The sequence below is a fragment of the Bacillus sp. FJAT-47783 genome, assembly GCF_022808615.1.
Lineage (GTDB): Bacteria > Bacillota > Bacilli > Bacillales > Aeribacillaceae > Bacillus_BZ.
This window is the reverse complement of record NZ_JAKZKS010000019.1, coordinates 1-57,671: the sequence shown is the minus strand read 5'-3', so window position 1 is coordinate 57,671 and position 57,671 is coordinate 1. Positions and strand designations below refer to the sequence as shown.

General features: G+C 37.4%; 57 protein-coding genes (1 of these 57 running past the window's edge). 23 read left to right on the top strand and 34 right to left on the bottom strand.

From position 1 onward, the window contains the following. From MLD65_RS13175 to phaZ, 3 genes are all read right to left on the bottom strand, one after another. On the bottom strand, window positions 1-887 hold the 5' portion of the coding sequence (locus tag MLD65_RS13175; RefSeq protein ID WP_243292337.1) for an ABC transporter substrate-binding protein. 343 nt of this gene lie to the left of the window's left edge; only the first 887 of its 1,230 coding nucleotides appear in the window; its start codon is at window positions 885-887; the stop codon falls past the left edge of the window. A 283-nt stretch (window positions 888-1,170) separates the two neighbouring features. Continuing rightward, entirely contained in the window at window positions 1,171-1,299 is a 129-nt protein-coding gene (locus MLD65_RS18150) for a hypothetical protein (RefSeq protein ID WP_279326078.1), read from the bottom strand. Window positions 1,300-1,483: 184 nt separating this feature from the next. Beyond that, a complete protein-coding gene (gene phaZ, locus MLD65_RS13170) occupies window positions 1,484-2,377 on the bottom strand; it encodes an intracellular short-chain-length polyhydroxyalkanoate depolymerase (RefSeq protein WP_243292336.1) in 894 nt (297 codons plus the stop codon). Window positions 2,378-2,668: 291 nt separating this feature from the next. Here phaZ and MLD65_RS13165 point away from each other — a divergent pair, with 291 nt between their 5' ends. The 3 genes from MLD65_RS13165 (at window position 2,669) to yjcZ (ending at window position 3,656) form a co-directional block, all read left to right on the top strand. Continuing rightward, on the top strand, window positions 2,669-2,773 hold the full coding sequence (locus tag MLD65_RS13165) for a YjcZ family sporulation protein (protein ID WP_243292335.1): 105 nt from the start codon (window positions 2,669-2,671) through the stop codon (window positions 2,771-2,773). Window positions 2,774-2,978: 205 nt separating this feature from the next. Further along, window positions 2,979-3,080 carry a YjcZ family sporulation protein gene (locus MLD65_RS13160; RefSeq protein ID WP_243292334.1) on the top strand — a complete coding sequence of 34 codons (102 nt, stop codon included), beginning with the start codon at window positions 2,979-2,981 and terminating at the stop codon, window positions 3,078-3,080. A gap of 435 nt (window positions 3,081-3,515) precedes the next feature. Beyond that, entirely contained in the window at window positions 3,516-3,656 is a 141-nt protein-coding gene (gene yjcZ, locus MLD65_RS13155; protein ID WP_243292333.1) for a sporulation protein YjcZ, read from the top strand. Window positions 3,657-3,878: 222 nt separating this feature from the next. Here yjcZ and MLD65_RS13150 read toward each other — a convergent pair whose 3' ends face one another. Then, window positions 3,879-4,364: a DinB family protein gene (locus MLD65_RS13150; RefSeq protein ID WP_243292332.1), complete on the bottom strand. Its 486-nt coding sequence runs from the start codon at window positions 4,362-4,364 to the stop codon at window positions 3,879-3,881. Window positions 4,365-4,512: 148 nt separating this feature from the next. On the opposite strand from MLD65_RS13150, the gene MLD65_RS13145 reads away from it, so the two are divergent. The 5 genes from MLD65_RS13145 to MLD65_RS13125 all read left to right on the top strand — a co-directional run bounded on the left by MLD65_RS13145 (window position 4,513) and on the right by MLD65_RS13125 (window position 8,731). Beyond that, the gene (locus MLD65_RS13145; protein WP_243292331.1) at window positions 4,513-5,313 is read left to right on the top strand and encodes a helix-turn-helix domain-containing protein; all 801 of its coding nucleotides are present in this window, start codon (window positions 4,513-4,515) and stop codon (window positions 5,311-5,313) included. A 106-nt stretch (window positions 5,314-5,419) separates the two neighbouring features. Continuing rightward, window positions 5,420-5,857, top strand: coding sequence for a GNAT family N-acetyltransferase (locus MLD65_RS13140; protein ID WP_243292330.1), 438 nt, complete (start codon window positions 5,420-5,422; stop codon window positions 5,855-5,857). Between the two features lie 167 nt (window positions 5,858-6,024). Continuing rightward, on the top strand, window positions 6,025-7,131 hold the full coding sequence (locus MLD65_RS13135; protein ID WP_243292329.1) for an MGDG synthase family glycosyltransferase: 1,107 nt from the start codon (window positions 6,025-6,027) through the stop codon (window positions 7,129-7,131). 92 nt (window positions 7,132-7,223) lie between these two features. Continuing rightward, on the top strand, window positions 7,224-7,778 hold the full coding sequence (locus MLD65_RS13130) for a YkoP family protein (protein ID WP_243292328.1): 555 nt from the start codon (window positions 7,224-7,226) through the stop codon (window positions 7,776-7,778). Between the two features lie 92 nt (window positions 7,779-7,870). After that, window positions 7,871-8,731 (top strand): metallophosphoesterase, encoded by an 861-nt coding sequence (locus tag MLD65_RS13125; RefSeq protein ID WP_243292327.1) that lies wholly within the window; start codon window positions 7,871-7,873, stop codon window positions 8,729-8,731. A 44-nt stretch (window positions 8,732-8,775) separates the two neighbouring features. Here MLD65_RS13125 and MLD65_RS13120 read toward each other — a convergent pair whose 3' ends face one another. From MLD65_RS13120 to MLD65_RS13110, 3 genes are all read right to left on the bottom strand, one after another. Continuing rightward, a complete protein-coding gene (locus MLD65_RS13120; protein WP_243292326.1) occupies window positions 8,776-9,063 on the bottom strand; it encodes a hypothetical protein in 288 nt (95 codons plus the stop codon). Window positions 9,064-9,157: 94 nt separating this feature from the next. Next, entirely contained in the window at window positions 9,158-10,609 is a 1,452-nt protein-coding gene (gene panF / locus MLD65_RS13115; protein ID WP_243292325.1) for a sodium/pantothenate symporter, read from the bottom strand. Beyond that, window positions 10,606-10,899 carry a YhdT family protein gene (locus MLD65_RS13110; protein WP_243292324.1) on the bottom strand — a complete coding sequence of 98 codons (294 nt, stop codon included), beginning with the start codon at window positions 10,897-10,899 and terminating at the stop codon, window positions 10,606-10,608. The genes panF and MLD65_RS13110 overlap by 4 nt, the downstream gene beginning before the upstream one ends. A 296-nt stretch (window positions 10,900-11,195) precedes the next feature. Here MLD65_RS13110 and mreBH point away from each other — a divergent pair, with 296 nt between their 5' ends. From mreBH to MLD65_RS13095, 3 genes are all read left to right on the top strand, one after another. Further along, entirely contained in the window at window positions 11,196-12,203 is a 1,008-nt protein-coding gene (gene mreBH, locus MLD65_RS13105) for a rod-share determining protein MreBH (RefSeq protein WP_243292323.1), read from the top strand. Between the two features lie 162 nt (window positions 12,204-12,365). Next, window positions 12,366-12,893 (top strand): DUF3267 domain-containing protein, encoded by a 528-nt coding sequence (locus tag MLD65_RS13100; protein WP_243292322.1) that lies wholly within the window; start codon window positions 12,366-12,368, stop codon window positions 12,891-12,893. Between the two features lie 70 nt (window positions 12,894-12,963). Further along, the gene (locus MLD65_RS13095; protein WP_243292321.1) at window positions 12,964-14,196 is read left to right on the top strand and encodes an aminopeptidase; all 1,233 of its coding nucleotides are present in this window, start codon (window positions 12,964-12,966) and stop codon (window positions 14,194-14,196) included. Window positions 14,197-14,247: 51 nt separating this feature from the next. Here the strand turns inward: MLD65_RS13095 and MLD65_RS13090 are convergent, their stop codons facing one another. Then, window positions 14,248-14,442 carry a hypothetical protein gene (locus MLD65_RS13090; RefSeq protein ID WP_243292320.1) on the bottom strand — a complete coding sequence of 65 codons (195 nt, stop codon included), beginning with the start codon at window positions 14,440-14,442 and terminating at the stop codon, window positions 14,248-14,250. A 153-nt stretch (window positions 14,443-14,595) separates the two neighbouring features. Between MLD65_RS13090 and MLD65_RS18445 the strand changes: the two genes are divergently transcribed. The 6 genes from MLD65_RS18445 (at window position 14,596) to MLD65_RS13070 (ending at window position 19,237) form a co-directional block, all read left to right on the top strand. Further along, the gene (locus MLD65_RS18445; protein ID WP_481748526.1) at window positions 14,596-14,898 is read left to right on the top strand and encodes a TIGR04104 family putative zinc finger protein; all 303 of its coding nucleotides are present in this window, start codon (window positions 14,596-14,598) and stop codon (window positions 14,896-14,898) included. A gap of 37 nt (window positions 14,899-14,935) precedes the next feature. After that, entirely contained in the window at window positions 14,936-15,565 is a 630-nt protein-coding gene (locus MLD65_RS13085; protein WP_243292319.1) for a LysE family translocator, read from the top strand. A gap of 56 nt (window positions 15,566-15,621) precedes the next feature. Beyond that, entirely contained in the window at window positions 15,622-15,756 is a 135-nt protein-coding gene (locus MLD65_RS18145; RefSeq protein WP_279326077.1) for a hypothetical protein, read from the top strand. 117 nt (window positions 15,757-15,873) lie between these two features. Further along, window positions 15,874-17,619 (top strand): sensor histidine kinase, encoded by a 1,746-nt coding sequence (locus tag MLD65_RS13080; protein WP_243292318.1) that lies wholly within the window; start codon window positions 15,874-15,876, stop codon window positions 17,617-17,619. After that, on the top strand, window positions 17,616-18,347 hold the full coding sequence (locus MLD65_RS13075) for a LytR/AlgR family response regulator transcription factor (protein WP_243292317.1): 732 nt from the start codon (window positions 17,616-17,618) through the stop codon (window positions 18,345-18,347). The genes MLD65_RS13080 and MLD65_RS13075 overlap by 4 nt, the downstream gene beginning before the upstream one ends. Window positions 18,348-18,361: 14 nt before the next feature. Continuing rightward, a complete protein-coding gene (locus tag MLD65_RS13070; RefSeq protein WP_243292316.1) occupies window positions 18,362-19,237 on the top strand; it encodes a hypothetical protein in 876 nt (291 codons plus the stop codon). A 70-nt stretch (window positions 19,238-19,307) separates the two neighbouring features. Here MLD65_RS13070 and MLD65_RS13065 read toward each other — a convergent pair whose 3' ends face one another. After that, the gene (locus MLD65_RS13065) at window positions 19,308-19,610 is read right to left on the bottom strand and encodes a 4a-hydroxytetrahydrobiopterin dehydratase (protein WP_243292315.1); all 303 of its coding nucleotides are present in this window, start codon (window positions 19,608-19,610) and stop codon (window positions 19,308-19,310) included. A gap of 364 nt (window positions 19,611-19,974) precedes the next feature. Here MLD65_RS13065 and MLD65_RS13060 point away from each other — a divergent pair, with 364 nt between their 5' ends. Then, window positions 19,975-21,417: a carbon starvation CstA family protein gene (locus tag MLD65_RS13060; protein ID WP_243292314.1), complete on the top strand. Its 1,443-nt coding sequence runs from the start codon at window positions 19,975-19,977 to the stop codon at window positions 21,415-21,417. A gap of 237 nt (window positions 21,418-21,654) precedes the next feature. Further along, a complete protein-coding gene (locus tag MLD65_RS18140) occupies window positions 21,655-21,783 on the top strand; it encodes a hypothetical protein (RefSeq protein WP_279326076.1) in 129 nt (42 codons plus the stop codon). Between the two features lie 56 nt (window positions 21,784-21,839). On the opposite strand, the gene MLD65_RS13055 is transcribed toward MLD65_RS18140, so the two are convergent. From MLD65_RS13055 to MLD65_RS13035, 5 genes are all read right to left on the bottom strand, one after another. Beyond that, complete coding sequence (locus MLD65_RS13055; RefSeq protein ID WP_243292313.1) at window positions 21,840-23,426, bottom strand: long-chain-fatty-acid--CoA ligase; 1,587 nt, start codon at window positions 23,424-23,426, stop codon at window positions 21,840-21,842. A 61-nt stretch (window positions 23,427-23,487) separates the two neighbouring features. Beyond that, complete coding sequence (locus MLD65_RS13050) at window positions 23,488-24,405, bottom strand: DUF4349 domain-containing protein (RefSeq protein ID WP_243292312.1); 918 nt, start codon at window positions 24,403-24,405, stop codon at window positions 23,488-23,490. A gap of 527 nt (window positions 24,406-24,932) precedes the next feature. Beyond that, window positions 24,933-26,810 (bottom strand): PTS fructose transporter subunit IIABC, encoded by a 1,878-nt coding sequence (locus tag MLD65_RS13045; protein ID WP_243292311.1) that lies wholly within the window; start codon window positions 26,808-26,810, stop codon window positions 24,933-24,935. An 11-nt stretch (window positions 26,811-26,821) separates the two neighbouring features. After that, complete coding sequence (gene pfkB / locus MLD65_RS13040) at window positions 26,822-27,736, bottom strand: 1-phosphofructokinase (protein ID WP_243292310.1); 915 nt, start codon at window positions 27,734-27,736, stop codon at window positions 26,822-26,824. Further along, window positions 27,733-28,488, bottom strand: a complete 756-nt coding sequence (locus MLD65_RS13035; RefSeq protein WP_243292309.1) for a DeoR/GlpR family DNA-binding transcription regulator — start codon at window positions 28,486-28,488, stop codon at window positions 27,733-27,735. Before MLD65_RS13035 ends, pfkB begins: the two co-directional genes overlap by 4 nt. Window positions 28,489-28,674: 186 nt before the next feature. On the opposite strand from MLD65_RS13035, the gene MLD65_RS13030 reads away from it, so the two are divergent. Continuing rightward, window positions 28,675-29,469, top strand: a complete 795-nt coding sequence (locus tag MLD65_RS13030) for an alpha/beta fold hydrolase (RefSeq protein ID WP_243292308.1) — start codon at window positions 28,675-28,677, stop codon at window positions 29,467-29,469. A 67-nt stretch (window positions 29,470-29,536) separates the two neighbouring features. On the opposite strand, the gene MLD65_RS13025 is transcribed toward MLD65_RS13030, so the two are convergent. Next, window positions 29,537-30,118 (bottom strand): isochorismatase family protein, encoded by a 582-nt coding sequence (locus MLD65_RS13025; protein ID WP_243292307.1) that lies wholly within the window; start codon window positions 30,116-30,118, stop codon window positions 29,537-29,539. 501 nt (window positions 30,119-30,619) lie between these two features. Here MLD65_RS13025 and rodA point away from each other — a divergent pair. Then, a complete protein-coding gene (gene rodA, locus MLD65_RS13020) occupies window positions 30,620-31,792 on the top strand; it encodes a rod shape-determining protein RodA (RefSeq protein ID WP_243292306.1) in 1,173 nt (390 codons plus the stop codon). Window positions 31,793-31,973: 181 nt separating this feature from the next. Here rodA and MLD65_RS13015 read toward each other — a convergent pair whose 3' ends face one another. The 16 genes from MLD65_RS13015 to MLD65_RS12945 all read right to left on the bottom strand — a co-directional run bounded on the left by MLD65_RS13015 (window position 31,974) and on the right by MLD65_RS12945 (window position 51,610). Next, window positions 31,974-33,110: an IS4 family transposase gene (locus MLD65_RS13015; protein WP_243292305.1), complete on the bottom strand. Its 1,137-nt coding sequence runs from the start codon at window positions 33,108-33,110 to the stop codon at window positions 31,974-31,976. 178 nt (window positions 33,111-33,288) lie between these two features. Next, window positions 33,289-33,663 carry a DUF2750 domain-containing protein gene (locus tag MLD65_RS13010; RefSeq protein WP_243292304.1) on the bottom strand — a complete coding sequence of 125 codons (375 nt, stop codon included), beginning with the start codon at window positions 33,661-33,663 and terminating at the stop codon, window positions 33,289-33,291. A gap of 6 nt (window positions 33,664-33,669) precedes the next feature. Then, complete coding sequence (locus MLD65_RS13005; RefSeq protein ID WP_243292303.1) at window positions 33,670-39,453, bottom strand: DNRLRE domain-containing protein; 5,784 nt, start codon at window positions 39,451-39,453, stop codon at window positions 33,670-33,672. Between the two features lie 439 nt (window positions 39,454-39,892). Next, entirely contained in the window at window positions 39,893-41,086 is a 1,194-nt protein-coding gene (locus MLD65_RS13000) for an ABC transporter permease (RefSeq protein WP_243292302.1), read from the bottom strand. Continuing rightward, complete coding sequence (locus MLD65_RS12995; RefSeq protein WP_243292301.1) at window positions 41,083-41,772, bottom strand: ABC transporter ATP-binding protein; 690 nt, start codon at window positions 41,770-41,772, stop codon at window positions 41,083-41,085. Before MLD65_RS12995 ends, MLD65_RS13000 begins: the two co-directional genes overlap by 4 nt. Then, entirely contained in the window at window positions 41,769-42,881 is a 1,113-nt protein-coding gene (locus tag MLD65_RS12990; protein WP_243292300.1) for an efflux RND transporter periplasmic adaptor subunit, read from the bottom strand. The genes MLD65_RS12995 and MLD65_RS12990 overlap by 4 nt, the downstream gene beginning before the upstream one ends. A gap of 1 nt (window position 42,882) precedes the next feature. Continuing rightward, window positions 42,883-43,578 carry a YknW family membrane protein gene (gene yknW / locus MLD65_RS12985; RefSeq protein WP_243292299.1) on the bottom strand — a complete coding sequence of 232 codons (696 nt, stop codon included), beginning with the start codon at window positions 43,576-43,578 and terminating at the stop codon, window positions 42,883-42,885. Between the two features lie 235 nt (window positions 43,579-43,813). Next, the gene (locus MLD65_RS12980; RefSeq protein ID WP_243292298.1) at window positions 43,814-44,992 is read right to left on the bottom strand and encodes a Ger(x)C family spore germination protein; all 1,179 of its coding nucleotides are present in this window, start codon (window positions 44,990-44,992) and stop codon (window positions 43,814-43,816) included. Further along, window positions 44,979-46,076: a GerAB/ArcD/ProY family transporter gene (locus tag MLD65_RS12975; protein ID WP_243292297.1), complete on the bottom strand. Its 1,098-nt coding sequence runs from the start codon at window positions 46,074-46,076 to the stop codon at window positions 44,979-44,981. Before MLD65_RS12975 ends, MLD65_RS12980 begins: the two co-directional genes overlap by 14 nt. Then, entirely contained in the window at window positions 46,073-47,185 is a 1,113-nt protein-coding gene (locus MLD65_RS12970; RefSeq protein WP_243292296.1) for a GerAB/ArcD/ProY family transporter, read from the bottom strand. The genes MLD65_RS12975 and MLD65_RS12970 overlap by 4 nt, the downstream gene beginning before the upstream one ends. A 16-nt stretch (window positions 47,186-47,201) precedes the next feature. Continuing rightward, window positions 47,202-48,779 (bottom strand): spore germination protein, encoded by a 1,578-nt coding sequence (locus tag MLD65_RS12965; protein WP_243292295.1) that lies wholly within the window; start codon window positions 48,777-48,779, stop codon window positions 47,202-47,204. Between the two features lie 65 nt (window positions 48,780-48,844). Next, complete coding sequence (locus tag MLD65_RS18135) at window positions 48,845-48,970, bottom strand: hypothetical protein (RefSeq protein WP_279326075.1); 126 nt, start codon at window positions 48,968-48,970, stop codon at window positions 48,845-48,847. Window positions 48,971-49,127: 157 nt separating this feature from the next. Next, window positions 49,128-49,361, bottom strand: coding sequence for a molybdopterin converting factor subunit 1 (gene moaD, locus MLD65_RS12960; protein ID WP_243292294.1), 234 nt, complete (start codon window positions 49,359-49,361; stop codon window positions 49,128-49,130). Further along, window positions 49,354-49,830, bottom strand: a complete 477-nt coding sequence (locus tag MLD65_RS12955; protein ID WP_243292293.1) for a molybdenum cofactor biosynthesis protein MoaE — start codon at window positions 49,828-49,830, stop codon at window positions 49,354-49,356. Before MLD65_RS12955 ends, moaD begins: the two co-directional genes overlap by 8 nt. Further along, a complete protein-coding gene (mobB, locus tag MLD65_RS12950; RefSeq protein ID WP_243292292.1) occupies window positions 49,830-50,351 on the bottom strand; it encodes a molybdopterin-guanine dinucleotide biosynthesis protein B in 522 nt (173 codons plus the stop codon). Before mobB ends, MLD65_RS12955 begins: the two co-directional genes overlap by 1 nt. Then, entirely contained in the window at window positions 50,330-51,610 is a 1,281-nt protein-coding gene (locus MLD65_RS12945) for a molybdopterin molybdotransferase MoeA (RefSeq protein WP_243292291.1), read from the bottom strand. The genes mobB and MLD65_RS12945 overlap by 22 nt, the downstream gene beginning before the upstream one ends. 227 nt (window positions 51,611-51,837) lie before the next feature. Here MLD65_RS12945 and MLD65_RS12940 point away from each other — a divergent pair, with 227 nt between their 5' ends. After that, window positions 51,838-52,488, top strand: coding sequence for a Crp/Fnr family transcriptional regulator (locus MLD65_RS12940; protein WP_481748528.1), 651 nt, complete (start codon window positions 51,838-51,840; stop codon window positions 52,486-52,488). An 88-nt stretch (window positions 52,489-52,576) separates the two neighbouring features. On the opposite strand, the gene MLD65_RS12935 is transcribed toward MLD65_RS12940, so the two are convergent. The 3 genes from MLD65_RS12935 to MLD65_RS12925 form a co-directional block, all read right to left on the bottom strand. Next, window positions 52,577-52,762 (bottom strand): hypothetical protein, encoded by a 186-nt coding sequence (locus MLD65_RS12935; RefSeq protein ID WP_243292289.1) that lies wholly within the window; start codon window positions 52,760-52,762, stop codon window positions 52,577-52,579. 477 nt (window positions 52,763-53,239) lie between these two features. Continuing rightward, window positions 53,240-54,778 carry an HAL/PAL/TAL family ammonia-lyase gene (locus MLD65_RS12930; protein WP_243292288.1) on the bottom strand — a complete coding sequence of 513 codons (1,539 nt, stop codon included), beginning with the start codon at window positions 54,776-54,778 and terminating at the stop codon, window positions 53,240-53,242. Window positions 54,779-54,805: 27 nt separating this feature from the next. Continuing rightward, window positions 54,806-56,386 (bottom strand): BCCT family transporter, encoded by a 1,581-nt coding sequence (locus tag MLD65_RS12925; RefSeq protein WP_243292287.1) that lies wholly within the window; start codon window positions 56,384-56,386, stop codon window positions 54,806-54,808. Window positions 56,387-56,920: 534 nt separating this feature from the next. Between MLD65_RS12925 and MLD65_RS12920 the strand changes: the two genes are divergently transcribed. Continuing rightward, window positions 56,921-57,523: a DnaA N-terminal domain-containing protein gene (locus tag MLD65_RS12920; RefSeq protein ID WP_243292286.1), complete on the top strand. Its 603-nt coding sequence runs from the start codon at window positions 56,921-56,923 to the stop codon at window positions 57,521-57,523. The last annotated feature ends 148 nt before the right edge of the window (window positions 57,524-57,671 follow it).

The window sequence follows — 57,671 nt, the reverse complement described above, 5'->3', positions numbered from 1 at the left end:
GTTTTCGGAAACACGCCTTCTTGAACCAAGCTTTCCGCTCTCGCTTCGTTATAACCCATTGTCATCCAAACCTCACCTCTACTGTATAGACGGTCAAGCTCTGTTAAATCTTTCGGATAGGTTTCCCCTTCTCTCCATAAAAAGGGTTTTAACTCATTTAAATAGGACCACATGTCACCTGCCTGTTTGTGAACATATTCTTCATTAAAACCGTGTTCAAGTAACGATTCTACCCCTACTGTGTTATAAAGAACATGACGTAAAAATGCATTTCCTGTAAAATCATCTGCTTCAGGGTACGTAAATTTCCCTGGATTTTGTTTCGCCCATTCTAATAATTCAGCAAATGAAGTTGGTGGAGTCGGTACTTTCTTTTCATCATATAAGAAGACAAATTGAACTTTTCCCCACGGGGCTTCATAGCCTTCTGTTTTCGTTCCAAAATCGTATTGAATATGTAAACTCTTTTCGTTAACAAATTCATTAAAATTCGGAAGCTTAGATGTAAAAGGACCGTATAATAAGTCATTCATTTTTGCGTTTTTAAAGTTTTCGCCATTGACCCATATAATATCCATCGTCCCTTCTTCTTTCCCGGCTTTTTTCTCGGTTAAAAGCTTTTGAAGAATATCTTTCGTATCCATTGGAACACGCTCAAATGTGATATCGTACTTCTCTTTTAAGGTTGTCGCAATAACTTCATCCATATAGCGGTTAATGCCTTCATCTCCACCCCACATAAACATTCTAACGGTCGAACCTTTTGCATCTGATACAATTTCTTCCCACGTAGCATTTGAATAATCTTTTCCTTCTTGTTTTTCACCAGCGGTACAGGCTGATAAAAATAATACACTGACAAGTAATATGAATAATAATTTGTTCATCTTTCTCCATCTCCTTATCCATCCTATTTATAATCTATATGAAGCTGAATCTTATTTCTGTAAGCTTACTTACAACTTTGACTTTCTCCCATTTATTTATCGGTTTCGAAACCTTTTTTATCGCTTTCTACCTTTTATTTACCGGTTCCGAAGACTTTTTATCGCTTGCCCCTTTTATTTACCGCTTTCGATACCTTTTTTACCGCTTCCGAAAGCTTTTTCATCGCTTACCCCTTTTATTTACCGCTTTCGATACCTTTTTTACCGCTTCCGAAAAGCTTTTTCATCGCTTGCCCCTTTTATTTACCGGTTCCAATAACTTTTCCATCACTTTCTCCCTTTTATTTACCGCTTTCGATACCTTTTTTACCGCTTTCTCCCCTTTATTTACCGCTTCCGAAAGCTTTTTCATCGCTTGCCCCTTTTATTTACCGGTTCCAATAACTTTTTCATCACTTTCTCCCTTTTATTTACCGGTTCCAATAACTTTTCCATCACTTTCTCCCTTTTATTTACCGGTTCCGATAACTTTTTTATCGGTTTTACCTTCCACTCCATAAAAGAAGAAAGGCTATAGTTGCCTTTCTTCTTTATCGTTATTCACCTAAAAAATGAAGAAGCACTTGACTAAATGTTTCAATATCATCCACTAATGGTGAGTGGCCAACTTTTCGTAATCTTGTAAAGCTCGCGTTGTCACCAACGTCTTCCAAAATTTCTTTTTGCATCTTGTATGTGACAATAAGATCTTTGTCTCCCCAAAGCACTAAAGTCGGTGCTTTAATGCGGTCGACTTCCTTTGTTCCTTCTACTAAGCCATTATGATGATGGCTAATATTAAATCGGTTCATGGCATCATACACATCAAGTAAATTTCGTTGCTGTAAAATGTCTTCCATATAAGCACGATACCGCAAACGGTCAGGTTTTTTTACTGAGTACATCGTTGCATTTAAAATTTGCCGGAGAAATACGGTATTTTTACTCCGGTAGGCAGCCGTCATTGGAATATATCGCGCACGGTCCTTTCGAATTTCTTCTTTTGACTGTAGACGTTCTGTTAAAATCGGTTTGCCAAACGAGTTCACTTTATAAAGAGGGTATCCACGAGTAGACATTGAGGAAAGTAATACAAGCTTTTCAACGTATTCAGGGTAATCGGCTGCAAATTGCATACTAATGCCCCCACCCATAGACCAGCCAACAACCGAGAACGAAGATAGTTTGAGGGCGTCGACAAATAATTTTATGTCAGTTGCAAAATCCTTCAATGCCCCAATCGGTGTTACATACGTTGACGTTCCTTGACCGCGAAGATCGATCGCGTACAGTTTAAACCGCTCATCTAAATGTTCAAAAGCAAGGTCCCAATGATAAGACGAAATCATATTTCCGTGAACGAGCAGAACAACCTGTTGTCCACCGTCCCGTTCTCGGTAGCCAATCGTTTCACCATTTGGCAATGATATCGATTTTAATGTTGCCTTCACATATAAAGCCTCCTTACGCGTTTTAACGATTGATATATTAAAATAAACTGTTCTCAATAAGTTGTATGTTTGTCTATGATTATCCTATTCGTGAAAATGACTATTTTTTCCTGTATTAAACAAAAAGATTTTTTACAACTCCATTAATCATTATCGAGCAATGATCACCTCCCTCAATAAGAGGTGTATGAAGAAAACTTAATCGTTTAAGGTAAATAGCCCAATCAAATTAATTGATAAGCCAATAAAATAGTAATGTAAAAAATGTTAGTACTTGGAGGTGCTTCAACAATGGGTGAATCGTATCAAGGCGGCAGTGGTTTTGCGATCGTGTTAGTACTATTTATCTTGTTAGCTATCATTGGTGCCGCGGCATTAAGGGGTTATGGTTATTAAATAACCTAAACCGTAGTTCGTGACGAACCATAAGAAAGCGTAACAAAAAAGTGTTACGCTTTTTTTGCATACTAGGATTATGGATCATAAACGTCGTACCTATTAAGCACATTTTTTGATGATATAGAACAAATACCCAGTCAAATGAAAAGGAAAATCATATGTATATTGTGTAAGTAATTAATTATTTGGAGGTGCTTCATTCATGAGTGATTCTTATCAAGGCGGCAGTGGTTTTGCGGTAGTGTTAGTATTATTTATCTTGTTAGTCATCATTGGTGTCGCGGCATTAAAGAGCTATTACTAAAATCAACAAATGAAGCTACATTCTATTTAACATCCAAATGAAAAAGTCAGGGTTTCAACGAACTAATGGAGTGGGAAAAACAATTTCCTAAACTCTATAAAAAGCGTAACATTTTCAAAGATGTTACGCTTTTTTTGCACCTAAGGATTCTTTCCCCTTAACCTATTTAAACACTGTTTTGTTTATTTACAAGAAAAGCGCAAGCGCCTTGCTCACCCCCGACCAGAAAATGTTATTCATCCAATAAAGACGCTCTTTGCCTTTATTAGATGAAGCTTATTTGACCTCGAGGGGTATATCGAAGACTTCATTAAACCCCGAAAAATTTATCAACATAATTTAAATTCCGGATACTAGAACAAATACCCAGTCAAATGAAAAGGAAAATCATATGTATATTATGTAAGTAATTAATTATTTGGAGGTGCTTCATTCATGGGTTACTATGGTGGTTATGGTGGCTATAATAAATGCTGCGGATATGGTTATGGAGGTTCTTACAACAACAATGCTTTTATCATCGTCCTAGTGTTGTTTATCTTGTTAGTCATCATTGGTTTAGTTGCTCTTTATTAAGATAACGAGAAATTTCCAGAATTTGTTTAACTATCAAACAACGATTAACTATACCTCTAAATTTATTTAGGAAGAAGCGTGACGTAGCTAAATGTTGCGCTTCTTCCTAATTGGACATTTTCATAGTTTTCCTGTTAAGTGCAAAGAATACGTAGACCAAGGCGTCTCGCTATGCTCCTTCGAACGCCCTTTTTTATCGATATTTCGTTCACTCAATTTGTCCTACACTTTTTGAGTCTGTTTTAAGCTGCGGTAAATGCGGAGAATCGTATTCATATGTAGAGCTTCATGATACGTGCTAAATAATAACGTTTCTCCTACCGTATAAAATTCTTTCCCTGTTCCGTTCGTGAAGGGTTGAGGTAATGGTGTGTCAAGCTTTCCTCTTAAATTTTCATGAATCCGCTCTTTTTGTTCGACTAACACCATTTTTACCTCATCAATCGTTGGAGGTGCTAAAGCCCAATCTTTCGGTTTCGTTCCTCTTGCAAAGTACGTTTCATACGAATCCGGTACGTGCATCGTCTCACCAATCAAATGATAAACAAGCATATCCTGCACATATGCAATATGCCCAAAGTTCCATAATAAATTATTGTTAAAACCGGCTGGAATGTCCATGAAATCTGATTCTGGAATTTTTTTTAACATATTTTCCGTTATTTCACGTGTTGTTTTCACATGTTCAAAAAGTAATGTTTCTCCCAAAGTCCATCTCCCCCATTTTTATTTTCCTTAATCTCTTCTTTCCTCACCCATGAAATTCCTTTTATTTTATATTTTTTTTATTTTAGATGCTCCTTTTTCCCCATTTCGATCTAAAAGGTTAGTGAGAAAGGAAAAAGGAGATTTGGATATGTATTTAAAAATGGCTAAGCAATACCAACCTTTTCAATCTGTAGAAGCGTTAAATGAAGCATGTCGAAAGCATATGAAACAGAACCGTTATGAATTATCGGAAACAGCTCAACAAGTATTCAAGTTACTAAGTCGTTATGCTGTTAAAGTTCCAGGTGTCGCTTTTTTAAAAATAAATGAAATGGCGCGCCAATTGAACAAGCATCGTTCAACCATCATTCGGTCACTCAATCGATTAGAAAAACTGAATATGATCAAACGCATTCATCATTTTCGTCCTGTCAATGGAGGGAATGGTGCGAATTTTTATGTTATTCTCCCTCATGCGACCCCGGACATGCAACCCCGTCAAGACTCGCCAAACATAGATGAATGCTGCCATAAGCAAGAAAAAAACAGGACTGAATCTTCTTATCATTTAAATCAAAATCTATTATTATTAAATAATAATACGTATTCACCGTACAACACGATCAAAAAGTTTGTCTTTTACTATGAACAAAACCATCAATTAGCGAATCGTATTTATGGCGTATATGTAGCTCATACAAAACGGCTTCAAGAACATTATGATCAGCAACAATTACTACATATTGGTATTGAAGCGATAAACATTACGTTTCAAGCAACAAAGCGGAAAAAAATTCGTCATATAGTTGGCTATTATAACGGTGTTCTCGATCGGCTCCTTGACAAATTGTTCTTAACGGAAATGGGCGATTCTTTGTATGGTATTGAACAAGATAGTGACGAGTTGTTTGACGATTTATATGAATTATTCAAACAAAAAAATTCATAATGGAGAATTTGTAGAGTGTAACACCATTGCCTAGCCAAAGTTGAATATCTATAGTGTTAGATAGATGTTTTGCTAACCTTACATTCAAAAAAAGTGGGGGATCATCATGTTTGAAATTAAACAAATTGAAGCACAAGACACGTATGCTCTTCGGTTGAACGTGTTATCACACGAAACGCTTGCGGATTGTTATTATAAAGGGGATTTTGATGAAAGAACGCTTCATATCGGTGCATTGAAAGAAAAGGAAATGATCGGTGTAGCCTCATTCTTTCCGGAATCCCATAAACAGCTTCCTCATAAAAAAATGTATCGCTTGAAAGGATTGGCGATTGATCCGAATCATCAAAACGAATTACGCGGACAAACGTTAATTCTCTTCGGGGAAAATATTTTGAGGCAAAATGATACCGAGTTGATTTGGTCAACAACAAAAATAAGCAATATTCAATATTATCGACATTTAGGCTTTCAAGAAAGTGATCATGTTTTTAATCACCCTGATAAAGGCCTTCACATTTTAATGTATAAACAAATTGATTAAAAAAAGAAACATACCATTAGGGGTCAAGTTACCCCTAGTGGCCACAAAATAATCCAGCTAGAAGTTTCAAACGCTCCTTAAGAAAATTCCACTAAAAAGCGGTTGTTTCAAGTAAGTATGAAATGAACAGATTGGTTGATACTAACTGAAAAACAGGAGTATCGAAGATGAAAAAAGTGTTATTCATGCCCTTTTTGCAAATTTCTTCTGGACACCATCAAGTGGCTCATGCTTTAGAAGATTGGTTGAAAACAATCGACCCTTCCATTCATTGTAAACGTGTTGATATTTTGACATATGCATTCGGAAAAGTGGAATCAGTCGTTTCCACCATCTATCTGAAATGGATTCAATCATTTCCCCATCTCTATAGTTGGGTGTACAAAAAGAGTGCATATGAGAATACAACAAAACAGCGCTTTCGTTTATATGAATTGTTATTTCAATGGGCTATGATAAAAGTGCTCAAGGAAGAAAAGCCGGACTGCATCATTTGTACGCACGCTCTCCCTTCCTACCTATTAAGTCGTCTTAAACGAAACGAAATGCTTGCAGTACCGGTTATTAACGCCTATACAGATTATTTTATCAATAATATTTGGGGAACCAAGATGATCGATTTCCATTTAGTTCCTGATGATGACTTTAAACAACGATTAATCCAAAAAGGTTGTCTCGAAGAAAACATATATGTTACAGGGATCCCTATACATCCCACATTTAAACGGACCGATAAACGATCGATCCGAAACAATCAAAAGCTAACGTTTTTAATTACTGGAGGAAGTTTAGGAGTTGGCGCTATTGATGAAATTTTACATAATATCCCTTTGAACAATCGTATCAACTATAAAGTGTTATGCGGAAAAAATAAGCGGTTGTTTCAAAAGATATATTCCATTCGCCATCCAAGTATTATTCCGTTAGCATACATTGATTCAAGGGAGGAAATGGATCGTCTTTATGAACAAGTTCACGGTATTATCACAAAGCCAGGGGGTGTAACCGTTAGTGAATGTCTTCATAAAAAAATTCCCATTTTTATTTATCATGCTTTACCGGGGCAGGAAGAAATGAATTTACACTATTTAAAAGAAAAAGGGCTTGTTTTTCATTTTGAAGACTGGAAAGATGGACAATCCATTGAAAAACAACTTATTGATTTTTTATTTTCACAAAGATATATGAATCAATATAAACAATGCATCGACAATTATCATGAACGGATTTCCACAGACCTTTCAATGTTTTTTCATCGTGTTTTGAATCGGTAAACGCATCTCCCTTTTATTCCCACTATAATTTTTCTCTTTCGGATAAAAATAATAATGCTCATTTTATAAGAAGAGAGGGAATCAGCAGAAAGATGAGAGCTTATTTATTATCGGTATGGAATTTTCTTGATCCAATCTATTATTTTTTTACTCGCCTCACTTATTTAGAAAAAACCACGGATGGAAAAACAAATATGTTACGTGTCAGGATGACTCGCTATAAAGGAAGAGATGTCACCTTGTCTGATGGAACAGAAATTAAAAAAAATGATTTTTTAGTCAAAATTCATTTACACAACGTTCGCTTAATGAATGAAATGAAACATATTAAAAATGAAGTAAGAAAAGGGAGATTCATTCGTAAATGCGTTGAAAATTCACTTCCAGAGCTAGTGAATTTTATTCAACAGCACGAAAAAAAAGATACAATAAAAGGAATTATTGGGATTACAACATTAACGAAAGGATCTAAATATCTTGGCTTTGAAGTATTTGATATGGCGAACCCCTTTTACAAATGGTTTAAATTTATTTCATTTCTACCCATTTGTGTATTATCGTCCTCCAAACCGGTATCAATGAAAAAACAACCGCCTAAATATTTATTGATGTCAAAAGAAATGCTCGTTAACAAATATGGAAATTAGCTATGAATCACTCGGTTTGGAAATCCCTCCATCCATTACCTGTAACGATATCCTTTCCCATACTCTATAATGAGATATAGGGAGAGGATATAATGAATGTATTTTTCATTATTTTTATTTTAACTATTTTCGTTCTTCTGATCTATAAAGCTTATAAAAATACTAAGCACGTTGTTATAAACGATGTGGATTTATCCAAACGCGAAACGAGCAATTTTCACGCACCTAAGTTAAACATTTTGCACATTTCCGATATGCACCTTGAAAACATTTCGATTACACCACAACAGTTATACAGGAAGTTAAAGCATGAAAAAATAGATTTAATTGCGCTAACAGGCGACTTTTTAGATCGTAAACGTAGCATTCCGAAATTAGTTCCATATTTACAATCGTTCCATCAATTAAACCCCAAATATGGTATGTATGCCGTTTTTGGAAATCACGATTATGTTTTACGACAAAAAGATTTTGCCGTTTTAAAACAGACACTGGAACAATATGGCTGTAAAGCGATGCAAAATGAACATGACACCATTATGGTGCATGGAAAACGTGTAAATATTATTGGTGTGGATGATGCTAGTACAAATCGAAGCGATTTATCGAAGTCATATAAGGATTTAAAAGAAGGATATCATTTAGTCTTGACACATGACCCAAACCTTGTCTTAAACATGAAAGAATATCATTTTGATTATCTTTTATCAGGTCACTTTCACGGAGGCCAAATTCATTGGCCAAAGCCGTATCATCTTGCAAAATTAGGCAGAAAAATGATGCGTTTAAATATGGTAAAAGGTCTGCATTACTATGATGGGAAACCATTTTACATTAGTGAAGGACTCGGGCAAACGGGTGTAAATATTCGTGTCGGAAGCCGTCCTGAAATTACCCTCCATAGACTTCCACTATGCACCATGGCTAATGAAGAGACTCCAACAGCTGTATAATGTTGGAGTCTTTTCTTTTTGTTCCATGACAACAATCATCAATGTTACATGCCGCGGCGTTCTTCTGATGGCTCTTCATCTAAATCTGGTTCTTCTTCATCCATATTAAACGGTGTATCAGGCTCTCCTCGGTCACGAACATCTCTAGGGTCTGTGTCGATATCTGGACCTCTTGTGTCATTATCCCGATCGATGTTACGGTCATAGCGAACAGGTTCATACCTTATTTCTTCTGGGTCAAGCATTTCGTTGTTGTTATCTACATTACAAGCAGATAACGCACCTAAAGAAAAAAGAGCCGACATGAGTAAGAACATCAATTTCTGTTTCATTGTTCGACCTCCCTAATGTGATCATTTTAAAAAGCAGTTTTAATATGTGCATTTTGCACATTTTTACTCATGTATTGGCAAAAAAAAGAGCCTCTCATTTTTTATGAGAGGCAAAACGTATATGTTGAACGCTTGACGTTACGTAACTAACGAAGATATATGAAATAAGTGAGAAAAGAATTGGTAAAACGACTGTATGCATTCCGAGAGCATTTGGATAAAACCTGTCAAATATAATATAAGACCCTACCCCAATGATCATGGACATCATCGCACCGTATTTATTCCCTTTCTCCCAATAAAGACCTAGTACAACTGGCCATATGAACGCCGCTTCCAATCCCCCGAATGAAAAGAGATTTAACCAAATGATAAGATCAGGTGGACTTAATGCTATGAAAAAGACCGTAATCCCTAAAACCATTGTTACAGTAAAACTCATTTTCTTCACTTTTTCACTCGTAGCACTTGGATTGATGTAATTTACGTACACATCTTTCACAACCGTCGAGCTTACTAAAAGCAAAAGCGAATCGACCGTTGACATAATCGCAGCCATTGGAGCCGCAAGTACAATCCCCGCTAACCATGCTGGCAATACTTCCATTGCAATTAATGGCATAACTTTATCGCCAACATCAATTCCCGGTAAAATTGGACGAGCAAAAACGCCTATGAGATGCATTCCTAACATAATAAACCCGACAACAGCTGTCCCAACAATAATCGCGCGATGCATCGCTCTTGAATTTTTATAGCTCATCGCCCGCACCGTCACCTGAGGTAATCCGACGACTCCGACTCCAACTAATATCCAAAAGGATGATACATATAAAGGCGTTAAGCTTTTTTCAGCGCCAAACGGACTAATTAAGTTTGGATTTTCTTGGGCTAGGTCAGAAATAATCGTTGTTATTCCTCCACCTGCGATAATCGTTGCGACAAGGAGAATAAAGGTGCCAACAAACATAACCGTTCCTTGTACAGCATCTGTCAAGGCAACGGCTCGAAAGCCACCGATCGTTACATAGACGAGAACAGAAATGACAAAAATGAATAATGAAGACGTATAAGAAAGTCCAGTGAGTGACTCGATTAAACGAGCACCGCCAACCCATTGCGCTGCCATTGCCGAAAATAAAAATACGATAATACTTATAGCCGAAAGGATCACAACACCTTTACTATGATAACGTTCTTTTAAAAAATCGATCAGTGTAACAGCCTTATATCTCCGTGTAACGATAGCAAATTTCTTTCCAAGAATCATTAGCACGAAATAACCTGTCGCCAGCTGCGTCATGGCGAGCAATACCCATCCTAATCCTTGTGTATAAGCTACACCTGGTCCACCGATAAAGCTCGAGGCACTACCATACGTTGCAATCATTGTCATGGCTAATATGAAGCCGCCAATTTGCCTCCCGCCTAAAAAATATTCTTGTAAAAATGAATTTGACGATTTAAGAAATTGGCTTGCCCAAATGCCAATGCCAAAAATAACGATGAGAAACATAATAAGTGGAATAATTATTTCCCAATTCATTTAAGATGATCTCCTTTTTCTGCTTGTTCATTGAAAGGTACTTCAGTAAACCATTTCTTCACAACTACGATGACAAGTATGAGCATGACGATAAACCCTACGATACAACTATAAAAAAACCATGCAGGGAATCCGAACACATATTGATAGTTGGAAACATCTTTAGAGCCTAAGCCGTAAGCAAATCCAAACCACCAAAGAAAATTGAAAACAACGAGGACAATACCAAAAAGCGCCTCCCGATGAGCAATCACAAACCTTTTATCTTTATTTGCTTCGTTCTTTTTCATTATTTCACCTCATTTCTAATAAAAGGTCTATTTACATGTACTACGAAGTATTGTTCACTGTCAAATTTTTTAAAGAAGGAATTCCCAATACGTCTTCATGCTTTTTGCCTTGTTTGAAATAATGTGCTAACGGGTAAATGATGGAAATAACTACAACCTTAAGCTATAAGGAGTATTTCAAGATGATTAAAACCATTACAGAAAGATGTCGATTTTCATTGAACCCCCGAAAATAAATGTCGAGACGAGAATTGTATGAGAGGTTTAAAACTTTAATGAATTGGGTGAGTCTTTTTATGTTTTCAAATTTAGAAATTGGTATTGATTTAGGGACGGCTAATATTTTAGTCTACAGTAAACAAAAAGGAATTGTATTAAATGAACCTTCTGTCGTGGCCATTGATACGGATACAAAGCAAGTGCTTGCTGTCGGGACAGAAGCAAAACATATGATTGGGAAAACCCCAGGTAAGATTGTGGCGATCCGTCCACTAAAAGATGGCGTCATTGCTGATTATGATGTCACAACTGAGATGTTAAAAGCGATTATGAAAAAAGCTGCAAAGCATCTTGGCTTTGCGATTCGAAAACCGACTGTCGTTGTATGTACACCTTCTGGTTCAACGAGTGTAGAAAGGCGGGCAATCTCCGATGCAGTGAAAAATGCTGGAGCAAAAGAAGTTCATTTAATCGAAGAGCCTGTCGCCGCAGCTATTGGATCAGGCCTTCCAGTTGATGAACCAACAGCCAATGTTGTCGTTGATATTGGCGGTGGAACAACCGAAGTTGCCATCATTTCCTTTGGCGGTGTTGTCACAGCTAACTCCATTCGAATCGCTGGTGACCGTCTTGATGATGATATTATTCAGCATGTGCGCAAAAACTATAATGTATTAATTGGAGAACGTACGGCAGAAACAATAAAAATGGAAATTGGCTATGCCCTTGTCGACCATGAACCTTTATCGATCGAAATTCGCGGCCGTGATTTAGTAACTGGATTACCGAAGACGATTTCACTAAACTCCATTGAAATTCGCGATGCGATGAAAGAATCCTTACTCCACATTTTAGAAGCGATCCGTGCTACATTAGAAGACTGTCCTCCTGAACTTAGCGGTGACATCGTTGACAGAGGGGTTATTTTAACAGGCGGTGGCGCTTTGCTTAAAGGAATGGAAGAATGGGTAAGCAATGAAATCTTTGTCCCTGTTCATGTCAGCTCAAATCCGTTAGAAGCTGTCGCCATCGGAACAGGAAAAGCACTCCAATATATTCATAAACTACAAAAAGCAGCAAAATAGGAAAAGGATGCGCCTCATTTTGAGCGCATCCTTTTTAACTACATACATTCATTTTCCTGGTAGTAATCAGTTACTTTTTCTTGATTTTTAACGATCTTAATTTAACGTTATTTGAAACGTTTTTCACATTTGATTCGTAATAAAATTAGGGGAGGGATTGTCATGAAGGAGTCAGTTGTAAACGTTTCAATAGTTAAAGTAAATATTATCGGTACTATTTTCAGTATCATCATTATGGCTTTATCGATGTTTTTGCATGTTGCTATAAATGGTGATTTGTTGTTTACAATTACTTTCAGCGGTTTTATTTTGTTTTTAATAGGCTTTATCGGATTTGTTGTCTTACATGAATTTATTCATTTATTAGGCTTTAAAATGTTTGGAGGCGTACAATGGGACGAAATGAAATGCGGGTTTAATGCAAAACTGCTCGTAGCCTATGCTCATACGAAAAAAGCGATTCCTGTTCCCGCTATGAAAAAATCGCTTCTGTTACCGTTTATTCCAACAGGAGTGCTCCCACTTCTCGTTGGTTTGTCATTTAATCTTCCAGCGGTCACTTTATTAAGTTCCATTCTTATTTCAGGTTGTATCGGAGACTTTATGTTGTATCATAAAATACGCTCATTTCCTAACGATGCAACGGTTATCGATCATCCGACAAAGCCGCAATTTACTGTGTTTCATTAAACGAAGGAAATGAACGCCTTTTCATTTTTTGCTACAATAGATGTGAATTCATAAAAAAGGAGAATGATCGATGACAACATTTCAGGAAAAGCTAGAAAAGTACGCAGAGCTTGCCGTGAAAGTAGGCGTAAATATTCAAAAAGGCCAAGAATTATTAATTACCGCTAGTATTCAAGCCGTTGATCTTGTTCGAGAAATAGCAAAAAAAGCTTATGACGCTGGGGCAAAATATGTGCATGTTGATTGGTCTGATGATGTGATCACACGTGTGACATATGAAAAAGCAGATAGTGAAGCATTTACACAATTCCCTGAGTGGAAAAAGCTTCAGCGTGAAGAGCTAGCAAAACGTGGAGCTGCCTTTATTTCGGTAACATCACAAAGTCCTGACCTTTTAAAAGGAATTGAAGGTGAAAGGATTTCGAACTTCCAAAAATCAGCGGGTAAAGCATTACATACTTTCCGAAAATACATACAGTCTGATAAAGTGAGCTGGACAGTGATTGCAGCGGCGAGCGAAGATTGGGCTCAAAAAGTTTTTCCTGATGAGCCTGAAGAAAAACGTGTTAAAAAACTTTGGGATGCCATATTTAAGGCGACTCGTGTTGATTTAGAGAATCCCGTTGGAGCTTGGAAACAACATGATCAATCATTACACGAAAAAGTACATGTATTAAATGAAAAACGTATTCAAACATTACATTATAAAGCACCTGGTACAGATTTAACGATTGATTTACCAGAGAAGCATATTTGGGTTGGGGCAGGCAGCGTGAATGAACAAGGCGTTGAATTTATGGCAAATATGCCGACAGAAGAAGTGTTTACAGTTCCGAAAAAAGATGGTGTCAACGGATATGTCACGAGCACAAAACCGCTTAGCTATGGTGGAAACATTATTAACAATTTTACTATTACGTTTGAAAACGGTCGCATCACACACGTGAAAGCGGAAGAAGGCGAGGAAATTTTGAAAAAGTTAGTGGAAACGGATGAAGGCTCCCATTATTTAGGTGAAATTGCCCTCGTTCCGCATGAGTCACCTATATCGCAGTCCAACATTTTGTTCTATAATACATTATTTGATGAAAATGCATCGAACCATTTAGCAATTGGAAGTGCCTATTCTTTCTGCGTCGAAGGTGGCAAAACGATGTCTGATGAAGAACTTGAAGCAAACGGCTTAAACCAAAGCATCACACATGTTGATTTTATGATTGGTTCAGCAGAAATGGACATTGACGGTATTTTAGCTGACGGCACGACCGTTCCTATTTTCCGCAAAGGGAATTGGGCGTTTTAATCTTTATACTTGATGAAAGGGTGTCCGAATGTAGTAAAGGGCACCCTATATTTATTCATCTTTATTGATTTGAATAGCTGCTGTATTATGGGTTAAATACGTTGGCGGAGTCGGTGTTTCTTCCTTTTTATTCCGTTGATGATCTTCGCTTTCAATTTCTTCGTTCGCTTTCCTTCTTCCGTCCAAACGTGCGTTTATTTCCATGTTAGCATTGGCTATCTTTTCATTTTGATCTTTTTCGAACATTTGAATCACCACCTCAAGTATCATATAAAGTAGAATCCCCACTATTTTTGTCATTATCACTTATTGTCATATAGTCCTAATTGTATTATCATTCAAATAAATGGAACATTTCGGAAAACTATTCGTATAACATTTTAGAGAGGAGTGATTCGGATGCGACCATCATGTTGTAAATGTCAAAATTCATTTTCCTACAAATCATTACTTAAAAACGTTTTCTCCATGAGTAAACCGATCCGATGCCCGCATTGTGGAACCGTTCAATATGTAACGAGAAAAGCAAGAATGAGAATTTCATTTTTTAATAGCTTATTAGTCTTCGTATTTTTATTGTTGACATTAACGAAAGCACCGTTCTCTTTCCTGTTAAGCTTTTATGTTCTTTTAAGTGTTATCTTTTTAGCATTGAACCCCTTTCTCTTCTCATTTTCGAAGGAAGAAGAGCCGCTTTGGTAATCAACGGACGAATATTTTACGATTGGAGGTATAATAAGTGGATGGATCTATACTTCTTGCTTTTCTTGGCGCCTCTATATTATTAACACTCGCTCCAGGGCCAGACAATTTATTTGTCATTTCACAAAGTATGTCCTACGGTTTTCGGGCTGGATTTAGCACATCGCTTGGACTTTGCACAGGATTGATCGCCCATACAACCTTTGCAGCTTTAGGACTTTCTGCTGTATTGTATCAATCAAGCCTCCTTTTTCAAATCATTAAAATATTGGGAGCTATTTATTTAATCTATTTAGCGTACCAAGCCTTTAAAGAAGGAAAACAGACAAGGACGGACGAATTACATGTTCAAAAGCAATCATATCGATCCCTCTATAAAAAAGGGATTTTGATGAATATATTCAATCCAAAAGTTTCCCTATTCTTTTTAGCCTTTTTACCACAATTTGTTTCACCTACAAGTGCGACAATGAAACTCGATATGTTTCTATTCGGAATCATCTTTATCATCCAAGCCATTCTTTTATTTACACTGTTTTCTGCACTTTCTAGTAAAATTCGAACTTTATTAAACCGCTCTCCTTTCCTATTACCGATGATTCATTATGGAAAAGGTGTACTATTTGCAGTCGTAGGGATGAACCTTCTTTTCAGTGAACGAACATAAGCTTGTCATACAATGTCCCTCCTTTCATATAATGATGTATGAAGGAGGGATTTTTCGTGACTGAAGAACGAATGATGGCGATTAAACGAACGAAGCAACTCATGAAAAGTCGTGTTCAACGGTTTATCTTTCAGATCATATTCGCAAGCCTGCTCTGCTCTCTTCTTTACTTCCTTTCCAAAGTTTCCTAACCTCTTTCTCCCCCGCTTTCGCTAAAAGTTTCCAACATGGTAAAATAGTTAAGAATGATGTCCCCCATTTACTAATGGGGCTATTTGTTATTATGAACACCTTAGGAGCGAAACGATATGTTCATTTTATTGTTAACGATGTTAGAGCGAATCGGGATCATCGTAACGGTTGCCTTTATTATGACGCGGTTTCGTTTTTTCCGGCAAATGATCCGCTCTGAAAAAGTATCATCAAAACAACAATTGATTGCTATTGTATTTTTTGGACTTTTTGGCATTATTGGTACGTATACAGGGATTGCGTTGAACGCTGAGACACATGAATACGATCGCTGGGTAAATAATCTTCAGCAATCTGAAGCCATCGCAAATTCTCGCGTCGTCGGCATTATTATTGCCGGTCTTTTCGGTGGGTTTCGAATGGGAATCGGTGCTGGACTTATTGCTGGTATTCATCGCTTTTCTTTAGGTGGATACACCGCACTTGCATGTGGGGTGTCGGCTGTCGTTGCTGGCATCATCGCTTCTTTTTTCCATAAGAAACTGACGCAAATACGATTATTTACCGCCTTGTTAGTCGGAGCATTTGCCGAAGCTGTTCAAATGCTCTTAATTGTTCTGATCGCACAACCGTTCGATCTCGCTGTTTCACTCGTGGAAGAAATAGCCTTTCCAATGATTGTTGCAAATGGTCTCGGCACTGCCCTCTTCCTCCTTATTATCCAAAGCGTATTAAAAGAAGAAGAAAAAGCTGGTGCTGTTGTTACGCAAAAATCTTTAAAGCTAGCAGAACAAACGGTTCCGTTTTTACGTCAAGGACTAACATTACAATCGGCGAAAGAAGTATGCCAAATCATTTTTAAACAAGTTGATGCGTCGGCTATTTCGATGACAAATGACAAAATTATTTTAGCCCATGTTGGTTTAGCTGATGATCATCATAAACCTAATTTTCCGATCCAAACAAGTGCAACGAAAAAAGTACTTGAACATGGTAAAATGATGGTGTTGCAAAAGGATGACATTCATTGTACAAAGTCTGATTGTCCATTAGGTGCTGTCGTCATCGCTCCTCTTAAACAAAGAGGAAAAACGATCGGAACGTTAAAATTTTATTTTCGCTCAAGAAGCGAAATTTCTCACATCACACTAGAGTTAATTCGTGGTTTAAGCGCCCTGTTAAGCCAACAGCTTGAGCTAGCGGAAGCAGAAGCTGCCATACAATTAGCGAAGGAAGCGGAAATTAAAGCACTTCAAGCGCAAATCCGTCCTCACTTTCTATTTAATTCAATGAATATTATCATTTCTTTAATTCGGACAAACCCGGATGAAGCAAGACGATTATTAATTGAGTTGTCAAAGTTTTTCCGCCAAAATTTATCAGGAACGACGAAAGACTGGACGACCATTGAAAATGAATTAATGCATACTAAGGCCTATTTATCCATTGAACAAGCACGATTTATCGACAAGTTAACGGTCCATTTCCAAATCGACGAAAAAACGTTACATACGCCCATCCCACCGCTCACATTACAGCCTATTGTCGAAAATGCTTTGAAGCACGGATTCAAAAATAAAGAAAAAAACTGTGTGATTACGATTCACATAAAAAAAATGAAGGACCGTACATTCGTTTCTGTTCAAGATAATGGAGAAGGAATGGACGAAGAAACGATGAATGTTGTTGGAAGTCGAATTTTGGATTCTAAAACAGGGACTGGCCTAGGTTTGTATAATGTAAACCGGAGACTCACGATGATGCTCGGTGAAAAGTCTGCACTCCACATCGAAAGTGAGCCAAATAAAGGAACAACTGTCTCATTCATAATTTATGACTTATACGGAGGTGAAGTAGATTGACAAAAGTAATATCCGTGTTAATTGTAGATGATGAAAGGTATAGTCGAGATGAATTAAAACATTTGCTAAGTCAATATTCCGCCATTCAAATTGTTGCTGAAGCTGATTCAGGCGAGTCGGCCATTATGAAAACGATTCAACATCAGCCTGATTGCATCTTTTTAGATATCGAAATGCCAAAGATGAATGGCATGGAAGTAGCCAAGTCACTTTTAGAGTTAAAAAAGGTGCCATTCATTATTTTCGCTACCGCCTATCCCGACTTTGCAGCAGAAGCCTTTCGTTATGAAGCGATTGACTATTTATTAAAACCGTATGAGGAAGATCAGCTCGCTGAAACCATTGACCGTTTAAAGAAAAGAATGCAAAATGAAAAGCCAGTCCAATCAGAACCCTCACCATCAAAACTAGCGATTGAAGGTGATGAACAAATTCATTATATGAATCCAGCCGACATTTACTACATATACCGAGAAGAGCGCGTGACAAAAATTGTCGGTCAAGATTCAGAATACGAAGTGAAAACACCGTTAAAAGAATTAGAAGCCCGATTAGCTCCACATTCTTTTTTCCGTATTCATAAAAGCTATCTTGTGAATTTACAGTATGTATCCCGTCTCATTCCATGGTTTAACGGTGCCTATCAGCTTGAATTAAAAGGAGTGAAAGAAAAGCTATCTGTGAGCCGAAATTATGTGAAAGCACTACGGGAACGGTTGGAATTATAGAAAGAGGGATATTTATGGTTTGGAAAAAAACACGTGTTATTTTGTACTCCATTCTTTTATCTTTTACCATTTTCTCACTACTCGTTCTCCCCGAGACCATGAGCGGAGAAGAGCAACCCATTCATTTACTGCTGCTTCATATAATAGCAGCTCTAGGATTTTATTCCTTTTATTTCGTCTGCATCTTTCTCATTTTTAGTGTACCTGTTAATTTGTTTTCGTACGTTATTGTGAAAAACATTATACCGAGAAATGTTCAAACGCTTGCGAACTTTGCGATCCACCTTATACCTGCCTACGGAATCGGCTTGTATATTTTAGGTGGATTAGAGATGCTCGTCGTTTTTTGTGCTTTTTGCGTTTTTCTGTTTGACGAGCTGATCGTGTGGAGGCGGCGAAAATGGACCTCTTTCATCGCCCCACTATTGATTATGCTTATCATAGTAGGTATCTATTTATATCCGAGTTTAGAAAGTTATACAGTCAAAAAAAGGATTCGTGAACATGGGTATCCGACTGTTACGTTACAATTTGGAGGAGAATCGTTTAATGATATAGAAGGGCATTATTGTTATACGTCATCAGGAGGTTGTGCAAATGAGATTGAACCATATCTACTCCCTTTAGATGAAATTGGGATGGTAGAATTTGACCGATCAGTAGATGACGAAATTAACGTAAAAGTGGACAATTTTGTAGAAAAGCCTACGATTTATGTTCACTATATTCACCCTGAAAAAAAGATTAAAAAACGACTTCATGATCAAACGTTTACGATTCCAAGAGAAATTCCGGATCAAGTTATCGTCTTTGAAATCGAGATGGACAAGGAATTGAAATCAGCCTATGTAGCATTACGGTCCCCCGATAGACGCTTTGAAGGTTTATAGTTGTTCTTCATGCAAAACACCGTCTTCAACGAATGAGACGGTGTTTTGCATCGAAAGGTGTTAATTACCGTTACTTTTCATTCATTATCTGTTCATACAATGCATCATATTGTTTCGCTAAATCAAAATCCAATTTCGTCAAACCGTTTGCATTCCAAGAAGATAATTTCACACGAATGAGTTTATAGTCAATCGAAATAAAAGGATGATGATTCACATCTTCTGATACATTCGCAATTTGTTCGACAAATTTAATTCCTACTAAATAGTCGCGGAAGCGGTACTTTCTTTCAATCCACTTCTCATCGACTCGTTTCCAATTCGGCACTTCTTCTAAATGTCTTATTACTTCCTGTTCTGTCAGTTTCTCCATCATCATTCCCCCTTGCATCGTTATAAAATAACGTTTTCCCCTACAGGACGACCTTATGGCCCTTTAACCGTTATCATTTTTCCAACTTATTTCTCCACCAGCTATCGCTAATGGTAAAGAACGAAATAAACATTTTCTATTTTTAGAATACTCTATTTATTTTATCAAACTTTTCCACTTTTAGTAATAGTGAATGTCCTCACATCTATATCATGGATCAATTTTCATTTATCTGCATCTTAAAAACGTTTTCATACATGTTAATACAAATTGTCTACATGTTAGACAAAATTTTCACAAAAATGTCAGATTTGTTGGTACGATTTATGTAAACGCATACACATTATGAACAGGGGGAGTCGTTATGTATACGTTTATATTCGGTATCATTTTATTAATTGTCGGCTATTTTACGTACGGAAAATTTGTTGAAAAAGTATTTGGAGTTAACGATTCGAGACAAACACCAGCTTACTCTCACCAAGATGGCGTCGATTATTTACCGATGGGAACGAAGCGCAACTCACTTATTCAGCTATTGAATATTGCCGGGGTTGGACCGATTTTCGGCCCCATTATGGGCGCTTTATACGGACCTGTTGCCTTCTTATGGATTGTCTTTGGCTGTATTTTTGCAGGCGCTGTGCATGATTATTTAACGGGGATGATTTCCATTCGCAACCACGGTGCCCATTTACCGGAACTGGCAGGTAAGTTTTTAGGAAAAGTGATGAAGCATGTTGTAAACGCGTTCTCGATCTTATTACTACTACTCGTTGGAACGGTGTTCGTCACAGCCCCAGCTGGATTAATTCATAACTTAACGAGCAGCTGGCTTTCCATCACAGTCATTATCGGATTTATTTTCCTTTATTACATTTTAGCTACACTACTGCCGATTGATAAAATCATTGGTCGTTTTTATCCGATTTTTGGGGCATTACTGTTAATTAGTGCGGTTGGAGTTGGTGCTTCTTTAATTATTAAAGGTGCTCCGATTCCTGAATTAACGCTTGAAAACTTCCATCCAGATCATGCACCTATCTTCCCACTCTTATTTTTAACGATCTCTTGTGGGGCTTTATCTGGATTTCACGCAACACAAACACCGATTATTTCTCGTACGACTCAAGCTGAAAGACATGGACGAAAAATTTTCTACGGCATGATGATTGCAGAAGGAATTATTGCAATGATTTGGGCTGCGGCGGCGATGAGCTTGTTTAATGGTTCCGTCGGATTAAATGAAGTATTAGCATCTGGTGGTCCTGCTGCTGTCGTTAGCGAAGTCGCAACGATGATGTTAGGAGCGGTAGGTGGAACGCTCGCAGTAATTGGTGTCATCATCTTACCGATTACATCTGGAGATACGGCCTTTCGTTCAGCACGTATGATCATTGCCGATTACTTAAATATATCACAAAAGAAAATCACAAGTCGTTTATGGATTGCTTTACCACTGTTTGCGGTATCCTTTGTTTTGACGAAAATTGATTTCACCTTATTATGGCGTTACTTTTCTTGGGCTAATCAATCGACAGCCGTTATCGCTTTATGGGTCGGCGCGATGTATTTATTCTTAGCAAAGAAAAACTACTGGATTGCGCTTGTTCCTGGAACATTTATGACAATGGCGACTTTTACGTACATTTTAAATGCCCAAATCGGGTTCGGTCTCCCATTAAATATCGCATATATTGTCGCAACAATCGTAACGATCTCAATCCTTGTATTATTCTTTAACGGTGCTAAAAAAGCACAAAAATCCGATCTTCAACTAGATGACGATGCGATGGTGGTGGCGTAATGGGATGCTGCAGTCCAAATTTTCGAAAAGTCGTCAAAGAACAAGAAAAGAAATTGAATGTGAACAGAAGTGATGAATTGCCTCGGTGGATAAAATGGTTGAGTGCGGTCATTTCAATTAGTCTAATTGCGACAGCCCTCTATATATCGTTATAACGTCAGGAACTTCCTGGCGTTTTTTTTATTTGATCGGAATAAAATCACTTAATTTTATCCACTTTATTGATGAGGTGATTTTATGAGAGACGCTTATCATTTAGCACAGTTATCGTCAGAACAAAAAGAGAAAATTAATCAAGTGGAAAAAGAATTAGATGTTGTTTTAGTTGCGTGGGAGCCATATGAAGATGAAGGTGCACAACATTAGAAATGATACCGTTTAAAAGAAGCCTGCTTGGATTTAAGCAGGCTTCTTTTCTTGTATTAATTTACTAGACGGGAACTTCCTTCCCAAAACTCTTTCCGTAACTGTACCTTTTGGATTTTTCCGGACGCGGTTTTCGGCAATTCTTTTACGATCGAAACAGATTTCGGCGCTTTAAAGTGAGCTAAATGATCTCTAGCAAACTGAATGATTTCTTCTTCGGTGACATGTGTACTTCCATTTTTTAAAACGATAAAGGCATGAGGTGTCTCTCCCCATTTTTCATTTGGAATGGCAACGACTGCAGCTTCTTGAACAGCAGGGTGTTCGTATAAAACGCCTTCTACTTCAATCGAAGAGATATTTTCCCCGCCGCTTATGATAATATCTTTTTTGCGATCCACGATATCGATATGTCCAAACTCATCAACCGTTGCCATGTCTCCTGTGTGAAGCCAGCCATTTCGAATCGTATCCATTGTCGCTTCGTCGTTTTTCCAATATCCTTTCATAACACCATTTGAACGAGTGACGACTTCGCCAATTTGTTTGCCATCCCAGTTGACTTCATCGCCATTCTCATCCACAACCTTCACTTCATTTCCAATCATCGGATAACCTGCTTTTGCTTTAATACGGTGCTTTTCATCTTCGGTTAGCTCACCTAAATGTGACCGTATTGTTGACACTAAGCTTAAAGGAGAGGACTCGGTCATTCCGTATACTTGGATAAACTCCCACTTCAATTCATTTTCAACACGCTTGACAAATTGCGGTGGCGGAGCAGAGCCTGCGATGACGACGCGAACTCCTTCTCGCGCTTGTAATTGATGATGATCATAATATTGAATTATGCTATTTAAAACCGTCGGTGCCATATGCATCACGGTTACAGGATATTTCGTTAGTTTTTCAAAAATAAGATCTGGTGCTGCTTTTCGTAAACAAATATGTGTTGCACCATTTCCTGTATAATAGAAAGGTGCCCCCCAACCATTTACGTGAAACATCGGCAAAATATGCAAGTACACATCGTTCTCATTTACACGTAAATGATGCATTGTCGTCAGTGCATGTAAGTAATTATTTCGATGTGTCAGCATTACACCTTTTGGATTCCCCGTCGTTCCACTCGTATATAACAAGCTACATACATCTTCCTCATCCAGAATAGGACGATCAAAGGACGACGTAGGCTGTTCATTTAACCAAGCATCATACTCGATTTCATCGTGCTGCGGCTTCCCATTTTGAACGATGATTTGTTCGACGTATTGTAAGTCCTCTTTGACTGGTTCGATAAGGGGATATAGTTCCGCATCAACGAATAAAATTTTACTTTCGCTATGATTTAAAATAAACAAATAGTCTTCCGGTTTTAAGCGAATATTAAGAGGAACGATGACAGCCCCTACTTGAAACACTCCGTAAAACCCTTCTAGCATTTCTAATGTATTCGGTGCTAAATAAGCGACACGATCTCCTTTTTTTACCCCTAATTGCTTTAAGCCATGAGAAAGCTGCTGGACTCGTGTATTTAACTGTTGGTACGTGAGTTGCTTCTCTCCATCAATTACGGCCGTTTTCTCCCCATATAAACGAACCGCACGATCTAAAAATTGTGTTAGTATAAGTGGTACGTGCATTTCCCATCCCCCTAATATTATTAATAATTCGAATATTCAGCTATTATTGTATCATATTTTACTATTTTTCACCATGATCGCTTTTTTTATTTTTTGTAAACTTGGAAAATATTTTCTTCCGACCTATCACGAAAAGAAAAATCACACCCCCAATGATTATCCAGATAGGAAGATTTCCAACAATGAATACAGCGATGCTTGAGCTGCTTAATAAAAGTCCATTAATACTTTTATTCCATTGATTCTTCACTTTTTCCCACGTATTCAGTTTGTCAGCAGCCACTTCCGCTCCTTTTTCTTCCAATAAATAAACATCCACTGTAGCGTAATCGGTTTTATTTTCTAAATATTGAATTCGTCCTTTTATTTGCTCGATTTCTTCTTGTACTTTCGCAAGCTCACTCGAAATGTTAAGGACATCTTCCATTTTTTCTGCACGATCCATTAATTCTATTAGTCGTTTCTCCACTGATTGTTTGGATGATAGTCTTGATTGTAAATCGACATATTCTTCCGTAACATCTATACCAGACACTTGTTCAGAAGACACGTGGTCTACTTGTTTTTGAATGAAATCAATGAATTCTTCCATTTTTCCTTGTGGAATACGAAAGGATAAAAAACCTTCGATTTGTTGTTCCATTTCTGTTACATTCGCTTGAACGACATACCCTCCTAATGTCGTCGCTTCTTTTTCCAACGTATGTTTCACTTTTTCAAGATCCGACACATCTGCACGAATATGAGCATTGTACATCACTTTACGATCACTTGTCGTCATAGCTAACGAATCTTGTTTAGAATGATCCATGTCTTCTTCCACTGAATGAACATCATCGATCGCCACTTTTCCCTCTTGCAACGACATTTCCTCAGTTCGTTCAGAAACATTACCTTTATCCTTTGAATCATTCTGACTACATGCACTAATCATTACGGATGTTACAAAGACGAAAAGCCAAATGAACCATTTTTTCATTCACTCACATCCTTTTTAGCGTTTAATTAAACAGACGGGTGAATGTTACAAATGTTACAAATAGGGTCAAGTCATTTTGTTGTCTAGTTAATTTTCGGTCACATAAATAATAGAATGGCTCATACCAATACTTGAAATCGGACAAGCCAGTTTCAAATAAAAATTTATAAAGACGTGAAATGATCTTGTTTCATTATGAAAAACGTTACCAATAATAAAAAACTAGTGTATTATTCTTCATTTTTCGTTTGTCATGGAGTAATGAAGAGTGCAAAAAAGGATTATTGCATCAGTTTGAAAGTTAATTGCACCACTATGGTCACCTTTTGCACCAACTCGAGCCTTAATTGCATGAATCTCAAAATAATTGCACATGATGACCGATTTTTGCATTTATCAACCTTTATTTGCACGTAAAAATCTATAATTGCACAAATAATTTCCCTCATCTCTATACAATGTTTTAGACCACTTTTAAAAATAAAAAATCACACGCAAACCTTATTCGTTCACGTGTGATTTTTCTATTATTCTTGAACTGTCTTTTTTAATCCTCCAATCAAAATAGCTGTTACAATCGATCCGATTAAAATTGCTAATGCATATAAATACGGGCTTCCGTCGACAAAACCGATGACGAACGCACCTCCGTGTGGTGCGCGTAAGCCAATTTGAAACAACATGCTTAATGCACCTGCTGTTGCTGAACCAATAACTAATGATGGAATAACTCGCAATGGATCAGCCACTGCAAACGGAATCGCCCCTTCTGTAATAAAGGATAATCCGAGAAAAATGTTCGTGACACCAGCTTCTCTTTCACGAGTTGTAAATTTCTTCTTAAATAAGAATGTTGCGATCGCAATGCCAAGAGGCGGTACCATTCCACCAGCCATAATGGCTGCGTGTGGCATATAATTTCCTGCTTCAATCATCGCAATACCAAATGTAAATGCTGCTTTATTAACAGGCCCCCCCATATCAACTGCCATCATTCCACCAAGTAGAAGTCCCAGTAAAACTAAGTTTCCTGTTCCAAGTCCATTTAACCAATCTTTCAATGCTAAATTTATACTAGCAACAGGATCGATAATGATAAAAAACATAATGAGACCTGTTAAACCTATTCCAAATACCGGGTAAAGAAGCACCGGTTTAATTCCCTCTATTTGTTCAGGTAAACGAGAGAACGCTTTCTTTAAACCGATTACAATATAACCGGCTAAAAACCCGGCGATTAATCCCCCCAAAAATCCAGCTTGCCCTTGTGCTGCCATAAATCCACCAACCATACCTGGTGCTAGCCCTGGACGATCTGCAATACTCATAGCAATAAATCCAGCTAAAACAGGAATCATTAACCCGAAAGCGTTTCCACCACCAATTGTCATGAGAGCTTCTGCTAATTTATTATAGGTAGGATCATTGGGATCAGCCGAATGAATACCAAACATGAATGATATAGCAATTAGGATACCTCCACCAACAACAAACGGCAACATGTTGGATACACCATTCATTAAATGCTTATAAATTCCTGATCGTTGTTGACGAGGTGACTCATTTTGTTTATTTGTTAGTGTATCTCCTTGATATATTGGGGCATCTTGCTTTAGCGCTTTTTCAATCAATTCTTTTGGCTTACGAATACCATCGGATACCGGTACCTCGATCACATGTTTTCCCTTGAAGCGGTCCATTTCTACTTGTTTATCGGCGGCTACGATGATCGCTTTTGCTCGTTCAATCTCCTCTTTTGTTAATACATTTTTCGCTCCGCCTGAACCGTTTGTTTCCACTTTTAGGTGAACGTCCATTTCTTTCGCTTTTTCTTTTAAAGAATCTGCTGCCATATACGTATGAGCAATTCCTGTTGGACATGCTGTTACCGCAAGAATGAGTTCATTAGATTGTGATATTGGTTGATTTTCAGTTTTACTACCCTCTTCATCTTTATCATGAGTGTCGATAATGTGAAGAATATCCTCTTTTGATTCGGCACTTAATAACTCATTCCGTACTTCCTCTTTCATTAAAATCGTTGAGAGTCTTGCAAGTGCTTGTAAATGTGTATCATTTGCCCCTTCTGTCGCAGCAATCATAAAAAATAGGTGTGCAGGCTGACCGTCTAATGATTCATAGTCAATCCCATTATTTGAACGCCCGAAAGCAATGGCTGGAGTTTTTACTGCTTTTGTTTTCGCATGTGGAATGGCTATTCCTTCCCCAATACCCGTTGTGCTTTGTTTTTCTCTTGTTAATATTGCATCATTAAATTCTCTTGCGTTTTCAAGCTTCCCTGCTTTATCTAACACATCAACGAGCTCGTGAATGACACCAGTTTTATCATTTGATGAAAGGTGTAATTGAATGGTGTCGACTGTTAATAATTGTGTAATTCTCATTCTGTTTCCCCTCATTTCCAATCTTCTATTTTTACTTCCGGCAACAGCTTTTCAACTTCTGCTTTCGTGCAAAGCTCCAGAGAAAAAGCGGTTGCACTTCCAGATGCAATACTGTATTGAAACGCACGCTTTACATCCTTTGTTTTTGTATATTCGCTTAAAAAGCCAGCAACAACGGAATCTCCAGCACCAACTGAGTTGACAACCTTCCCATTTGGTGGAGAAGCATAATAAGTAACGTGATCATTTAAAAATAAGGCCCCTTCACCAGCCATTGATACGATGACATTTTGAGCTCCCATTTTAACTAGCTTTTTTCCATATGTGACTGCATCTTCTTTTCTATCAATGTCGACATTAAACCATTCACCTAGCTCATGATGATTCGGTTTTAATAAGAATGGTTTATATTGTAAAAGGGAATGAATGTAATCTCCAGATACATCGATTACGACTTGAATATTACGCTCTTGGCAATAAGAAGTGATTTTTTCATAAAAATCGTTCGGTAAACTCGCTGGAATGCTACCCGCAATCACTAACCAGTCATTTGCATTAAGACTTGATAATGCTTCAAAAAAATCCGTTACTTCCTCTTCGTTTATTATAGGTCCTTGTCCATTGATTTCCGTTTCTTCTCCAGTTTTCAGTTTAATGTTTATTCTCGTATCCTCTTTTATATGGACAAAATTTGTTTTAATTCCTTCATTTCTTAAAGAAGCCTCGACAAAGCTTCCAGTCCATCCACCAACAAATCCGAAAGCACTTGTTTTTACCTCAAAACGATTTAATACTCTGGAAACATTAATCCCTTTACCACCTGGGTATTTCGCATCTTGTTGAATGCGATTTAATTGACCAAGCTGAAAAGTAGGGACTTCAACAATGTAATCAACGGATGGATTTAACGTAACTGTATAAATCATATTTCCACAACCTTTACTGTCGTTAATGCTTCAAACGGTTTAAATGTTTCATTCTCTGCTTTATTTGTAATGATCGTTGCTTGATTGATATTGGCGATTTTGGCAAAAGATATTTCATTGAATTTTGAATGATCCGCTAATATAAAGCTTTCTCTCGATAACTGAAGGGCTTCTCTTTTGATCGCTGCTTCGTCAGGATCAGGTGTTGTTAATCCTAACTCTGGATGTATCCCATTTGCACCAATGAAACACTTATCAAAACGGTATTGCTGAATGGATGTAATCGCACCGCTTCCAATAAGTGCTCCCGTTCGAGGCTTCACATAGCCACCTACTAAATAGGTTTTAATGCCATTCATTAATAACGGTTCAATATGGGTTAATCCGTTAGTGACAACTACAATTTCTTTATCTTTCGTTAAGTTATTAATTAATTGTAATGTTGTTGTTCCAGCATCGAGATAAATACAATCGCCATCCTCTATTAAGTCAGCCGCTGCCTTTGCGATTGCTTTTTTGGCTTCAAGGTTTTTTGTTGACTTTTCTTTTACATCAGGCTCGGTTAGCTTTCCGGTAACCCTCGTTGCCCCTCCATGAACTCGTTTTAAATAATTTCCTTTCTCTAGCTGTGTTAAGTCACGTCGAATTGTCGATTCGGAAGCGTTTGTCGCATCAACAATATCTTGAATTTTAACAATGTCTTTTTCTTTTAATAATTTCAAAATCGTTTGCTGTCTTTGTTCTGTAATCATAAAATCCCCCACCTCTTGGAAGCGCCTACATGTATAACGCTTGATTTTATTATAAAAAACAAATCGATAAATTTCAATCATTTTATTTCATTTATAATCAAAACCAATCATTAATAACCAATTGTATGAAATCGAAAGAATATGAAAAACTACGGACATAATGAGTTCGTTAAAGGAAAGGTGGTGATGATGTTGGCTTATGTAACTATGCAAAATGGAATCCGCACTTATTATGAGCAATTGGGTCATGGTGAACCGATTCTGTTTATTCATCCACCTTGTATGGGACATGTCACTTTTTATTATCAACGAAAGTTAAGCAGACATTATCAATTATTGTTTTATGATTTACGCGGAAATGGGAAAAGTTCAACAAATGAGCAGTCATTTACGATGCGAGCGTTAGCAGATGATATCAATGATTTGTTACAGCAAATAGGGATTTCGGAAGTATTCGTATGCGGATACTCTAACGGGGGATCGATTGCGCAAGAATTTGCGATTCGCTATCCTAAAAAAGTGAAGGGGTTAATTTTAATAGGGGGATTTTCTGAAATCAATTCCGTCTTGCTACATAGTGAGTATTTGCTCGGGATTATGACATCAAAACTCGGAGGAATTCCGTTACTTGCGAAAGTCATCAGTAAAGCACATGCACCGACAAACGATTTTCAACAAAAACTTGAACAATATATGAAGATGGCGGATGCAAAGACGATTTTACTAATGTATCAAATCGGGCTAAAATATGTCGCGACAGACCGACTTCAAAACATTACATCACCCGTTTTACTCATCTATGGACAAGAAGACCATTATGTACATCACTATCAAGACCCGTTCATTGAACGTATTCAAGATGTCGATGTTGTATACGTTTCAAATGTAAAACATCAAGTTCCAACACTTCAAGCACAAGCCTTAAATCAAATTATTCACCAATTCATTCAAAAACAAGCAAATTCAATCACAATTAAATGATAAAAACGGTTGCCTGCAATAAACGGACAACCGTTTTTCCATTTATTTTGTGGGAAGAATATTGTCACTAAGTAAAAGCGGGCTCTGTCGAACGGGCAAATTGTTTTGCCGTAAAGCTTGTTATGATGGTTGCAAATGTTTCATGTAAATTCGTTAAGGTTGCATAATGAATGTCATCTGCACTTATTAAATGTTGATCAAAAGATTGTTTTTCAAAGCTAACGGTTGCATCTTGGACAATAAATGGAATATAGCCATGCTCTTTTAATGATTTAGCCGTCATATCGATATGAGGAGAAAGTGAAAACCCGATGAATATCAACATTTTTGTCTGAAGCTTTTGAAGTGCTAATTGAAATGGCGGGTGCTTCAAAACATCATAATAAGATGAGATAAAGCGAAACTCCCCTTCTTTTGGCTCAAACCCTTCTTTAAAGGAGAATCCATCATTCATCCGGTGCAATGGAGATAAATAATGTTGATCAGCGTATCGAACATGAATAATCGGTAATTCTTTCTCCCTCCATAATCGCAAGAGTTGCTTCATAGTATGCTCTGCATATACACCATTTCGCTTTTTAAATCCCATAAAATCATACCCTTTTTGAACATTCATTAACACAAGAGCTGGTAAATCAGAACAATTCATACGAAACTCCTTTCAAAGCCTTCCCATTTCTAGGGTAAAAAGAACAATATATTTATATGATTCACTGTCAATTTTATTCGATTTATCACATGGGCAAATGGGGCAAATTATGCTACTATATGAAAAGTGACAAGAACGATGAAACCTTTTCGGCTCTTTTTACGTCTACATATTGGACGAAAAGACCGCCCTTTTCTGTTGGTTTTCATGATAAAGAGGGGCTATCAAGAACTTTTTAATTGGTGCACGATTATCTTCTTACATTTCTCAATTGATTCGACAATTTAACAAAAACAGTCTTTATTTAAGGTTTTTATCTCAAAGATTGTTGCTGCCTAAAATGATAAAGTATGGATAGAGGCAATCGAAGGTTGCGTTAAATCCCACTTCTGGCCTCTTACCTTAAGATGCTACAATGCGCATAGAGGACAGGACAATGTTTAAACAGCAACAAAGTTTAGAGAACAGCCTTATTTAATTTTATAGAAGTTGGTGAACAACATGGATTCAAACAAGAAAGAACAATCAAGATTCGACTACCAATTGGCATCGATTATCTTTCTACTGTTTTGCGTGAGTTGTATAGCCATCTATGGTGCACAGCTTACATCTGGACAATACGGTGAGAATTTCTTATTAAGGCAAATTATATGGTATATAGTAGGATCATGTATTGTTGCTGTTGTGATGTTTTTCGATTCCGAACAAATTCAGAGAATGGCTTGGTACATGTATGGTTTTGGTATCTTTTTACTATTATTTTTAATGGTTGCACCTGAAAGTATCGCTCGTAGAATAAATGGTGCCAAAGCATGGTTTACACTACCTGGATTTTCATTTCAACCTGCGGAATTTGTAAAAGTGTTTTTAATTATTCTATTAAGCTCGATTATTACGAACCATAACCAATTGTACACGAATCGTACAATTAAAACAGATTTAAGACTTTTGCTTAAAATCATTGGAACAGCTATTATCCCTATCTTACTTGTTATAAAGCAACCGGATTTAGGTACGGCTCTTGTGATGATGGCGATTACAGCAGGGTTAATTTTTGTTTCTGGTATCTCATGGAAAATTATTATTACGATATCCGGAGTCGTTTTCGCAGCGGCATCTTCAATTCTTTATTTAGTATTAGCAGCACCGCAAATTTTAGAAAAATATTTAGATGTTAAGCCTTACCAATTTGGACGGATTTATGCCTGGTTAAACCCAGAAGGTTATAAAAGTGGAGAAGCGTATCATTTAGTAAATTCATTAAAAGCAATTGGATCTGGACAAATAACAGGAAAAGGGATTGGTAAAGGGCAAGTATATATTCCCGAAAACCATACAGACTTTATTTTTAGTGTCATTGGCGAACAGTTTGGATTTATTGGGACAAGCATTGTCCTAAGTCTTTACTTTTTACTCATCTACCATTTAATCAAAATATCACTCGAAACATATGAAGCGTTTAATAGTTATATTTGTGCAGGCGTCATTAGCTTATTCGTTTTCCACGCCTTCCAAAATGCTGGAATGACTATCGGGTTACTCCCGATAACGGGAATTCCCCTCCCATTTATTAGTTATGGTGGAAGCTCGATAATGGGAAGTATGTTTGCAATTGGGTTAATTTTTAGTATTCGTTGGCACCATAAAGTATTTATGTTTTCAAATGATTCATAAAGGGGCTGTCCGAATAATATTTACACCCCGGAATCTAAAAAGATAGACCCAAAGAATGTTGATTTTACAGCATTCTTTGGGTCTTTATTTTGATTCTTCATGAAATTGTTTAATACAACGTTCAATGATACTGACTTTATTCAAAATGACATCATTATTCATATACAGACATGCGTGTTGATTATCCAAAATTAGGCAGACTTATCCTATAAAAAGTTGAGTAGCTTTTTAGAAATGTCATCATTTCCGAAAACCAATCAATCGGAAGCTCTCCTGTCAGCAGTTTTCGTTTAAATGTAATAAAAGATAAAGAGGTGAATACTTTTCGTTTGGCTGTTTGATCATATAGCCATTTTAGAAGGACATAGGCGATTAAAGCAGCGAACAACTGATTATAAACAGCATTCTTTGTCGTTCCGAATAAGACAGGGACATTTAAATGCTGTTTCACCCATCGGAAGAATACTTCAATGGACCAGCGCGCCTTATACATGTCCGCGATTTTCTCTGCTGAAACCTTTCGAAGGTTTGTGACAACACGAAATTCACGACCCTGATCATCACGGAATATCACGACTCGGTGTCGTTTCGTTGAGCGGGCCTGTGGAGTGCCAAGTTGGCATGTCATATCTCGCACAACAGGGGACCCTTTCACTTCCATACGCTTTAAAGCATGAGGTTGAAAAAGCTCAACGTTGTCTTTCATACGGATGACAAAATCTTGTCCATCTTGAACAAATTGATCCAGTCGCTTGATTTTAAAATAAGCACGATCTTTTACAAGAATATAGCGATTATCGGCAAATTGTTCGCCTATTGGCCTATCATGTTTGGTTCCAATCGTTTCAATGACCTTTATCGGCATTTCCAGCTCAGGTAAGTAACCTACATGCAATTTAACACCAGAGCGCTCTCCATGATAGACCGCCCATGGGAGTCGTGATTTTCCAACCGTCATCGTCGTGGAGTCAACCACTACTAATTGGCGCGGAAACCTTAATGATCGACGAGTTTGACGGTTGCATTTAGATACAACCAAATCAAAAAGTTGCTTCATTATCTCAAAGTCCACATGACTGGCCTTCTTTGAAAACGTTGAATAGTCTGCCTGTGCGAGTCCATACGTAGGGTCGACATCTGCCCCATGCCGAAAGCTTTTCCACTCATTAGCTGAAGCTGTTACCAAATATTCTATTAACGTTTGAACATCAAACTTTCGAGCAGTATCCTTGTAACCAACAGCTTTCACAATCATTTTTAATTCATCTTCAGAAATAATCTTTTGCAGTAAATTCGGGAGCGTGGTATTCTTTTTCATAGGGGACACCTCTTCCTGGGTTTGTTGGTTGGTACTTACATTCTACAGGAAAGGTGTCCTTTTTTGTTGTTTTTTCTGGATTTTATTGGTTAATCAACACTCGTGGTTTTATATACTTAATTACAGATTAGGTAATAGAAAGGATTCATCTTTTAAAACTCACTTTATCCAATTTTATTTAATAATTTTCTAATTCTCTGTGTAAATCTTGTAATAAAACATCAACATCTATTACTACCGAATCTTTATTATTCCAAAAAATAGAGGGTTTATAACCATCCTTTTTAATACCAGGGAGCCATTCATCTATAAATTCCTCTAGTTCAATTATTTCAGGTTTATAACTATCCCATTCGCCTTTGGCACAATATTGAGCAAATTCTTTTTTAGGCCAAAAAGGTATTAACAGGTTTCCGATATCATCTTTAGTCATTGCCCATCCATCATGATAAAGACCCCATACTTCTTCCCAGTCAACTACTTTTTTTAAAAAGTATTCATATCTTTTTATAGCAGGTAAATTTAATACTGCATAATATTCTTTTTCATTCATATCTCCTTACCTCCTTCTTCCATATCCATCATACTTATGCTGAGTTTTATGGTTTCTAATAATTTGTATATCACTGTATCTATACCCGTACCCTTTTCTAGCTTCATATCCCCGTTTATGAGCTAGATGATATCCACGTGGTACTCTAATAGTTTTTCTATTTTTTCTTTTAATACTATTTAGTTCCTGTTTAATCCATCCTCTAATATGTCTTGGCATTCTTGAATCATTTAATAGTGCCTTTAATCTTGCTTGTTTTCCCTGTCTTCCAACCTTCTTAGCAAGACTTAAATACCTATAAACTTTCCCAACCTTAATATAATTTCCTGCAACTGCCCATGCAACAGCTAACGCTAACTTATATCCACGTTTACCTTCTGATCTAGCTTTTTTATATGCTTTGTACCCATCATAAGTAGCAATAGCTGCTTTAAATACGAGCCAAACCCAGTTCCCTTCTGGATCAACATATCTGACTGGGTTTCCATGACCATATGCATATTGGTTTAAAGACTTCGGGTCATCCTCAAATCCACGGAACTTATCACGAGTAAGAAATCGTCCTGTATCAGCATCATAATAACGGGCCATCAAGTAATATAGACCTGTTGCTTCATCGTAACGGTAACTTGCATAACGATATGGGTTCACAGATGCCATCGTACCAGTTTGAGAAACAATGTTACCCCAAGCATCATAGTCGTATTCAGCAACCGTATTGCCATTCTCATCTGTTAATGCTGTAACATCACCATGACCATTGAGATGATAATAATACGTAACCCCATCTTTTGTCATTGTAACTGGATTGCCTTCTGCATCCCAAGTATATTCAGCAATGATGTTATTGCTTGTATCTGTTTCATAGATGACTTTTCCTTCATCATAATGGAAGTTGATGGTTCCACTTGATGTTGTCATGCTTGTGCGATTACCATCATGATCATACGTAAATGACGCAAGTGTTGTTCCGCCGGCATCTTTTACTTCAATCAGACGGTTGTCTTCATTGTACACAAATGTCTGATTTCCGTTGCTGGTTAGATTTCCATTTACATCATACGTATATGCTTGACTGTTGACATCAGTCAGTTGATTTCCAGCATCATACGTATAATTGATTGTAGTCGTATTTGCGCCTTGTGTAACCACCTTCTTCGTACGGTTTCCAACGTCATCGTACTCGTACGAGATGGTTGTTCCATCTAGTAAGGTTTCTTGAGTTAAACGATTTAATGAATCATACTGATAAGAAATTGATCCATTATTTGTTGCAACACCTGTCCAGTTCCCATTGGCATCATACGTATACACATATTTATCCAAGACATCGCCGTTTGCATCATAGTTAATAACAGATTTTAGACGATTATTAGAATCATATTCGTAGGCCGTATACGTACCATTTGTGTGTATGGCAGAAACCACATTTTCACGCTCATCATAGACGAAACGAACAATTTCTGTATTATTTCGAGCCATTGTAATTAACTGGTCAAGCTTGTTATACGTAAAATCATTTGTATATTGGACAGTACCAGCTGTCACTTTAATAGATGTCGTATTCCCATTGTCATCATAACTGAAGTCAATAGTATTTGACGTTCCTTCAGCTTTTTGAGTGACTTTCTTGTTCTTATCATATGTGTACGTTGTTGTTTTCCCTGTATCGTCTGTTACGGATGTGACATTTCCATTTGCATCATATCCATAACTCCATTTTTCTATCCCATTATATAGAATCTTTTCTAATCGATTTAACGCATTATAAGTGTAAGAAATCTCATTGTTATTTGGATAGATAACCTTTGTTTGATCACCGTTCCGATTATATTCGAATTGAATCGCTTGATTTAATGGATTAATGATCCGTGATATTTGGTTAAACTCGTTATACTCGTAAGTGGTTGAATTGTTTTTCGCATCTGTAACGGTTGTACGGTTTCCTACACTGTCGTAGCCGTAAGTCGTTTCTTTTAAATTAGCTTCAATCACTTTTGTTAATAAGTTACGAGCATCATATTGGTAAGAGGTTATCTGACCTTTTGCATCTGTTACACTTGTTTGATTTCCTGCTGTATCGTATTGGTAAGAAATCGTATTTCCAAGTGGATTTTTGACTGCAGTTACATAGTTTCCATTCGTGTCATACGAGTTAAAGGTATGTGAAGCTCCTTCTTCTAGACGCATCGCATCAAACCAAGCTGTACCTGTTTGGTTATAGTAGTAATAATAGACATCGATCGAATCAAATGCTTTCTTTGGCTTGACTTCTGCTGCAACGTGCTGCCAATCTGTCTTTGTTGTACTAAAGTCGTTTGCAAAATCCCAATCAGTGGTTCCGTCTATATGATTAATGGCTATTTGCAGTGCGTAATAACCACCATTTGGATCAGCACCTTGTTGTATGGACCATCCTGATAAGGTAAGCTTCGTATTACTGTCACCAGAAATATCAATATGTTGTTTAATATATTTATCTTTTCCTGATTCTCCGGTTAATTTATACGCATATTGCCCAACATAGACATTGGTTGTATCCATAACATCACTTGCGGATATATTACTGCTTGTTGTCCAATTGTCAGGAAGATTATCGCCATTGCTATCTCTTTCAAAACTAGAATTATTCACAAGGTTATAGGCACTGACAACCGTACCTTTTTCTAATTGAACTCCGTCAAAATAAGCTGTTCCTGAACCAGCGTCCATTCCGACAGTTAATCGAATAAATTTGGTTCCGGTTGGTGCATTGTCCGCTACAACATGAAGACGAGTCCAATCATGTGTTCCTTTTAGACCATAGGATGATTCTTGACCAAGCCAATTGTCCTGATCATCATAATAATCTACTTTAATATATGCTTGGTTTGTTGCTTCTGACGTTTTAACATAACCGCTTCCTACATAATTAGTTCCATCATAAGGTTGCTTATCAGAGGTAATAACGGCCCATCCAGTCGGGTTACTGATACTTACTGCTTTCGAACCAAACTTATTTGTACTCGTCCAATTAAATGTAGCCGTTGTTCCAGATTGCTTCAAAGATGTCCAATGATCCGGCCAATTATCACTATTATTTTCGAATTCAAAACTGGAATTTTCCGCCAAGTTATCTGCCGTTGACATCGGATAGGTTGAATACGCAAGGTTTCCAACATTATCATATCGTTGTGAAACAGATTGTGTATAAGGGTCAATAGACTCCGTTTGGTTATTGTTTTGGTCATAATCAAATGTATTGACATTGCTATTATAATCTTGTTCCTTAGTTAAATTATTTTGAGCATCGTACGTAAAAAGTTCTGTATCTAAATTTTCAGGGTTTTCAGGATCAGAACTTCCAGGAAGCTGAACGCCCGTAATATTTCCATTTACATCATACGTGTAAATGTATGAATCTGATCCACCATCCTGATTTGAATTCGCGTCGATAACTTGTGTCAAGTTATTATTGTTGTCATATTTAAATGTTGTGACTGCTTTATTTTGATCATCTAATGGATTTTCAGTAATTTGAGTAATATTCCCATTCCCATTATAAGAATAGTCAACACGCTTTCCTTCTCCATCCATTACAGTTGTAACAGTATTGACTATATCATAGGAATATGTTGTTGTACTCGTTTCACTTACACCGTTTATTGTAATTGGACGGCTTACACTTGTGATACGATCGGACGTATCATAACCAATCGTTGTTGTAATTGAACGAGCATCCGTAATCGTTTTTAAATTATGATCAGCATCATAACTAAACGTAGTAGCAAAATTTCCAGGATCAATAACTTTTGTTAAATTTCCTGCTGCATCATATTCGTACGTTGTTGTACGATTTGCTGAATCCGTAACACTTGAGACATATCCATTTGTCCCATAGGTGATCGTTGTAGCACGTCCTGAGGCGTCTTGGACTGACGTTAATTTTCCATTAGCATTATACGTAAAGGTTGTTGTGTTCCCGTTCGTATCAACGATTGAACTTATTCTTCCACTTGTATTGAAATGAATCTTCGTGTCATCTTTCTCCGTAATGGTATATGTTCCATCTTGATTTTTTTCAAGCGTAAGATAAAGACCACCTGGCGTTGTATAGCTTCCACCAATTGCTTGACCAAAAATATGACGCGTATTGTCCCCATCAATTAACGTAATCGGTCCGTCACCGGAATCAACAAGAAGCGCTTCAACATTACTAAACCAGCCATAGCCAAACATTCCTGCATACCATGACTTACGGCTGTTATACGTACGTGAAACTTCTACCTCAACACCGCGTCCCGGAACGGCAACATCGGTTTCTTGTAAAACAAGATTTCCATTTGCAGGGTTGACACCCTCTTCTGTGGTGCTCCAAAACTCTTCTACTCCCATTGGATCAACGGTATAATTAATTGTAATTCGTGGTGTATTATTACCACTATTGACAGTATTAAATGAGCGATATGCGGAAGATGTTTCATTTTGCTGCTTTAACATCATTCCATAGTTTGCTTGATCACCGTTATACCAGTTTTTAGCAAGCTGTGTAATATCCCACTGCCAATAGGCATCAACCGCATTGTCTGTTGTTGTAGATTCTGGAGATCCACCAATAGAAGGCTGCGAATTCCATGTTGTAGTAGAAGTTTGCCAATCACTTGTAATACGGAACAAATCAATGGAAACAGTTGATGTATCTTGTTTTGCTTGATAGGCATTGAAAGTAGCACTCGAAATTTTGCTGTCACTAGGAAGACTAGGAAGAACAAATTTGATAAGTGCACGAGTTGAACCAAAATAACCGTGATATCCTGTATTCATAAATGTTTCACTTGAATATAAAGAATCGGGATAACTGCTTGCAATAAACATATCCCGAATAACATCCCAATTATCGATCGTCGGATCAATGGTTACTGGATATTGTGTCTCTGGATCTTGTAAGAAAGCTTGATCAGCGATGACATCAACAAATGTTTTTCCACTTTCTTCTCTTAATTTTAGCGTGACCTTATCAGAATATTTTCCATTGGCATCTGTCATATAAGGCTTTTCTAAATACCACTCTAGATTACCTTTTTGATCTTGGAAGACAATGGTTCCATTCTCTTGAGTAACAGCCGTTAGCCCTTTTAGTTTTAATTCAAAGGTAAAGGTGTTTTCTACAGGCATACTGTTAAGAATAATATCTTCCTTGACAGCATCCCCTTTAACACGGTAACGTACATCAGCCTGTTCGAAGATACCTTTGTACGTAATTTCATTATTTTTTACAATACCTGGCACGTTTTTGGCTTGAACAGGAATTAATGATATACTTTTCCCATCTTTTTCAACAGAAACGAGTTCATTTCCATTTGCTTCGTTTGCAAACCACGTTTTAACATCGTTGGCATTGTTTACATGTTTATTTGGTTTTTTTCCACTCTTTTTTAAGGTGTTATCAATTTTCTTCCATTTTTTATCGGCAGGATCTTGATAGAATTGAGGTTCTAAATAGATTTCTTCAGTAAAGCTTCCATCTGGATTAAAAAAACGTGTTGAATGCTTCGTACGTTTGCTTTTTAATTCTACTTTTGATTTAGGTAGTTTATCTGGAAGTTCTCCAATATCAGCCTGAAGACGTTGCTTTTTTGGTACTCGATCAGAAGCACCAGGTGCAGCATTTGCAAAAGTAGGACCAATCAAACTAAAAATTAAGCAGAATGATAGCAAAAATGCAATAGAACGATACATACTTTTAAACGACGGTGGCATTAAATCTCTCTTCCCTTTCATTACTTGTAATATTTGTAATACTTTTGTCATCCGGATAACAACACTTAAATATTAGCAAATAATAAAAGATTGTAAGTATGAAAAATAATGGAAATTAACCAATATATTGTTATTTATACATGTGCTTGAGAATAGATCGTTAGGCGTTAAAGTTTAAACATAGTTTTTATAATAGCGATAAGATTTGGGCTCCTTAATATGGCCACAAAAGGTATAAAAAACCCTGAATTTCTCCTTAAAAAGGATCAAACAGGGTTTTTACTTCCGAAAAAAGAAATTTTTATAATATATGGATTTTATAGAAATAAAACCTTAAGAATTAGTCTGAACCGTTCAGTCAATCATTTTGAAGCATCTTTACCGTGGATTTCCATCTCCCTATAATAAAAATGAAAATTAATAAATAAACGTTTTAAACACAAAATGGGCATCTCTAAGCCGAAAATTCGACTAAGAGATGCCCATTCCATTATTCATACCGCAATGCATCAATTGGGTTTAACCTGGATGCTTTGTTTGCCGGGAGCATTCCAAATAGGATGCCGATGACCATAGAGAAAATAAGCGCTCCTACGACGACTTGCCATGAAATTAAAAACGGCCAGCCAGCAAAATATGAAACTAAGGAGGCTCCTCCGGCTCCGAGCAGGATTCCAATTGTTCCACCGATTAATGTAAGCGTAGCGGATTCTATTAAAAATTGTGTTAAGATTTGCGACTTCGTTGCCCCGAGAGCTTTTCGTATTCCAATTTCTCTCGTTCGTTCTGTCACGGAAACGAGCATGATGTTCATCACACCGATTCCGCCAACTAATAAAGAAATACCAGCAATACTACTAATAATTAAGGTCATAATTCGTGTTACTTGGCCAATTCCTTCAGCAATTTCTTCAATATTAAAGACTTGGTAAGACTCTTCTGTATTGTGCAGTGAATTTAATAGCTGTTCTGCCTGTTCGCCAGCTGGTTGAATATCGTCAGCACTTTTCGCTTGAAGAGTTACTTGGTTGTAGCTATTGACACCGAACGCATTCCGGTAAGTTGTCCACGGCATGTACAACTCTGAACCTTCAAAAGCAAATAATCCGGTTGCTTTTTCCAAGACCCCAATAATTTCAATCGGTTGTCCGCTTACCCAGACGATCTCGCCAATTGCCTCTTCACCTTGGAATAAGTCTTCGACCATTTGACTTGAGATAACACCGACACGACGACCGCCTAAAAAGTCCGCTTCTGAAAAGGTTCTACCTTTACTAACATGGAATTCATTAACGAGCGGATAGGCGTTGTTGATGCCGAAAATGCTTGCATCGACCGTTTCTTGTTTAAATCGTGTCTCATACATCGTCGAACTTGTCGCAACGACGTTTTTTACTTCAGGAATTTTTTTTAACGCCGAAATATCTTCTTCAGTAAATGGATCGCTCATATAAGCGTTCGGGTTTGTTTTTAACTCTTCCTCACTAGGCTGATAAATAACTTCAATTGTATTTCCTGACCCTGTAATTTGTGACTTTAGTAGTTGTTCTCCCCCTTGTCCAATGGCGACAACGACGATGACAGCAGCAACACCGATGATAATTCCGAGCATTGTCAGCACAGAGCGAAGTTTATGGGCCATAATCGATGCGAGTGACATTCGAACATTTTCAAATATACTCATCGATAAGTCCCCCCTTCCACCCGTGCTTGTGTAATTAATCCGTCACGAACAGTAATGATGCGTTTTGCATAATCAGCAACTTCCTTTTCGTGCGTAACGAGAATGATCGTCGTTCCTTCCTCATTCAATTCAACAAAGTGCTCCATGATCGCGTAGCTCGTTTTCGTATCGAGCGCTCCTGTCGGTTCATCTGCCAAGATTAATTTTGGTTCGTTGACGATGGACCTGGCAATGGCCACTCTCTGCTTTTGTCCGCCTGATAATTCATTTGGCATATGCAACATGCGATCAGCGAGCCCAACTTTCTCGAGGGCAAGCTTCGCACGTTCTTCCCGTTCTTTTTTCCCAACACCTGCATAAACCATCGGAAGTTCAACATTTTTCAACGCATTTAAACGCGGGAGGAGTTGAAATTGTTGAAAGACGAAACCGATTGAGAGATTACGAATTTTCGCAAGCTGCTGATCTTTATAAGTAGAAATGTCTTCTTCATCAAATAAATATGTTCCAGTCGTCGCCCTGTCAAGACAACCAATAATATTCATTAATGTCGACTTTCCAGAACCAGATGGTCCCATAATCGCGACGAAATCTCCTTGATAAATTTTCAGGTCAATTCCTTTTAATATATCAACCTTTTCTTTACCTAGTTGATAGCTTTTCGTAATGCCCTTTAAGTCAATCATTCAACGGTCACTTCCATACCTGGTTTTAGCGAATCAACTGGTTTTAAGATGATTTGATCATCTTTTTCAACCCCGCTTTTGATTTCCATTACTTTTTCGTCGGCCGTTCCAACCTTTACTTCTTTTTTGACTGCTTTACCGCCTTCAACTACAAAAACATAATTGGAATCATCTTCTTGTTTTATCGCTTCAAGTGGAAGAACGTTTACTTTTTTCCGCTCTGTTTCGATTTCCATAATGAGTTTAAAACCAGGTTTTGCCTTAATATTTTCATCTGTAACAGTCGCTTCAATTGGATATTGAACAGCTCCCTCTCCTTGTGCCATCGCATCTCCTTGTTCAGGAAGTGTCCCAATATGTGAAACTGTTCCCTTCCATTTTTCATCTGGAAGAACATCTGATGTTAAGGTCACTGGTTGATTTTGTGCGACTTTCAACGAATCATATTCTGAAATAACGCCATTTACTTTAAAGCTCTTTAAGCTTCCAATATGTATAAACACTTTTGGCTCCACACTGTTTTTCGCTTCTTCATCAACCGCAATGATAACCCCATCAATATCACTTTTAACTTCTAATTCAGCAATCTTCTTTTGAATCGTTTCTTTTTGTAATAAGTTTTGCCTTAACTCGATATTTGCCATTTTCTTTTCGGTTTCGAGTTGATCTTTTTCCGATTCGATTTGCTTTTTCGCTTCTTTTTCTCCTACTTGTTTCGCAAGCTCTTCCTTTTTATCCTCAAGGTCCTTTATTTGATCTTTAATTTGGTTTATCCGAATATAATTCGACTCGATGGCTAATTGATTTTGTTCTTCTTCAAGCATGAGTTGTTCATTTTCATATGTAACAAGAGGCGTTCCTTTTTTAACGGAATCCCCTTCTTTTACGTGAATTTTCTTCACTTCTCCTTGCTGTGAATCAAAATATACTTTTTGTTCATTAGCTAATTGAAGAGTACCGGGAATCATCACATTCCCGGTAATTTCTTTCTCTTTCAGCTTTGTCGTTTGAACCGTTATATTTTCATCAGCTTGTGTCCGAAAAATACTAATTCCAATGATTAAGAGTAAAGTTGCTGCAATTCCGATTCCAATCCAAACTTTTTTCATATTATGCACCCATCATACTTCCAAATGATCCACCAATAAGAGCAATTAATCCGAGTATGACGAAGAAAATAATCGCAACGGTCCATGCTGCTTTTTTCGATAAACCACCTACTCGCTCAAGTCCCATTGCAGAGATAACGGTTCCCCAAATAGCAAACAGTTCCAAATAGGATAACAGAGCTCCGACCGCTCCTTCTGCACCTACAACACCGTTTAAACTTGTAAAGTTCGCCTCTTCTACACTCACACCTACTGAGTAAGCAATTACTGAATTGAGTAATGCGCCAATACTTGAGATGAAAAACACATAAGTAGAAAATGAGAATAATTGCTTAAATTTTGCACCTGTTCCAGCGATTTTCGTAACAGCTAAATAAATGAGTGTTGAAATTAAAAGTGAAAAAGGAGCTACTAAAAGTCCTCCAACAATAAAGGAAGTGCTCATAATTACGTTCATAACTTCTGCTTCTTCTTGACTCATTCCTTGTTCAATTCCAACGGCAACAAAGTCTACCGTACTAAAGCTGATAAATGTAGCGATAGTCGTAAGTGCCATGACAACGAGTAACGGAACTAACACTTTCGGGTTTTGGCGAATTCGGTCAAGCGTCTCTCCCGGACTCGTTATGATTCCGAGCAATTTTGGCTTTTCTAGTTTCACAGTTGTTTCATTGTTTGGTTGCAATGATTCTGTCATATGATTCCCTCCATTTTTCTTTTTCCATTTACTATTACGAATAATTTTCCAGAAAGGTTTCAAAAAATCTTTATTTTTTTCACATAATAGTTTTACAGATTTTTATTTTCATATTTATAAATGTAGTTCGTGATGATTCAAAATAACGAAATTAAAAAAAAAGAACAAAAGGTTTCCCTTTCGTTCAGCTTTATTTCCTATAACCATCAGTACAGATGGTTGTTTACGTTTCACTTTATTTCTGTTTATTCATTTTTCTCCCTTGTGTTTGGAATTGGCGGATGTTCACTTTCACCTTAACATTAATTGTCGCATTGGAAAAATACTCTTCCCAATCCTTTTTTATTTTTTTCCAAAGTTTCGGTTTATGGATTCGCAAGCTTTCGCCAAACCCAGCCACATCTACTTTTAGCTCTTTTTGTGTTTTCTCTAATCCTTTATCGATCAATTCTTTCATTTCTTTTTCAATTTGTTTTTCTGCTCTTTTAATAAACGTTTCGTCAAACGCATCACTATCTTGTATCCAATCTTCCGATATACGCCCTTCTGTTGAAACATTTACTGTAAATGAAAGGTTATTTTCCGTTCCCTTCGGTTTAATAGAGCTTTTCAAATGATCGAGTTCATATGTAATGATTTCGTCTGATTTTTGATCAACTGCGGTTACGACCCCCGCTTCCGCCTCACCTGTTATACAATTAATGGCAAACGTTTCATCTTCATCTAACTCTCCAACCATTTTCTGCGTTTTTCCATTGATTACAGCAGCTCCAATCAATTGAATCCCCTCGTTAAACGGTTGTACTTTTTGAACAATAAAGCTTTTTTCCGCTGACATGTTTTCTGAGAAATCGCCTAAAGATAATTTTGGAGCCATTTTAGCTGTCTTCGTTTTCATATTTTCTGTTAAATAGAACAGCTTTAAAGAAGGAATCGGGTCTTTTTTTCCTTTTATACTTAATATATCGCTTGCTTTCTCCTCTGAAATTAATACGTGTACAGTCCGTCTAATTTCATGATCTCGAAAGAAAAAATTCATTAGTTGAAGGAGATTAATGGACTCGGCAGCCTCCTTACTCATAACCAATACTTTTAAATGAGAATAATTCGGACTGCGACTTGTAATCGTGGAGTGTTCACGCCCTGCCTCAAATACTGAACTTTTCCCAATCGTTTCATTCGTAAAAGGTTCTCCTTCGATCCCTCCTCCATTTTGTCCCGCAAACACTTTAGGAACAACATATTGGATCGTCAAGATTGGTTGTACATCATCATTATTTGACGTCTCTTCTACATCCACCCCGAAACCAACGACTAAACCTGTTTCTTCTATTTCAACGCGATCCCAACACCCGGCCGTAAAAAGAAGTGATAGACAACAGCCGAGCATAAATCCCTTTTTACCTTTTCTCATTTTGTTTCCTCCTTATGAAGGCAATCGTTAAAAGAACAATAGGAAAGATTCCAGCAATGACAATCGCCATACTCCCGAGGTAATCCCCCAATTTGAAAAGACTATTGATATCTTCTGGATACATTGCACATAAATAAATGAACGGTAAGAGACCATATACAATAGGCTTGTACTTTTTCTTCAAAACTTGGCTCAATCCGATACTAGCTAAATAATAATACATAATAAAAGATGTGAATGTTGTAATCACCCAGAGGATAATAAAAAAGCTTTCAAACCGTTCAAAAAGTAAAATTTTCATTTCAAATGACTTAACAAGCTCCATTGTCGGCCATGTTAGCAACCTTACTTCATCTACTGTCAATGTCCCAATAACAGCGATCAAGATTAAAATATATAAAAATAATGGGATAAGGGTTCCAATTGTTGCAACTTTCATCGCTTTTTTCGATTGTTCCATATATGCCATTAAAACAAAATAAATTTCAATTCCAGAAAGGGATAAGGCTGTCGGCTTAATACCGTTTAAAACCGGTTTCATTCCTTCCCCTAAAACAGGACGAAGATTATTGATGTCAATCGTTGTCACGCTAAGGCCGAGCATGAATAGAATAAAAAGCAACACAATCGGAAAGTACATTTGCAAAAGCTTTACAATGGAATAAATACCACTAATTACAATATACTGACCTACACAAATGTATACGATGATGATGACTTCTATCGGTGTTTTATCTAATAAATAGACCCGAAGCACCTCCGCAGTCGTACGTGCTTGAAATCCTGTAGATAAATAAAAATAACTCATAACAAATACGTTACAAACAGCCCCTAACCACTTACCGACCAAAATAGGACTAAATTGATAGAGTGTCATGCCGTTAAATTGATGGCATAACTTCGTGACAAAAAAGGCGGCAACAATATATAATACACCGCCAATCATCATACTAATCCAAATATCAGGCGTTTGCGCTTCCTCGGCACTTCCACGAGGCACTGTCACAATTCCAACACCAATAATGGTCATCGTTAATGCGATGGCTGCTTGTGTTGTAGTAAGGTGCTTGTTTGTACCATTCATTGTTTCCTTCCTTTTTTGTTCTGAAATTTTTTTCGTATCGAAGCTATGCTCCATAATAAAACAGGCAAAATCCCTGCAACAAAAATGGCCATATTTCCGACATAATCCCCATATTTAAATACACCGTTAATATCATGTGGATACATAGCTGATAAGTAAATAAACGGCAGAAGCCCGTAGACAAAATGCTTACGTTTTTTATGGAATATTTGAGCCATCCCTAATGATGCGAGGTAGAATGCCATAATGAACGTCGTAAACGTTGTAATCACCCAAAGAATAATAAAGAACGTTTCAAACCGTTCCAAGAAAAAACCTTTAATTTCTATTGATTTGACTAATTCCATCGTCGGAAAGGTAAGAAGTCGCACCTCCTCAACGGTTAACGCACCAATAACAAAAATTAAAATAAAAACATATAAGCTAATGGTAAATCCGATCCCTATGAATGTTGTCATTAATGCTTTTTGTGGCTTTTGCATACAAGCTGTTAAAACGAACATAATCTCAAATCCGATATAAGAAAGGCTATTTGGCTTAACCCCTTTTAGTACAGGGGGAATACCTTCCCCAAGTACAGGGCGGATGTTGTTTATATCAAAATTAGTTAAACTTAATAAAAAGATGAAGAGAAAAAAAATTAAAATAACAGGAAAATATAGTTCAAATAATTTTAATATCGGGTTAAGCCCTGCCAAAACAACATAAACAGCGACACTCATAAAAACGAAAATCGTTGCTTCAATCGGTGTTTTATCCAATAAGTAGCTGCGTATAACTTCTCCCATCGTCCGCACTTCAAATCCAGCTAAAAGCGTAAAATATAAAATGAAAACGAAGTTTACCATATACCCGAAAAATTTACCTATTACGTGTTGACTAAATTGATAAAACGTTTCATTCGGATACATTTGGCTTAGTTTCACAACAAAAAATGCCGCAAACATGGCGATAGCTCCTGAAATCGCAACCGTTATCCATATATCCGGCGTTTGCACCGCTTCAGCGCTGACTCTTGGAAGAGTAATAATTCCAACCCCAACAATCGTCATGATGACGGCAATTGAAGCTTGAATGTTTGTTATTTTTTCTTGAGGACTTAACATCATACGAATCACCTTTTAACTAGGATGAACGCTCATTAATTCGAGTAGTGTCCTTTGGTTTAAACATACTTGGTCTTTGCTTAAGAACGAGATAGGGTAAGCGAACGATGGCATCCTTCCAGTCTTTAAATTGATATGGAACTAATGGGGAGGTATATTCAACGCCAAAGCTTTTGAGTTTCACTAGATGAATCGAAATGACCATGGCAAACATAATGATTCCAAATAACCCTAAAACAGCTGCTGAGAACATCATTCCAAAACGTAATATTCGAATCGCGATTCCTACTCCATACTGCGGTAATGCAAAAGAAGAAACCGCTGTCAGTGCAACAACAATAACCATCATTGGACTCACTAAACCAGCTGTTACCGCCGCTTCTCCAATAACAAGTCCTCCAACGATCCCGACTGTTTGGCCAATAGGCCGTGGAAGTCTAACTCCAGCTTCTCGTAATATTTCAATCGTCACTTCCATCATTAATGCCTCAATAATGGATGGAAAAGGCACCCCTTCGCGACTCCCAGCAATAGATATGACTAAATCGGTTGGAATTAACCCAGGATGATAAGAAATGAGGGCTACATATAAGGAAGGGGCAAATAACGAGACAATCGCTGCTCCAAACCGCATAAGACGAACGAGCGTACCAACATACCATCGTTCATAGTAATCCTCTGGTCCTTGAAGAATGGACGTAATCGTAATTGGGAGTATTAATACAAATGGAGTTCCATCAACTAAAACAGCAACACGCCCTTCTAACAATGAACTTGCTACTTTATCTGGCCTTTCTGTTGTTAATAGCTGCGGGAAAGGCGATAAATAGTCATCTTCAATGAACTGCTCAACAACCCCGGATTCCGGTACTTGATCCAAATCCATTTTGTCTAATCGTTTTTTAACCTCTCGGATCATTTGTTCATTCGTAATATCATTCATATATGTAACGATAACCGTCGTTTGACTTCTGCGCCCGATCGTATATTTGTCAAAAACAAGGTTTGGGTCTTTAATTCGTCGTCGGATTAATGATATGTTCACAAGAATATTTTCTACAAATCCTTCTCTTGAGCCCCTAACGGTTGCGTCTGTAATCGGCTCCTCAATTTGTCTAGATGGCCATTGTTTTGTTCCGAGCACAAGCGCTGCATCGACACCTTCAATCAAAAGTGCCGTTTCACCATTAAAAATGCTCATAATACAGTCTTCAAAATTTCTTACCTCTTCGACATCTGTTAACGTAATCACATGGTCTTTTATTTTTTCCTTTATTTTATGACTCATTGCATGATGATCATTTACGAACGAATCTCGTTTCAAAACATCTAACATGATAGACTTTAATAGTTGCTCATGAATTTGTTCTTTATTAACAAGCCCCTTAATAAAGACAACGGCAGCGCGAACATGATAAATCTCTATATAAAACTCACGAATCACAACATCTGGATTATTCCCTAAAATACGTTGAAATTGCTCGAGGTTAGCCTGTAAATGAGATGAAAAACTATGATTGGCTCCGATGAAATGAGTTTGTTGCTGAATTCGTTTATTCTCTTTATTTTTTTGATGTAACCATACCCATGGATGCATCACCCTCACCTCCCTTACATGAATTACTTTGTCACATTAAACCGTGTTCCTAAGAGATAGACTCGTTAATTTGATTTCACGATCTGTCTTAACCAGTTTGAAATTTTTGCAATCGAAAACGGAATCATAAAAGCAAAAAACGCCCCGACAAAATGATCCCATTTTGGAAGATAAGATACGATCAATTCCATTTCAGATCACCTCTTTATTATTCTCACCTAACATTATGTATTCATGCATAGAAATGGAAACCTCATCATTTACGTTGATGAAAAAAAGCACCCCTATAAAGCTAAGTTGTAAATACAACGTCGACTTTTAGGGGTGCTACTTGATCTATTACGTTTTTTACCCTCCGCTCACTGGCGGAATAATCGCTACCGTATCACCATCTCGAATGATGAAGTCATTTGGTGCATATTCTTCGTTTACCGCAATGAATACATGGTCTTTTATTGGTAAATTGTATTTGGAACGAAGTGTTTCTCTTAATTGTTGTACAGTTAATGATGTTTCATGAATCTCCAGCTGATTTGTTTGTGCTTGTTCCTGTAATTGCGCAAAAAGCAATACTTTAATCATGTTCTTTCACCCTTTCCCCTGGTTCTCCACTTGGATAGGCTGTTGTTTCAAGCTGGTCTCCTACCCACATCTCGCCATCTTCCCAATGTTCTTTTTTCCATATCGGAACAATTTGTTTAATCCGTTCAATCGCATATTGATTCGCTTCATAAGCATCAATACGATGCGGTGTGGAAACGGCTATAACAACGGCAATGTCCGATATTTCCAGTTTTCCAACGCGATGCGTGATGGCACATTTCGCATCAGGCCATTTTTCTTTTATTTCATCGCCAATTTTCTTTAACATGCTAATCGCCATTTTTTCATAAGCCTCATACTGCAAAAAAAGTGTTCGCTTGCCATTCGTCCATTCTCTTACTGTTCCAATAAATGTTGTGACTGCTCCCGCTTCAGGGCGAATGACTTTTTGCACAACGGTCTCGACTGAAATTGGCTCATTCGTCACTTCATATAAAGAAAAACTCATCAACTTCCCTCCATTTGATTGCATATCCACTGTATGTAAGCTTCTTTTTCATCGAATTTAAACTGTTTACAAGAAGATGGAAGTGCTGTTGTTAACGGTTCTGTAGAAATCACACAGCAAATGTTTTTCAATGATTGTACAAGATGCTCATCCTCTTTTGAACGAAGGAGTACAACCTTCGGAAACGGGGCATGCTTATATCCTTCTATTAAAATGAGATCAAGTGGAAACATTTGATATAATGAAAGAATTTGCTTTACGTTTGACTCTTCCATTTTCAATTGCATATGAAATTCCCCATTCCCTTCCACAGACGACACATAGGCCCCTTGCCGAAAGTGACGGTGATGGTCACGGAATCGCTCCTCTACATCCGGCGGATTTCCTTCATGGCCGTGATGCTTGATCGTTCCAACTTTCACATTTCGCTCTGAAAACTCACGAACTAACGCTTCCATTAACGTTGTTTTCCCGCAATTTTTGTAGCCGACAACTTGGATTATTTTTTGATGTTTCCCCACGGCCATTCACAACCTTTTTGTTCATCTAGGAGAAATACGTTTACGAGCATTCCTTTTTCATAACCTCTCGTGCCACCTGGCAAGACGATTAAGGCGTTTACTTCACTTAAACTTGAAACCATGCTCGATTTATCTAAGCCGACAGGTGTTACCATAACTTTTCCTTCTTCCCAATCGATTCGACTGCGAACAAAACGAGTAAAGGGGTTCGGCTTTGGAAAATCTTTCGTTAAATACGCTTGGATCACGGTGGCATGCGGTTCGTTTGAATACAATGTATATTTAATTAAAGGACGGACAAATAATTCATAGCCAACAAAGCACGCAGATGGGTTTCCAGATAAACCAAATAACCACTTACCATTATGCTCAGCAACCGTTGTCACACTACCTGGCCGCATCCCAATTTTATTAAATAGTACGTTTGCACCTAATCGTTTATAAATCTCAGGTAAAAAATCGTAGTCGCCGACTGATACACCGCCTGTCGTGATTAACATGTCAACTTCAAGCAGGGCAGATTGAACTGCCTCGAAGCAAGCTTCTATGTCGTCGCTTTTATGGGCATAAAGCTTCGGAATTGCCCCGCTTCGAATTACTTGTGAATAAACCATGTATGCATTGCTGTTACGAATTTTTCCAGGAGCGAGTGGTTCATGAACATCTAAAAGCTCGGTGCCTGTTGATAAAATCCCAATCGTTGGTTTTTTCACAACCGGAACTTTATCATAACCGAACGTGGCAAGTAAAGCCATAACGCCCGGGTTTATATATGTACCTCCTTTAACGAGAACCTCGCCTTTTTTCGTGTCCTCCCCTTGAAAGGAAATGTTCGACCACTTTTGAAACGGCCGTTTTATAGACATATACGGTTTGCCGTCACGAACAAACTCTTTCGTTAATTCATACATGACGACCGCATCTCCCCCAGCTGGCAGTTGAGCGCCTGTCATAATCCGTACTGCCTCATTTGGACCTATTGTCTTTTCGGATACAACACCCGCTCCGATGGAATCAATAATCTCAAATTCAACTGGTTGACTCTCTGTTGCGCTCAATGAGTCTTCCGCTCGAATAACAAAACCATCGTACGGGGAGCGGTTAAACGGTGGCACGTCATGATCGGCCACAATATCGACAGCGACATAACGCCCATTGCTCTTTACAATCGGTACATGTTCGATTTCGCCTCGTTTTGCTCGGCACATCACTTTTTTTACAGCTTCTTCTATTGGAATCGGTGTTCGTCTTTCAACCATCAGTTTTCCTCCAACTTATTTTTCTTTATCATATCAAATACTCGTTTCAAACTATATGACATTTTTAACAAACAATAATTTGTCGCAATGATTTCAAACTTTCTTCACATTTTAGATTTTGTTTATAGATTCACGAAGAAGATTGTAATAAAATAGAAGTACCGTAATAGGGTAAGAAAGGGTGTACATATTTGGCATCTCTAGAAAAAAATTCTTTAGCAACATTAATGACCTTTCACCATAATGTGAAAAAAGTCTCAAAAGGTGATTTTTTATTTCAAGAAGGCATGGTGGCAAAAGACTTATTTATCATTAAAGAAGGAATCATTCAAATTAGTAAAGTTACGCCAGATGGTAAAGAGCTTTGCCTTCGCATTTGTCAAAAAGATGACCTTTTCGGCGAGTTATCCATTTTTTCAGACCAGTCTCACTATATGTTAAATGCAAAAGCCATAATTGATAGTGAAGTCGCCGTTATTTCAAAAGAGACTTTGGAATCTGAGCTTTCACACAATCATCATTTAAGTATGGAATTAATGAAATGGATGAGTGATCAATACCGCCGTATACATACAAAAATAAGGGATTTAATTTTGCACGGTAAAAAAGGTGCGTTATACTCCACTTTAATACGACTAACGAACAGCTACGGGATTGAAAAAGAGGATGGAATTTTTATTGACTTAACGTTGACGAACCAACAGCTAGCCAACTTTTGCGGTACCGCTCGCGAAAGCGTCAACCGTATGCTCAGTGAATTAAAGAAAAACAAGATTATTTCCATGATAAATGGAAAAATTATTGTTCATGATTTAGAACATTTAAAACGTGAGATTAATTGTGAACAATGCCCAGTTGACTTTTGTCGGATTGATTAGTTAAATACAAATTTAGCAGAACAGACCAAAATCAAGCAGAGTAAGGGAGGAAGGTGAGCTACCATATAAGGAGCTCACCTTCTTTTTTCTACAATTGATGATCATTTTCATTTCTTACTTCATGTAAATAGGTCTCCATATACACACGTTCAGACTCGGAAGCGTTTTTCGCACCTTCTTCTGGATCAATATTTAATTTCCACTTCTTCACGGTAATGTCTACAACCGCTCCTAAAGTTACAAGACCACCAATGAGAATCAGCCATCCATTCATCGTGAACACGTCCTTTCATGATTCTAATGGGTAAGCCAAATTTTATTTTTACTACGAAATGATTAGTTAATGCATACATACATATTATATGCTGAATCGGCGTTCGCACCCTTTGATCCAAACAAACTCGTTGATAGGTCTATTGTAATAATTTAGAAGAAACAAAGTATTTGTTTCTCCAAGTTTCAATGCCAACGACATGTTGATGTGCTATTTTTATTTCTAAATAGGTTTGTATGTTATACGATTGTACATTGCCAAAAGTTTCAAAATTTCACTTAAACCTTTGTAAAAGGCAGGAGATTTTTCTAAAAAATTTATAACAACTGTTGTGAAGTAAGTATTGTGATTTTGATAATCAATCACTAATTAAACATTGAAAAAGAAGAGCATCTTATCGCTCTTCCTTTTCGAATTATACAAGTATAACATTTATAATTATAAATATTTCTTTCATTTATTTACTAAGAGCATTATTTAGAATAATTCCCCAATCATATCTTCCACACATTCAATAATCTCACCTGAATGAATGAATTTTCTTATCTTTTCAATATGAGGATACAAAAACATGTCCTCTTCCATTTTTGGTACATCGTGAGCGATTCGCTCTAAAACTGCCCTTGTGGCAGATCCTGGCAACAAGTCGTTTCTGACAAATTGGTGGGCAAAGTATACGGATAACAATTCAATCGCTAATATATATTCAAGCTTCTTTGCTACTTCGCGTGCTTTTTTCGCTGCATTGTACCCCATTCCGACATAGTCTTCTTGGTCTGCACATGTTGGGATATTATCCACTGTTGCCGGATGAGACAACATTTTCATATCATTTAATAAACCGGCTTGTGAATATTGTGGAATCATAACACCAGAGTTGAGTCCTGCTTTTTGAATAAGAAAGGATGGGTAGCCTGAAAGCTGGCCGTTAATAATCCGATTGTTGCGACGTTCTGACATTTTAGCAATCGTTGTGGCGGCAATACAGGCGGAATCCAATTCAATTCCTACATAAGATGAATCGCAATTGCCCCCGGATATCGCTCCTCCCTTTTCTTCGTCTGGCCATAAAACGGGGTTATCTGAACATGCATTCATTTCAATCTCAATCGTTTTTAATGCATCATGAAACGATTTCTTTGCTGCCCCGTGTAGCTGTGGGATACAACGTAATGAGAGCGCATCTTGCAGGCGATAATCCTTGAATTCTTTCGCCATTTCAGAGTCTGCTAATAGTTTACGAATGTTAGCCGCTGTATTCTTTTGTTCATGATGAGGTCGAACGCTCATTAATCGTTCATCAAAGGCGCGTGTTGTTCCCTTAAGAACTTCTACTGTCATGGCACCAATGATATCAGCGGCTTTGGCCGCCTTTATCATATCGTATAACGCTAATGCTCCGATTCCTGTAGGACTTGTCGTCCCGCTAGTAAGTGCCAAACCTTCTTTCGCTGCAAGAACAATCGGTTTTAATCCCACTTTGTCTAAGGCATCTTTAGCCGGCAGAAGCTCCCCATTCACATAAGCACTCCCCTCCCCAATCAATACGAGCGCCATATGAGCCTCAATACTTAAATAGCCGACAGATCCTTCGCGAGGGGCAAATGGAGTAAGGCCAAGATTTAAAAAATGACGATACATATCTAACGTTTCAACCCTTACTCCTGAATATCCTTTACCTAAATTTTGTAAAACCATCAAGATCGTCGCCCTAACGTCTTCTTCTGCTAACGGTTCTCCGACCGAAGTAGCATGGGATAATAAAATATTTCTTTGTAATTGTGTCGTTTCCTCTGACGAAATAATTTGTTTATACAAAGCCCCAAATCCAGTATTCACGCCATACATCACATTGCCTTCAGAAATCCACTTTTTTACAAGCTGAGAGGATTGTTCTACTCGCTTACGATACTTATGTGAAAATTCCACATTCGCACCGAAACGAGCAACGGCAATGAATTCTTCTAATGTCAAGGGTTCCCCTAGCGTTACTGTTTTGATATCTTTAGGATTCATTTTTCTCCCTCACTTCTTTCACATACGTTACTTTTCGATTTTATCGATGAAAAACATTTTAATGGCGGAAGCTACTTGTAACACGAAAACAAATAATACAGCAGATCCGCCAGCTGCTGCTAAGTACTTAACACCATCCACTCCTTGTGCCCCACCTGCAAAGGCAACCATGACAAACGCAATGACGCCAATGGATAATGCCCATAGAAGTTTTTTCCAATTAGCAGGTTCTTCATCATGTTCGATGTTCGATGTACACATAGATGCAATCGTTCGAACCATTGAATCTGCTGCAGTCGCAAAGGAAAGAATTAACGCAATCATAACAACTGGAATGATCACCACCCCTAAAGGTAAATTCTCTAAAAATGTCCATAATCCAGCAACAGCCCCGCTATTCTTAATTGTCTCAACTAAATCGACAACGTTGTTTTGTTCCCAATGTAAAGCTGTCCCCCCCCAAATACCGAACCAGATAATACTGAAAACAGCCGGTAAAATCCAGTTAATAAACATAAATTGGCGAATCGTTCGACCATACGAAATAACGGCTAGGAAGATACCCATAAGTGGTGCATAAGCGATCCAGATGGCCCAGTCATACAACGTCCACCACATTACAAGTGCTTCTCCACCTAAATCGATTGGATCAAGCCCCCATCCCCAAAAATTTTGGAGCCAATAAGCTAAACCAGCGGTAGACGTACGCAAAATATATACCGTAGGCCCTATAATGATAAGTGCAATTAATAAAACATAAAATATTTTTGCGTTGATATCTGATAATTTACGAATTCCTTTATCCAACCCTTTTAACGAGGAAACCGTAAACGTAGCTGTAATAATAACCGTTAACACAAACCACATGAGCGGCCCCTGTTGAATGCCATATGTTGTCTCAATACCTGAACCTACTAACGCCAATCCTGCCCCTAATGAAGATGCCAATCCTAAAGCAATCGCTAATACAGCTAACGTATCAATAATATTTGTCCATATTCCTTTCGTTACTTTATCACCAAAAAGTGGAGTCAACGTTGCTGTAACGGTAAGAGACTTCTTACGATTAAAATACATATACGCCATAATTAAACCTGATAAAGAGTACATGGCATACGGAATAAAAGTCCAATTGTAAAAGCTTCTGCCAATCGCGTAAATAGCAGCAAGAGATGTTCCAGGTTCAACTCCGGTTTGTGCCATCTCTCCATAAATATTTCCAAAATAAATAATAGGTTCATTCACGCCATATGTAACGACGCCTGTCGCAATCCCCCCTGTTAACGCCATCGCAAACCAAACACCGAACGAGAACTTAGGCTTCGCATCAGCCCCACCAAAACGAATATTCCCCAACTTTGAAAATGTCACTAAACTCACAATAATTAAGGCGACAATTGAAATAACTTGATAAAGCCACCCAAGATTCCGTAATGATCCTAAAAACGTGTTCATCGAAATGTCTGTTAACATTTTGTTGTTAACGATTCCGAGAACAGCCCCTCCCCCTACAACGAGAAAAGCTGGCCAAAATACACCTTTACGCGTTCTATGTTTTACCTGGAATTCAACCTCCACATCTTTTTCTTTTTTTGTAGCCAATGACATTTCATTACCCCCTTGTACTCAACAAAATTTAACCGCTTACAAACCGTTATACTTTTTCTATCATTTTTAAGAATCATGAACATGTGAATAACTTTCTCTTTCATCACAATGTGGAACGAGAAGGAAGAAGAAATACTTCAATGGAGGATTAAAACATTGAAATTTAACCTGATTTTGAACAAGATCTCCTTCTAAAATAACCATTTTTTCTTATCACTACATCACCTCACTAAATAATTATCTTAATTTACTGAAATTTTAAATTATAAACACCTTCAAATATATATACTATAATTTCGAAATTCTTCAATTATTTTCGAAAAAATTAATAGTTTCGGTTATGTTGCAGTTTGTTTCTGGTATTTATTTTAGGTTTCTACATTTACTTTTGATATAAAGAAATTAATTTCAAATTAAAAAATGATCATGAACATTATGATTGTCTAACTTTTACTCATAAAGCACTCTCTCAATAAAAAAGAAATGTTAAAATAAATTCATATAGTAGAAACAAGAAAGGGGTATGAGTATTATTTGGATGCTACAATGCTTTGGGATGCAGTTTTAGAAAAAATTAATAAAAGAATTTCCATTCCTTCCTTTGAGACGTGGTTTAAAGATACAACAATCGAGATTGATAACGACGTGATCATCGTTAAATCTAAAAATCAATTCGCATCTGATTGGCTTGAATGTCGTTATCATTCTTTAATTTCTGAGTCCGTTTGTGAAGTTGCAAGTCAGTCATACGATATTAAATTTAGTCATTTTGAGCAGGAAAGTATATGTGAAAATCACCCTTTAGAGAATGATAAGGTATTGAATCGAAAGCTAAAAGAAATTTTAGAGCGAATGATGAAGGAAGATTTTTATTCTGACGACTTAGCGATACGTTTATTAGATGTTCCTAAAGAAGAAATTGTAAGAATGAAAAATGAAATTGAGGACGAGCATAGGCTTGCAATGCTGCAAACAAATACTGCTCAAAAAGTAAAGCGAGAAGTACTTAAAAATTTAATGCGAGCAAAGCATAGTTTTTCCGATGAGGAATTGATGCACATCTCCATGGTTAACAAAAATGAATTGAAAGATGTTAAAAACGAAATGATTGAAGAACAGAAAAAAGAAATGTGTTAAAAGGACCATGAATTTGGAAGAATAGAGTAGGGTAACCTCTTTCAAGGCTACCCCCTCATCAAACCGTACGTGCCCTATTAAGGCATACGGCTTACCAACGTGTTCCTTATCATCATCAGTAGGTTGCTAATCGTTGGGCATAGTTCAT

Excerpts from the sequence above, each read along its gene's own strand:
- MLD65_RS13015 (WP_243292305.1), bottom strand. The coding sequence starts at position 33,110 with ATGAAAAAGAATACCACGCTCCCGAATTTACTGCAAAAGATTATTTCT.
- MLD65_RS13160 (WP_243292334.1), top strand. The coding sequence starts at position 2,979 with ATGAGTGATTCTTATCAAGGCGGCAGTGGTTTTGCGGTAGTGTTAGTA.
- MLD65_RS13135 (WP_243292329.1), top strand. The coding sequence starts at position 6,025 with ATGAAAAAAGTGTTATTCATGCCCTTTTTGCAAATTTCTTCTGGACAC.
- rodA (WP_243292306.1), top strand. The coding sequence starts at position 30,620 with ATGGATTCAAACAAGAAAGAACAATCAAGATTCGACTACCAATTGGCA.
- MLD65_RS13110 (WP_243292324.1), bottom strand. The coding sequence starts at position 10,899 with ATGAAAAAGAACGAAGCAAATAAAGATAAAAGGTTTGTGATTGCTCAT.
- MLD65_RS13045 (WP_243292311.1), bottom strand. The coding sequence starts at position 26,810 with ATGAGAATTACACAATTATTAACAGTCGACACCATTCAATTACACCTT.
- MLD65_RS12925 (WP_243292287.1), bottom strand. The coding sequence starts at position 56,386 with ATGTCATTGGCTACAAAAAAAGAAAAAGATGTGGAGGTTGAATTCCAG.
- MLD65_RS13120 (WP_243292326.1), bottom strand. The coding sequence starts at position 9,063 with ATGAAACAGAAATTGATGTTCTTACTCATGTCGGCTCTTTTTTCTTTA.
- MLD65_RS13165 (WP_243292335.1), top strand. The coding sequence starts at position 2,669 with ATGGGTGAATCGTATCAAGGCGGCAGTGGTTTTGCGATCGTGTTAGTA.
- MLD65_RS13010 (WP_243292304.1), bottom strand. The coding sequence starts at position 33,663 with ATGAATGAAAAAGAATATTATGCAGTATTAAATTTACCTGCTATAAAA.
- MLD65_RS13130 (WP_243292328.1), top strand. The coding sequence starts at position 7,224 with ATGAGAGCTTATTTATTATCGGTATGGAATTTTCTTGATCCAATCTAT.
- yknW (WP_243292299.1), bottom strand. The coding sequence starts at position 43,578 with ATGACAGAATCATTGCAACCAAACAATGAAACAACTGTGAAACTAGAA.
- MLD65_RS13100 (WP_243292322.1), top strand. The coding sequence starts at position 12,366 with ATGAAGGAGTCAGTTGTAAACGTTTCAATAGTTAAAGTAAATATTATC.
- MLD65_RS13145 (WP_243292331.1), top strand. The coding sequence starts at position 4,513 with ATGTATTTAAAAATGGCTAAGCAATACCAACCTTTTCAATCTGTAGAA.
- MLD65_RS13005 (WP_243292303.1), bottom strand. The coding sequence starts at position 39,453 with ATGACAAAAGTATTACAAATATTACAAGTAATGAAAGGGAAGAGAGAT.
- MLD65_RS18150 (WP_279326078.1), bottom strand. The coding sequence starts at position 1,299 with ATGAAAAAGCTTTCGGAAGCGGTAAATAAAGGGGAGAAAGCGGTAAAA.
- MLD65_RS13090 (WP_243292320.1), bottom strand. The coding sequence starts at position 14,442 with ATGTTCGAAAAAGATCAAAATGAAAAGATAGCCAATGCTAACATGGAA.
- MLD65_RS13125 (WP_243292327.1), top strand. The coding sequence starts at position 7,871 with ATGAATGTATTTTTCATTATTTTTATTTTAACTATTTTCGTTCTTCTG.
- MLD65_RS13030 (WP_243292308.1), top strand. The coding sequence starts at position 28,675 with ATGATGTTGGCTTATGTAACTATGCAAAATGGAATCCGCACTTATTAT.
- mreBH (WP_243292323.1), top strand. The coding sequence starts at position 11,196 with ATGTTTTCAAATTTAGAAATTGGTATTGATTTAGGGACGGCTAATATT.
- MLD65_RS13025 (WP_243292307.1), bottom strand. The coding sequence starts at position 30,118 with ATGAATTGTTCTGATTTACCAGCTCTTGTGTTAATGAATGTTCAAAAA.
- MLD65_RS18445 (WP_481748526.1), top strand. The coding sequence starts at position 14,596 with ATGCGACCATCATGTTGTAAATGTCAAAATTCATTTTCCTACAAATCA.
- MLD65_RS12955 (WP_243292293.1), bottom strand. The coding sequence starts at position 49,830 with ATGAGTTTTTCTTTATATGAAGTGACGAATGAGCCAATTTCAGTCGAG.
- MLD65_RS13070 (WP_243292316.1), top strand. The coding sequence starts at position 18,362 with ATGGTTTGGAAAAAAACACGTGTTATTTTGTACTCCATTCTTTTATCT.
- MLD65_RS12935 (WP_243292289.1), bottom strand. The coding sequence starts at position 52,762 with ATGAATGGATGGCTGATTCTCATTGGTGGTCTTGTAACTTTAGGAGCG.
- MLD65_RS18140 (WP_279326076.1), top strand. The coding sequence starts at position 21,655 with ATGAGAGACGCTTATCATTTAGCACAGTTATCGTCAGAACAAAAAGAG.
- MLD65_RS12970 (WP_243292296.1), bottom strand. The coding sequence starts at position 47,185 with ATGATGTTAAGTCCTCAAGAAAAAATAACAAACATTCAAGCTTCAATT.
- MLD65_RS18135 (WP_279326075.1), bottom strand. The coding sequence starts at position 48,970 with ATGGAATTGATCGTATCTTATCTTCCAAAATGGGATCATTTTGTCGGG.
- MLD65_RS12945 (WP_243292291.1), bottom strand. The coding sequence starts at position 51,610 with ATGGTTGAAAGACGAACACCGATTCCAATAGAAGAAGCTGTAAAAAAA.
- MLD65_RS12995 (WP_243292301.1), bottom strand. The coding sequence starts at position 41,772 with ATGATTGACTTAAAGGGCATTACGAAAAGCTATCAACTAGGTAAAGAA.
- pfkB (WP_243292310.1), bottom strand. The coding sequence starts at position 27,736 with ATGATTTATACAGTTACGTTAAATCCATCCGTTGATTACATTGTTGAA.
- MLD65_RS13060 (WP_243292314.1), top strand. The coding sequence starts at position 19,975 with ATGTATACGTTTATATTCGGTATCATTTTATTAATTGTCGGCTATTTT.
- MLD65_RS12965 (WP_243292295.1), bottom strand. The coding sequence starts at position 48,779 with ATGCATCCATGGGTATGGTTACATCAAAAAAATAAAGAGAATAAACGA.
- MLD65_RS13140 (WP_243292330.1), top strand. The coding sequence starts at position 5,420 with ATGTTTGAAATTAAACAAATTGAAGCACAAGACACGTATGCTCTTCGG.
- moaD (WP_243292294.1), bottom strand. The coding sequence starts at position 49,361 with ATGATTAAAGTATTGCTTTTTGCGCAATTACAGGAACAAGCACAAACA.
- MLD65_RS13055 (WP_243292313.1), bottom strand. The coding sequence starts at position 23,426 with ATGCACGTACCACTTATACTAACACAATTTTTAGATCGTGCGGTTCGT.
- MLD65_RS12930 (WP_243292288.1), bottom strand. The coding sequence starts at position 54,778 with ATGAATCCTAAAGATATCAAAACAGTAACGCTAGGGGAACCCTTGACA.
- MLD65_RS13050 (WP_243292312.1), bottom strand. The coding sequence starts at position 24,405 with ATGAAAAAATGGTTCATTTGGCTTTTCGTCTTTGTAACATCCGTAATG.
- MLD65_RS12980 (WP_243292298.1), bottom strand. The coding sequence starts at position 44,992 with ATGAGAAAAGGTAAAAAGGGATTTATGCTCGGCTGTTGTCTATCACTT.
- MLD65_RS12975 (WP_243292297.1), bottom strand. The coding sequence starts at position 46,076 with ATGAATGGTACAAACAAGCACCTTACTACAACACAAGCAGCCATCGCA.
- MLD65_RS13065 (WP_243292315.1), bottom strand. The coding sequence starts at position 19,610 with ATGGAGAAACTGACAGAACAGGAAGTAATAAGACATTTAGAAGAAGTG.
- MLD65_RS13000 (WP_243292302.1), bottom strand. The coding sequence starts at position 41,086 with ATGAGTATATTTGAAAATGTTCGAATGTCACTCGCATCGATTATGGCC.
- MLD65_RS13095 (WP_243292321.1), top strand. The coding sequence starts at position 12,964 with ATGACAACATTTCAGGAAAAGCTAGAAAAGTACGCAGAGCTTGCCGTG.
- MLD65_RS13035 (WP_243292309.1), bottom strand. The coding sequence starts at position 28,488 with ATGATTACAGAACAAAGACAGCAAACGATTTTGAAATTATTAAAAGAA.
- panF (WP_243292325.1), bottom strand. The coding sequence starts at position 10,609 with ATGAATTGGGAAATAATTATTCCACTTATTATGTTTCTCATCGTTATT.
- MLD65_RS12990 (WP_243292300.1), bottom strand. The coding sequence starts at position 42,881 with ATGAAAAAAGTTTGGATTGGAATCGGAATTGCAGCAACTTTACTCTTA.
- MLD65_RS13080 (WP_243292318.1), top strand. The coding sequence starts at position 15,874 with ATGTTCATTTTATTGTTAACGATGTTAGAGCGAATCGGGATCATCGTA.
- MLD65_RS12940 (WP_481748528.1), top strand. The coding sequence starts at position 51,838 with ATGACCTTTCACCATAATGTGAAAAAAGTCTCAAAAGGTGATTTTTTA.
- yjcZ (WP_243292333.1), top strand. The coding sequence starts at position 3,516 with ATGGGTTACTATGGTGGTTATGGTGGCTATAATAAATGCTGCGGATAT.